This is a genomic window from [Collinsella] massiliensis, assembly GCF_002161605.1.
Taxonomy (GTDB): Bacteria; Actinomycetota; Coriobacteriia; order Coriobacteriales; family Coriobacteriaceae; genus Enorma.
In genome coordinates, this window is sequence record NZ_NFIE01000003.1 from 57,016 (window position 1) to 114,686 (window position 57,671).

At 62.2% G+C, this 57,671-nt stretch carries 47 protein-coding genes and 5 tRNA genes (1 of these 52 running past the window's edge); 3 read left to right on the forward strand and 49 right to left on the reverse strand.

Annotated elements, in window-relative coordinates; all coding sequences use genetic code 11:
- From secE to rlmB, 25 genes are all read right to left on the reverse strand, one after another.
- Positions 1-110 carry the 5' end (the start) of a preprotein translocase subunit SecE gene (secE, locus tag B5G02_RS01690; RefSeq protein ID WP_094334938.1) on the reverse strand. Its footprint begins 307 nt before the window's first position, so only the first 110 of its 417 coding nucleotides appear in the window; the start codon lies at positions 108-110; its stop codon lies beyond the left edge, outside the window.
- A gap of 79 nt (positions 111-189) precedes the next feature.
- Positions 190-265 (reverse strand) — tRNA-Trp (locus B5G02_RS01695).
- Positions 266-280: 15 nt separating this feature from the next.
- Entirely contained in the window at positions 281-430 is a 150-nt protein-coding gene (gene rpmG / locus B5G02_RS01700; RefSeq protein ID WP_019127809.1) for a 50S ribosomal protein L33, read from the reverse strand.
- A 269-nt stretch (positions 431-699) separates the two neighbouring features.
- Positions 700-1,890 carry an elongation factor Tu gene (gene tuf / locus B5G02_RS01705; RefSeq protein WP_019239716.1) on the reverse strand — a complete coding sequence of 397 codons (1,191 nt, stop codon included), beginning with the start codon at positions 1,888-1,890 and terminating at the stop codon, positions 700-702.
- A gap of 92 nt (positions 1,891-1,982) precedes the next feature.
- Positions 1,983-2,059: transfer RNA gene (locus tag B5G02_RS01710), tRNA-Met, on the reverse strand.
- Between the two features lie 4 nt (positions 2,060-2,063).
- A tRNA-Thr gene (locus B5G02_RS01715) sits at positions 2,064-2,139 on the reverse strand.
- A 10-nt stretch (positions 2,140-2,149) separates the two neighbouring features.
- Positions 2,150-2,234 (reverse strand) — tRNA-Tyr (locus B5G02_RS01720).
- 283 nt (positions 2,235-2,517) lie between these two features.
- Positions 2,518-3,216, reverse strand: a complete 699-nt coding sequence (locus B5G02_RS01725; RefSeq protein WP_094334939.1) for a hypothetical protein — start codon at positions 3,214-3,216, stop codon at positions 2,518-2,520.
- Positions 3,217-3,344: 128 nt separating this feature from the next.
- On the reverse strand, positions 3,345-6,506 hold the full coding sequence (locus tag B5G02_RS01730) for a RecQ family ATP-dependent DNA helicase (RefSeq protein ID WP_094334940.1): 3,162 nt from the start codon (positions 6,504-6,506) through the stop codon (positions 3,345-3,347).
- 158 nt (positions 6,507-6,664) lie between these two features.
- Positions 6,665-7,771 (reverse strand): hypothetical protein, encoded by a 1,107-nt coding sequence (locus tag B5G02_RS01735; RefSeq protein WP_241146125.1) that lies wholly within the window; start codon positions 7,769-7,771, stop codon positions 6,665-6,667.
- Between the two features lie 89 nt (positions 7,772-7,860).
- Positions 7,861-8,046, reverse strand: coding sequence for a hypothetical protein (locus tag B5G02_RS01740; protein WP_094334941.1), 186 nt, complete (start codon positions 8,044-8,046; stop codon positions 7,861-7,863).
- Between the two features lie 236 nt (positions 8,047-8,282).
- Entirely contained in the window at positions 8,283-9,137 is an 855-nt protein-coding gene (locus B5G02_RS01745; protein WP_094334942.1) for a DarT ssDNA thymidine ADP-ribosyltransferase family protein, read from the reverse strand.
- A gap of 173 nt (positions 9,138-9,310) precedes the next feature.
- Positions 9,311-10,159: a hypothetical protein gene (locus B5G02_RS01750; protein WP_094334943.1), complete on the reverse strand. Its 849-nt coding sequence runs from the start codon at positions 10,157-10,159 to the stop codon at positions 9,311-9,313.
- 221 nt (positions 10,160-10,380) lie between these two features.
- Positions 10,381-10,707, reverse strand: coding sequence for a type II toxin-antitoxin system RelE/ParE family toxin (locus B5G02_RS01755; protein WP_019239723.1), 327 nt, complete (start codon positions 10,705-10,707; stop codon positions 10,381-10,383).
- Complete coding sequence (locus B5G02_RS01760) at positions 10,700-10,981, reverse strand: AbrB/MazE/SpoVT family DNA-binding domain-containing protein (RefSeq protein WP_094334944.1); 282 nt, start codon at positions 10,979-10,981, stop codon at positions 10,700-10,702. The genes B5G02_RS01755 and B5G02_RS01760 overlap by 8 nt, the downstream gene beginning before the upstream one ends.
- 72 nt (positions 10,982-11,053) lie before the next feature.
- Positions 11,054-11,281, reverse strand: a complete 228-nt coding sequence (locus tag B5G02_RS10280; protein WP_428843240.1) for a DarT1-associated NADAR antitoxin family protein — start codon at positions 11,279-11,281, stop codon at positions 11,054-11,056.
- A gap of 61 nt (positions 11,282-11,342) precedes the next feature.
- On the reverse strand, positions 11,343-11,939 hold the full coding sequence (locus B5G02_RS01770; RefSeq protein WP_094334945.1) for a ClpP family protease: 597 nt from the start codon (positions 11,937-11,939) through the stop codon (positions 11,343-11,345).
- 60 nt (positions 11,940-11,999) lie between these two features.
- A complete protein-coding gene (locus B5G02_RS01775; protein WP_094334946.1) occupies positions 12,000-13,406 on the reverse strand; it encodes a VirD4-like conjugal transfer protein, CD1115 family in 1,407 nt (468 codons plus the stop codon).
- Between the two features lie 51 nt (positions 13,407-13,457).
- Positions 13,458-14,381, reverse strand: a complete 924-nt coding sequence (locus tag B5G02_RS01780; protein ID WP_094334947.1) for a hypothetical protein — start codon at positions 14,379-14,381, stop codon at positions 13,458-13,460.
- 1 nt (position 14,382) lies between these two features.
- Positions 14,383-14,682: a hypothetical protein gene (locus B5G02_RS01785; RefSeq protein WP_094334948.1), complete on the reverse strand. Its 300-nt coding sequence runs from the start codon at positions 14,680-14,682 to the stop codon at positions 14,383-14,385.
- A gap of 102 nt (positions 14,683-14,784) precedes the next feature.
- The gene (locus tag B5G02_RS01790; protein ID WP_094334949.1) at positions 14,785-15,933 is read right to left on the reverse strand and encodes a hypothetical protein; all 1,149 of its coding nucleotides are present in this window, start codon (positions 15,931-15,933) and stop codon (positions 14,785-14,787) included.
- A 698-nt stretch (positions 15,934-16,631) separates the two neighbouring features.
- The gene (locus B5G02_RS01795) at positions 16,632-17,621 is read right to left on the reverse strand and encodes a D-isomer specific 2-hydroxyacid dehydrogenase family protein (RefSeq protein WP_094334950.1); all 990 of its coding nucleotides are present in this window, start codon (positions 17,619-17,621) and stop codon (positions 16,632-16,634) included.
- Positions 17,622-17,853: 232 nt separating this feature from the next.
- Positions 17,854-17,928, reverse strand: a tRNA-Thr gene (locus B5G02_RS01800).
- Positions 17,929-17,997: 69 nt separating this feature from the next.
- A complete protein-coding gene (locus B5G02_RS01805) occupies positions 17,998-18,696 on the reverse strand; it encodes an NYN domain-containing protein (protein WP_094334951.1) in 699 nt (232 codons plus the stop codon).
- Between the two features lie 121 nt (positions 18,697-18,817).
- Positions 18,818-19,744 (reverse strand): 23S rRNA (guanosine(2251)-2'-O)-methyltransferase RlmB, encoded by a 927-nt coding sequence (rlmB, locus tag B5G02_RS01810; RefSeq protein WP_241146126.1) that lies wholly within the window; start codon positions 19,742-19,744, stop codon positions 18,818-18,820.
- Between the two features lie 182 nt (positions 19,745-19,926).
- Between rlmB and B5G02_RS01815 the strand changes: the two genes are divergently transcribed.
- From B5G02_RS01815 to B5G02_RS01825, 3 genes are all read left to right on the forward strand, one after another.
- Entirely contained in the window at positions 19,927-20,640 is a 714-nt protein-coding gene (locus B5G02_RS01815; RefSeq protein WP_094334953.1) for a DNA-3-methyladenine glycosylase family protein, read from the forward strand.
- Positions 20,637-21,161: a methylated-DNA--[protein]-cysteine S-methyltransferase gene (locus tag B5G02_RS01820; RefSeq protein WP_094334954.1), complete on the forward strand. Its 525-nt coding sequence runs from the start codon at positions 20,637-20,639 to the stop codon at positions 21,159-21,161. Before B5G02_RS01815 ends, B5G02_RS01820 begins: the two co-directional genes overlap by 4 nt.
- Before the next feature lie 180 nt (positions 21,162-21,341).
- Positions 21,342-21,884, forward strand: a complete 543-nt coding sequence (locus tag B5G02_RS01825) for a flavodoxin domain-containing protein (RefSeq protein ID WP_094334955.1) — start codon at positions 21,342-21,344, stop codon at positions 21,882-21,884.
- Positions 21,885-21,939: 55 nt separating this feature from the next.
- On the opposite strand, the gene B5G02_RS01830 is transcribed toward B5G02_RS01825, so the two are convergent.
- From B5G02_RS01830 to B5G02_RS01935, 24 genes are all read right to left on the reverse strand, one after another.
- Positions 21,940-23,196, reverse strand: a complete 1,257-nt coding sequence (locus B5G02_RS01830) for an ATP-binding protein (protein WP_094334983.1) — start codon at positions 23,194-23,196, stop codon at positions 21,940-21,942.
- A gap of 401 nt (positions 23,197-23,597) precedes the next feature.
- Complete coding sequence (locus B5G02_RS10015) at positions 23,598-24,176, reverse strand: hypothetical protein (protein WP_143758269.1); 579 nt, start codon at positions 24,174-24,176, stop codon at positions 23,598-23,600.
- Positions 24,177-24,191: 15 nt separating this feature from the next.
- Entirely contained in the window at positions 24,192-25,358 is a 1,167-nt protein-coding gene (locus tag B5G02_RS10020; RefSeq protein ID WP_143758270.1) for a hypothetical protein, read from the reverse strand.
- Between the two features lie 131 nt (positions 25,359-25,489).
- Positions 25,490-26,485, reverse strand: coding sequence for a DUF2971 domain-containing protein (locus B5G02_RS01835; RefSeq protein ID WP_162609742.1), 996 nt, complete (start codon positions 26,483-26,485; stop codon positions 25,490-25,492).
- 250 nt (positions 26,486-26,735) lie between these two features.
- Positions 26,736-27,122, reverse strand: coding sequence for a DUF4143 domain-containing protein (locus B5G02_RS01840; RefSeq protein ID WP_206383726.1), 387 nt, complete (start codon positions 27,120-27,122; stop codon positions 26,736-26,738).
- 438 nt (positions 27,123-27,560) lie between these two features.
- Positions 27,561-29,027, reverse strand: coding sequence for a cysteine--tRNA ligase (gene cysS, locus B5G02_RS01845; protein ID WP_094334957.1), 1,467 nt, complete (start codon positions 29,025-29,027; stop codon positions 27,561-27,563).
- A 204-nt stretch (positions 29,028-29,231) separates the two neighbouring features.
- Positions 29,232-29,930 carry a thiamine phosphate synthase gene (locus B5G02_RS01850; RefSeq protein WP_094334958.1) on the reverse strand — a complete coding sequence of 233 codons (699 nt, stop codon included), beginning with the start codon at positions 29,928-29,930 and terminating at the stop codon, positions 29,232-29,234.
- A gap of 99 nt (positions 29,931-30,029) precedes the next feature.
- Positions 30,030-30,326 (reverse strand): MTH1187 family thiamine-binding protein, encoded by a 297-nt coding sequence (locus tag B5G02_RS01855; RefSeq protein WP_094334959.1) that lies wholly within the window; start codon positions 30,324-30,326, stop codon positions 30,030-30,032.
- Positions 30,327-31,166 (reverse strand): hydroxyethylthiazole kinase, encoded by an 840-nt coding sequence (thiM, locus tag B5G02_RS01860; RefSeq protein ID WP_094334960.1) that lies wholly within the window; start codon positions 31,164-31,166, stop codon positions 30,327-30,329.
- A 330-nt stretch (positions 31,167-31,496) separates the two neighbouring features.
- Positions 31,497-32,312 carry a MurR/RpiR family transcriptional regulator gene (locus tag B5G02_RS01865; RefSeq protein ID WP_094334961.1) on the reverse strand — a complete coding sequence of 272 codons (816 nt, stop codon included), beginning with the start codon at positions 32,310-32,312 and terminating at the stop codon, positions 31,497-31,499.
- A 52-nt stretch (positions 32,313-32,364) separates the two neighbouring features.
- Complete coding sequence (locus tag B5G02_RS01870) at positions 32,365-33,156, reverse strand: Nif3-like dinuclear metal center hexameric protein (protein WP_094334962.1); 792 nt, start codon at positions 33,154-33,156, stop codon at positions 32,365-32,367.
- Positions 33,153-34,307 (reverse strand): N-acetylglucosamine-6-phosphate deacetylase, encoded by a 1,155-nt coding sequence (gene nagA, locus B5G02_RS01875; protein ID WP_094334963.1) that lies wholly within the window; start codon positions 34,305-34,307, stop codon positions 33,153-33,155. The genes B5G02_RS01870 and nagA overlap by 4 nt, the downstream gene beginning before the upstream one ends.
- A 79-nt stretch (positions 34,308-34,386) precedes the next feature.
- Complete coding sequence (locus B5G02_RS01880; protein ID WP_094334964.1) at positions 34,387-35,100, reverse strand: N-acetylmannosamine-6-phosphate 2-epimerase; 714 nt, start codon at positions 35,098-35,100, stop codon at positions 34,387-34,389.
- Between the two features lie 11 nt (positions 35,101-35,111).
- Positions 35,112-35,942 (reverse strand): PTS system mannose/fructose/sorbose family transporter subunit IID, encoded by an 831-nt coding sequence (locus B5G02_RS01885; RefSeq protein WP_094334965.1) that lies wholly within the window; start codon positions 35,940-35,942, stop codon positions 35,112-35,114.
- A gap of 2 nt (positions 35,943-35,944) precedes the next feature.
- Positions 35,945-36,709 carry a PTS mannose/fructose/sorbose/N-acetylgalactosamine transporter subunit IIC gene (locus tag B5G02_RS01890; protein WP_094334966.1) on the reverse strand — a complete coding sequence of 255 codons (765 nt, stop codon included), beginning with the start codon at positions 36,707-36,709 and terminating at the stop codon, positions 35,945-35,947.
- Between the two features lie 94 nt (positions 36,710-36,803).
- On the reverse strand, positions 36,804-37,337 hold the full coding sequence (locus tag B5G02_RS01895) for a PTS sugar transporter subunit IIB (RefSeq protein ID WP_342631244.1): 534 nt from the start codon (positions 37,335-37,337) through the stop codon (positions 36,804-36,806).
- A gap of 163 nt (positions 37,338-37,500) precedes the next feature.
- Complete coding sequence (locus tag B5G02_RS01900; protein ID WP_206383725.1) at positions 37,501-38,235, reverse strand: sugar isomerase domain-containing protein; 735 nt, start codon at positions 38,233-38,235, stop codon at positions 37,501-37,503.
- A 358-nt stretch (positions 38,236-38,593) separates the two neighbouring features.
- Entirely contained in the window at positions 38,594-39,070 is a 477-nt protein-coding gene (gene ispF, locus B5G02_RS01905) for a 2-C-methyl-D-erythritol 2,4-cyclodiphosphate synthase (RefSeq protein WP_094334967.1), read from the reverse strand.
- 129 nt (positions 39,071-39,199) lie between these two features.
- Positions 39,200-39,577 carry a hypothetical protein gene (locus B5G02_RS01910; RefSeq protein ID WP_241146129.1) on the reverse strand — a complete coding sequence of 126 codons (378 nt, stop codon included), beginning with the start codon at positions 39,575-39,577 and terminating at the stop codon, positions 39,200-39,202.
- 2 nt (positions 39,578-39,579) lie between these two features.
- Complete coding sequence (locus B5G02_RS01915; RefSeq protein WP_094334968.1) at positions 39,580-51,537, reverse strand: SpaA isopeptide-forming pilin-related protein; 11,958 nt, start codon at positions 51,535-51,537, stop codon at positions 39,580-39,582.
- Between the two features lie 367 nt (positions 51,538-51,904).
- Entirely contained in the window at positions 51,905-52,654 is a 750-nt protein-coding gene (gene ispD, locus B5G02_RS01920; RefSeq protein ID WP_094334987.1) for a 2-C-methyl-D-erythritol 4-phosphate cytidylyltransferase, read from the reverse strand.
- Positions 52,655-52,776: 122 nt separating this feature from the next.
- Positions 52,777-53,844 carry a DNA integrity scanning diadenylate cyclase DisA gene (gene disA, locus B5G02_RS01925; protein WP_094334969.1) on the reverse strand — a complete coding sequence of 356 codons (1,068 nt, stop codon included), beginning with the start codon at positions 53,842-53,844 and terminating at the stop codon, positions 52,777-52,779.
- Between the two features lie 257 nt (positions 53,845-54,101).
- Positions 54,102-56,858 carry an ATP-dependent Clp protease ATP-binding subunit gene (locus B5G02_RS01930; RefSeq protein WP_094334970.1) on the reverse strand — a complete coding sequence of 919 codons (2,757 nt, stop codon included), beginning with the start codon at positions 56,856-56,858 and terminating at the stop codon, positions 54,102-54,104.
- 132 nt (positions 56,859-56,990) lie between these two features.
- Positions 56,991-57,494 (reverse strand): hypothetical protein, encoded by a 504-nt coding sequence (locus B5G02_RS01935; RefSeq protein WP_019239767.1) that lies wholly within the window; start codon positions 57,492-57,494, stop codon positions 56,991-56,993.
- Between the last annotated feature and the right edge of the window lie 177 nt (positions 57,495-57,671).

Below are 57,671 nucleotides of genomic sequence, written 5' to 3' on the forward strand. Positions count from 1 at the left end.
TTGCGCGAGACGCCCTTCTTGGGCTCGGCCGCAGCCTGAGCCTTGGCCGGAGCAGACGACGCCTGCGCGTTGCGCTGCGAAGCCTTCTTCTTGTTCTTCTTGTTGGCCATGCTCGCTACCTCCGGGCGCAGGGCGCTTAACATACAGAAACCGTAAGCCCCGAGAATACGAGGCTTACGGATTGAAGACTGGCACGCCAGGAAGGACTCGAACCCTCAACACTCGGTTTTGGAGACCGATGCTCTACCAATTGAACTACTGGCGTGTAAGGGGTTGGAGACTAACGGGTCTCCTTGTGAACCGTATGCCGACGGCACCAGGGGCAATACTTCTTGATCTCCATACGATCAGGCATGGTTGCCTTGTTCTTGGTCGTCGTATAGTTACGACGCTTGCACTCGGTGCAGGCAAGGGTGACGAGAGTACGCATGAATCTAATTACCTCCAAATACCGCCCCGTACGGGCACGATGGAATACGATAGCATCTGCGCTCTTATCCTGTCAACGGTTTATTCGCTGGGCAGCGTGAATGCAGATGCGTTCCATAACTGCTACCCACCGTTTTGGGAAGCGAACTCGTGCGTTCGCCATCGGGCGGAAGTTCGTTTCGCGAAACGGTGGAACGTAAAAACCCGGCTCCTCGTGATGAGGAGCCGGGTTCCTAGATCACACGATCCGAATACCTCGGCTACCCGAAGTTACTCGATGATGGTGGAGACGACGCCGGAGCCGACGGTGTGGCCGCCCTCGCGGATAGCGAAGCGCAGACCCTCCTCCATGGCGATCGGGTGGATGAGGTCGCCCTCGATGGTGATGTGGTCACCGGGCATGGCCATCTCGGTGCCCTCGGGGAGCTTGACGGTGCCGGTCACGTCAGTGGTACGGAAGTAGAACTGCGGACGGTAGCCATCGAAGAACGGCGTGTGGCGGCCGCCCTCCTCCTTGGTGAGGACGTAGACCTCGCCGGTGAACTTGGTGTGCGGGTGCACCGAACCGGGCTTGCAGAGAACCTGGCCGCGCTCGATGTCCTCGCGCTTGATGCCGCGCAGGAGGATACCGACGTTGTCGCCAGCCTCGCAGAAGTCCATGGTCTTGCGGAACATCTCGATGCCGGTGGCGACGGAGGACTGGGTCTCCTTGATGCCGACGATCTCGACGGGCTCGTTGAGCTTGAGCACGCCGCGCTCGACACGGCCGGTAGCGACGGTACCACGGCCGGAGATGGTCATGGTGTCCTCGATGGCCATGAGGAACGGCTTGGCGTCGTCGCGCTCGGGGGTCGGGATGTACTCGTCAACGGCGTTCATGAGCTCGCGGACGGAATCCATCCACTTCTCCTCGCCGTTGAGGGCGCCGAGAGCGGAGCCGCGGATGACGGGGATGTCATCGCCCGGGAAGTCGTACTCGGAGAGGAGCTCACGGGTCTCCATCTCGACGAGGTCGATGAGCTCGTCGTCGTCAACCATGTCGCACTTGTTCAGGAACACGACGATGTAGGGCACGCCGACCTGACGGGCGAGCAGGATGTGCTCGCGGGTCTGGGCCATGGGGCCGTCGGTGGCGGCGATGACCAGGATAGCGCCGTCCATCTGGGCAGCACCGGAGATCATGTTCTTGATGTAGTCGGCGTGGCCAGGGCAGTCGACGTGCGCATAGTGGCGGTTGGCCGTCTCGTACTCGACGTGCGCGACGGAGATGGTGATGCCGCGCTCGCGCTCCTCGGGAGCCTTGTCGATGTTCTCGAAGGCGGTGAAGTCGGCCTTGCAGCCCTCGGTCTCGGAGAGAACCTTGGTGATGGCAGCCGTCAACGTGGTCTTGCCGTGGTCGACGTGGCCGATGGTGCCGATGTTAACATGCGGCTTTGTACGCTCGAACTTTTCCTTGGCCATAAAGCCCTCCTCCTTAAGGTCGTCCCCGCTGAGGGACTTGCCCTTTAACTTAAGTGGCTCCCCCACGTACATAGAGAAGCCACCGTGTTACCTGGTAGCGGTGACTGGATTCGAACCAGTGACGCCACGGGTATGAACCGTGTGCTCTAACCAGCTGAGCTACACCGCCGTACTGGAGCCTGCGACCGGACTTGAACCGGTGACCTCCTCGTTACCAACGAGGTGCTCTACCGACTGAGCTACACAGGCACTTGACTTCTGGTGGGAGCGCAAGGATTCGAACCTTGGTAGGCAGAGCCAACGGGTTTACAGCCCGTCCCCATTAACCACTCGGGCACACTCCCACGTGAAGCAAGACCCACGAAGCCGGACGTCCATGCGGAAATTCCGCCATCGCGAGCAAACGAATATTAGTACAAGCCGTCGCCGCTCGTCAACCGAAATGCTCAAATACACGCGTCCGGGCGTATCCTATAGCTTCGACCTGCGGTTTCCTCGAAATGAGCCATGAGGAGCTTGTGAAGACCGAATGGGTTGGTTGGGGACGTGTTCCTTCCAACCCCTTTTGAGATGAAGTCGCGCTCGGTCAAAAAGGGGTTGGAAGGAACACGTCCCCAACCAACCCATCTAGCCGAGGTCGAGGGTGGCCTGCACGGTGCAGCGCTTCCGCTCGTCGCGGATGAGCGCCTGGAGCTTCGCCGCGATCTTCTCGTACTTCACCTGCGCAGCGTCCTTGCCCGCCGCCCGGTCGCGCGCGGTCGCGCTCGCGAGCACCGCTGCGCGCTCCTCGTTGCCGAGTCGCTCGGTGCGGTACGTCTCCACGACGCCCTCGAGGTCCTCGATCGTCGAGAGCCCCGCCGCGCGCGCCTCCCCCTCATAGGTATAGAAGAGCTTCACCGGTCGCCCCGCGAGGAGCAACTGCACGGCGTTGCGGAGCGTGCCCGAGCTCACCTGCAGGTTGCCGAAGCGGTTGACCTCGATGGGGTTGAAGTACGCGAGTCCCCAATCCGCCCGCTCCCCCATGACGCGATCCTTCGCCGTCTGGAGGGCGCGGCCCGTGGTACCCGGCTCGCCCGCCACCACCTCCACGGCCCAAGCGGGATCCACCGTCACGCGCGGGCGCGTCCGCACGGTGAACACGCGAACGCCCGGGTATGGCGCACCCCGCCACGAGCGCAGGTAATCGAGGGTAAGCGCGTCGACCCCGCGCTCGGAATCCCCTACGAGCACGCCGAAGCCCTGCTCGCAGATGCGGTCGATGGACTGGCAGAACGCCTCGGGCAGCCGCGCCAAGCTGCGCGAGCCCGAAATGAATACCTGCGGCATGGCTTCCTCCTTGCTAACTCCCGAATGGGTTGGTTGGGGACGGGTTCCTTCCAACCCATTTTGACGGACACGGCGCCATTCCAAAAATGGGTTGGAAGGAACCCGTCCCCAACCAACCCATTTTGCTATCAGTCGCCCTTGCCGGTCTTCACGAGCGCGAACGGGTAGACGGCCTTCGCGCCGGCGCGCACGAGCTCGGACGCGATCACCGCGAACGTCCAGCCGGAGTCGACCATATCGTCCACGAGGAGCACGGTCTTGCCCGCGATGCGCCCGGGCTTGGCCACCTCGATGGTATCGCGGATGTTCTTCGCCTGCAGCACCGAGCTGTTGAGCGTCTTCTGCGCGGCGCCCTCGGCGGTCTTGCGCACGACGCCGTCCATGAACGGCACCTTGAGCGCGTGCGCCAAGCGCTCGGCGAAATCCGGCACGAGCCGGGGATGGCGCAGGCTCGGTACGGCGACCACCGCGTCGATGCCCGTCCCCGCCGCCGCGCTGCGCAGGTAGCGCGCGGACTCCAGGAGCAGCTCGTCCGAGAAGCGACCGTCGCGGTACTTGCCCGTCGCCGCGAGCTGGCCGAGAAGAGAATAATAGTTGTCCGAAAGGATCCAACCGCGGCCGCACTGCTCCTCCGCCGCGATGCGGCTGCCATCCGGCCAGAGCTTCCGCGGCTTCACGAAGCCATGGCGGTTCTTCTCGAACAAGATCGCCTCGTCCACGAGCACCTTATCGAGCTCCACAGGAAAGAGCGGCCCGCCCGCGCAGTTCGCGCAGATGCCGCAGTGGTCCTTGGCATCCGGCGCGTCGAGCTCGTCGGCGATGAACTTCATGAGGCAGCCGTCGGTGCGCAGGAACTCCTTGAAGCTCGCGAGCTCGTCGTAGCGCGTGTTGCGCAGCTCGGCCTGGCGCTCGCGCTCCGCCTGCGCATCGAAGCTCGCCTGCTCGTCCACGCAGAAGACGGTTTGCCAGCTGCCCCGGGCGTTCTTCCGGCGCTCCGTGAAGAGGTAGCCGTGAACCTGGAGGTACTTGAGCGCCTCGTCGAGCTTGCCCGCGGTCACGTTCACCTCTGCGGCAATCGCGCGCTTGGGAGCCCCGTCGCGGCAGAGCTCGATGATCTTCTCGAGCAGGTCCGGCTCGGCGAAGGCGGAATCGATGAAGCTGCGCAGGATGCCCTCGTCCTCGGGACCGTGCAGCAGCACCGCGTAGGCGCGCTTGCCGTCGCGGCCGGCGCGGCCGATCTGCTGGTAGTAGCTGATGAGGTTCTGCGGCAGCTGGAAGTTGACGACGAAGCGGATGTCCGCCTTGTCGTAGCCCATGCCGAGCTTGATGGTGCAGCAGAGCACGCGCACGTCGCCCGCCTCGAAATCCGCGAGCGCGCGGCCGGACACCTCCGCATCGAGGCCGGAATGGTACGCGCGGGCGGAGACGCCGTGCTGCTGCAGGTACTCGGCGACATGCTCGCAATCGCGCTGCGTGAGGCAGTAGATGAGCCCCTGCCCCTCCGCGAGGCCGCCGCCCCGGCCGAGCGTCTGGGCGAGCCAGGCGAGGCGCTCCTCACGGGTCTGCTCGGGGTTCACCTGGATGGCGAGCTCCTCGCGGATGAGGTCGCCGCGCACGACGCTCAGGCTGTGTCCGAGCTGCGCGCGGATGTCCCGGATCACGCGGTCGTTCGCCGTGGCCGTGGTGCCCAGGATGGCGGCGTCCTCGGGCAGGTTCTGCAGGAAACGCGACACGCGCTGGTAGTCCGGGCGGAAGTCGTGCCCCCAGTCCGAGATGCAGTGCGCCTCGTCCACCACGAAGAGCCTGATGCCGTGCACACCGGCGAGCCGCTTCATGAACCCCTCGTTCGAGAGGCGCTCCGGCGAGATGATGAGAGCATCGTAGGTGCCGAGCTGGGAGAAGACCTCCTCCCAATCGTCGCGGTTGCCCGAATTGATGGTCGCGACGTTCAACCCAAGCCGCTTCGCCGATTCGATCTGGTTCTCCATGAGCGCCAGGAGCGGGCTGATGATGAGCGTAGGGCCGGCACCCTGCGCGCGCAGGATCTTCGTGGCCATGAAGTAGACGAGCGACTTGCCCCAACCCGTCTTCTGCACCACGAGCACGCGCTTGCCCGTCGCGGCGTCGACGATCGCCTCGAGCTGGCCCGCGCGGAACTCTGCCCCCTCGCCATACGCGTCGCGAAGGAGGGCGGTCGCTTGGCGCGCGGCAGCATCGCGCTCGGGAGAGGGAACGTCGGCCTGTGCCGGCTCCTCTACACGCACGGACTCCCCTTCTGCGACGCCTGCCGTCGCGTCTTCCCTCTTCGACTCCTCTGCACCCGGCGTGCACTCGAGGAGCTTGGTGAAGATGGGGTCGCGCAGGTCGAAGAGGTAGCAGTCGTTCGCGTTGCGCGGGTCGCCCTTGCGACGCAGGTAGTTGTGGTGCACGAGCGCGCGCTCCTCGATCTTCGCGCGCATGTCGGCGAAGCGCGCCACCCACACGCCCTCGAGCGGCTCAATCTCTACGTCGCGATAGGCAAGCTGCTCCCAATGCACGTAGAGGTAGATGTCGCACTCCGGGTAGAGCTCGCAGTAGCGGCGGTAGTCCTTCGCGTCGAACGTGATGGTGAGGCGCGGGTCGAGCCGCCGCGCAAGCGGACGGCCGGCCTCGTCCTGCGTATAGCGGGCGCAGGTAAAGAACGGCGTCATGAAGCTCTTGAGGTCGGCGGGGCGGTCGTTGTCGTAATCGTGCAGGTCGATGGCGTAGGGATTCGTCGCCTTCTCCGGGTTGATGCGCACGTCGCGCCCGGTGAGGGGCACGATGCGTGCAACGAAGTCCCCCTCGAGCTCCTCGCCCTTGCGGCACCATGCGTCCTTGTCCTCGGTGTCGATCTCTTGCGGCGTGCGGTCCGGATACGGGTCGCCGGGTCTCGGGGTGGGGACAGCCGTCTGAGCTTGCTCGCCGGGCTTGTCATCGCGTTTCAGCGGCACCGTGAGCATGCCCGCGCTGTCGAGCGCCTCGAGCACCAGCTGGATGCCGGCGCCGGAAAACCATGGGTATGCATATAAGCTCGTATCATGCCGTTCAATTCCGCGTGCAATCCCTGCCTCGGTGGGAACCGTGCAACGCCTGCCCGTGCGCTCGAATGTCTGGTACTCGAGGAGCCCGGCATCGCGGAACTTCTGAAAAAACTTGCGCGCGATGGCATCGATGCTCGCATCTGAGCTGATGAGCCCCTTTTCCTTGAGCTGGGTTATCAGAGCGGAAAGCGACCCGCCCTCAAGATCGGTATATACCGCATCTGCCATACAAAGGCTCCTCTCTCGTAAGCCTGCGAGCCAGGACGCCCGCCGTATGGGGTGCCCTAGCGTTTGCGATGATTATGTCATGTCGCCCGGACAAAACCGAACGCGACAGCTCGCCGGTTTAGGACGAAGAGGTGGTCGAGTCCTGTCCGTCCGTGGGGCTATTGGCAGGCACGAAGCGCTCGATCGGCTCGCACACCGCCTTCTGCGCCTCCCTCTCCATCGCGGCGGCGTTGTTGTTCGAGCTCTACCCGCTCACGGCGACGTCTCCGCTCGGTTTCGGCCTCTTCCTCGCGCCGCCGCTTCCGATCCTCCTCGAGCGCCCGCGCGTAGTCGCGCACAGCCTTTTCCGCCGCTGGCTCAAGAATGCCTTGGCGCTGATCGATGGCTGCGGTTATCGAGGATTGATGGCGCCGAGCGTCAGCGGAATGGGGACATGCGGCAACCCATGCATCTGCCAGCTCGGCAGCCTTTTTCAACGCTTCCAGCCTGCGATCGCGCACGGAGGAGTTATCGACCCTGGTTATTCCGTAAAGCTGGGCGGCAAGATCGTCGATGGCGGCGCCCCCCGTTGGAAGCCGGTCGAGCCCCTTCTTCTCATAGCTGAGCCGCATAAGCATACGATACCCGAAATCCCGGTACTGCTCGCTCAGGCTTCCCGTCAAGGCGCAGGCGTTCCGCCGCACTTGCAGCTCGTTGGTGAGCATGCAGTCCATTTGGAGGGCCAGAAACACACTCGACTGCAGCCTGCTCCTCTTAGAAAGACCGTTCCGCCACCGAGGATCGCACGGATCTGCCTTCGCAAAGGCGGCGTACACGTCGAACAGATTCATCGGAATGGCGAACAGCACGTTGATTAACTGCTCCAGGGAAGCGAGAGCCCGCAGCTCATCGTCTGTCGCGCATCCGTAATCAAATGCGCGCAACGCCTTCGCATCATCAAGAAGGCTTTGCTGATAATACCTTACCCATTCCTCCGCGGCACCGCTGAGCTTGGACTTGCACGATACTCTCTGAATCGACTGCGAGCCCCAGTCGCCGATGCAGGCCCCATCATAGGCGCAATACACGCCGTTATAGGTGTCGGCAATGCGTGTCGCGAGTGTGCGCAGACGATCATCGATCAGCACGCGAATGCTCTTCCGAAGCGCAGCGACCTCCTTGCCCGTAGCGAACTTTTCTCTCTCCTTGGCAGCAACGGCCAGATTGGCGGTCGCCCGCCTCGCCTTATTCTGCTCCTGCCAAGCGTCGTCGTCGATGAAACCCATAGCCACAGCCCTCCCATCTGCATGCGGGGCACGGGGCGGGGCCGCCGCCCCGTGCGGGCCACGCACTCTCCCGTGCCCTCTCGGCCATCTTAGCGCTTCGCGGGTACCGCTCCCCGCCCGACCGGCACCACCGGCCGGGCAGCGGCACGCCGCCACCCCGTATACGCGAGGATATCCCGCGCGGGCGTGCCGTCCTCGCCGCAGAGCGCCCCGGCGACGACCTCGCCGTCCTTATAGAAGTAGATGCGCACGACGAATACGCCCCGCCGGGCCAATAAGAAGGCTCGTCGATGGCGAAACGTATGCGTGCGAGGCCTGTCGACTCGGCATTGACGGCTTCGTACTTCTCGCGCGAGGTGAACATGGCGCCCTCGGCCTTGCGCCCGAAGACGACGCTTGCGGTATCGGGCATGTGCGCGCCCCTTCCCAACGGATACGGAACTTGTTCGGGTATTGAAAACGTGTTGCGAACACCGGCTGGGAAAACCGCCATTCAACGCGCTCGCGTCGCTCAGTCAACGAGACGGAACCCGCCGTTCTTGCCTCCCCGGCGAGCGGCTCTTTCTTTCCTCACTGCTGCATACATGCTGGAAATATCCCAGTCGATCCAATCGCGCCGCCGTTCGAACAGCGCGGCCTCATGCGACACGATCTGATACGGAATGTGGCGGTCGTCTCCGACCCAGCTGCGGTACTCGTCGATCTGCTCCTCGCTCTTGAAGAACACGCGCATGATGTAGCGGGGCGGAATCGCCCCGAACACGAACACCTCTGCGTTAGGGTCGCTGACTTCCCAGGGCTTCAAGTCCCATTTGGTGCGGGAGTAGCCTCCCCCTGGGCTCGGGCGGCCGTCTTCGAACATGCTTTCCAACGCCCGCGCGCCGTAGGACGTCTCCCATTTGATGCGAAACAGACCGCCGACCGCGCCGGTCGGGAAGAACGAGCAGTTCAGCTCATACAGCACGCTGGGATCGAGTTCCAGCAGCACGAACGTGTCTCCCGGGCTCGTCTCGCCCCGTTCCCGTTTATGCTGCTCAAGGGTGTGAAGCACCTCGAAATTGACTCCGGAAATGTACACGGAAACGGTATCGGCGAGTTCCTGACAACACAGCCTGCTATTGACGGCAGCGTCGATCTTCCGACGGGCGAGCTCGTTCCTGGACAGGATCCCGTGCTCGAAAATGCTGTCGAGGTTCCTCGCTTGGGTGAGGTGGTACAGCTTCTTGATCCCCCGGTCTTGGACAACCTTCTTGATGGATGCGGCGCGATGCTTCGCTTCGATGAGCTCGCGACCCCGGCGCCCGGCTTCACGCCAGCGCTCCATATCCTGGGATGGCTGCCCGTGCGAGATGGTTTCCTCTGACATAGCTACCTCCTGGCTAGGCGAATCATGGGATTACCCGTTGCGGTACGGGGCAGACTAGATTCACTCAAGCGGCATGCTTGCGAACTCGTCGAATGCGCGCTCGGACTCCGCATGGGGCATGCAGGGAATCGGGGTGCTGTTGATCGGCCGCGTCGTCATCGCTCATCATCTCGCTATCGATGCATGGCGGTAAACGTCTTGAAGGCTCGCGCGCTTTCCTCATCGCTCGGCAGCGTGGGGTCATCGTCGACGGCAGGGAAGATTGGCATCGCGTTGCGCAGCTCATCGAGGTCGATGTTGAGGTTGTCGTCGCCGACACCGTGGAAGTGCGCCTCGCAGACGATGCTCTCGGGCAGAAACGGCGCGCAGTGGATGGCGCGCGTCAGCTCGTCGCAGGCGTTCTGGTTGCGCGGTACGTCGAGTACGCCGAGGGTATAGTCGTCAACGTGATAGCCGTTGGTCTGCTTGTGTGACTCGGCGATGAGGCGCTCCGCGGCGATGCGCTCGTCGGGCGTCAGCCGGTGGCGCCAGGACGCGTTAACGCCGAGCCTTTTGGCGAGCATCCAGGCCACATAGGCGATGGTTTCGGACTCGCCGTAGATGTGACCTGCGGTCGGCGTCTCGGGCAGCTTGGCGAATGCGGTGAGCTCGGGGCTTGGTGTCCCGATCGCGTACCCGAGGTCGTGTTCCAGGTGCTGCGCCCAGCAGGACATCATGGGCATCTGGTACATCTCCCGCATGATGTCGTCGCATTCGTCCTGGTCATAGGGCGCCTCGAAGGCGATGATGGGCTCGTCCTTGTACGCCTCGCGCGTGCGCTTCGTCTGGCAGGCGCGCAGGGCGATACCCGCGGGATCGAGCGAGCCTGCGGGGAGCTCGCGGCGGGTGTAGCCAGCGGCGCCGAAGAGCTTCTGGTTATCGTCGAGCACGCGCTGGACGAAGGCCGCCTCACGAGGGTGCAGTCCGATGACACCACGGCCGGGTTGCATGTTCACGAAGCCGGGATAAAGTGTGTCGAGCATGATGTTTCCTCTCTGTGCTGGGGCGGCGCTCCGCCCATTGCTCAAATACTGATACTCGCGTGTTGGAATATTTGATTGTGAAATGCGGAATCGCGATGCGCTCCCTGGCCTCTTATAAGACAGAACTTGAACTTGATGCGCCCGAATGCGCGGCCGATTCGAAACGGCAGCTTTCATTCGGGCGCAGTGCCGAAACCAGTCCGAGCAGGGAGCTCGCTTTGCTAATTAGGCCGGTCTTCAATCTCATCTGCGAGCAGTCGCGCACGCCAGTCGGCCGACATATGAAAGAGACGCATGAGCGTGACCACGCGCGCCGCTTCATCAACGGAGTAGACCGCGATGTAACCCCCGATCGCCGTACAGCGGTACTCGGAGCCCTCCACGCGCCCGCCCAGGAGCGGAAAGGTTTCCAGCGTGTCGAGCTTCGAGAGGTACGTGCTGTAGAGCCTGGCGGCACTCGAGCGTCCGACTTCGCGGAGCCTCCAGCTGAGAGCGGTGTCTAGATCATCCTCGAAGCGCCTTGTTGCCAAGATCTCGTATCTATGCAAGACCGTACCTCGCACCCAAATCGCCCGCGACGTCCCGCGCCGGCCTCACGCGGCTGGCGGCGACGTCGGCCTCAGCCTCTGCGAGCCGGGCGCGGAAGTCCCCCTCGTCCGTCACCTCGAGCGGATCCGTCGGCACGGCGGACACCCAGGCGCGCCGCCCGTCGAATGACCAGTACACGCGCGCGCCGTCCGCAATGCCCAGAGCCGTCCGTACCTCCTTGGGGACGGTCGTTTGCCCGCCCTTCGTGAGTTTCGTGCTCATCATCGTGACCATGCGGCACCTCCGAATCATTAATTTCAATGATTATATTGATTTTAACACGACGCGCGTCGCGCCATGCCTGGTCTAGAAGAGATGCCCCTGTCCACCTGCGGGATCAGCGGCCGTCTCGCTTGCCACCCCCTGGAACACGATCTCGCGGAAACCGTCCTCGGATTCCAAGGCGTCCCGCAGCAACCCCTGCCGGGATAGCGAGACGAAGATCGCCGCCGCCTCTGCCTGGCAATTGATTGATCGCTTGGGGTTGAACTCGATACATGCGCGTTTCCTTCCCTCTCGACGTCGACCTGCAATGGCGAAACAAGCCGGGTCGCGCGCAAGCGCGCCGCTCGGGCTCGACCCGGCACGCCCTCCCCTACGCCACCTTACGCGGCTCGACGATCGCGTCGGCGAAGCCCAGCTCGACGGCGCGCTCGGCGGTGAGAAACGTGTCCTTGGCGGTGAGCGTCTGCACGCGCTTCACGGAAAGGCCGCTGCGGTCGGCGAGGATCTGGCTGAGCGTGCGGCGGAGCCCCATGAGGCGGCGGCTCGTCTCCTGCACGGAGAGCGCCGAGCCGCCGGCGTTCTGGATGAGCGGGTCGTGGATCATGAGCTCGGCGTGGGGGAACATCTCGCGGCGGTCACCGGAAACGAAGATAATCGCGCCCATGGACGCGGCGGTATCGAGGCACACGGTGCGCACGGGGCATGCGATGGTGCGCATGGTGTCAACGATGGCGAGGCCGGCGGAGACGCTGCCGCCCGGACTCGCCACATAGAGCGTGACCTCGGCGGAGGTGTCATCGTGCTCGAGTTGGAGCAGCTGCTGGCAGATGTCGAACGCCATGGCGGCATCGATCGCTCCGGTCACGGAGAGCTCGCGGCGGGAGAGCATCTCGTCGTAGATACTCGTGAGCGCGATGCCGCGCGCCGTCTCGCGCATGGTGCGGGGACTGATGATGCGTTGTTCCATGAAGATTCCTCTCTCTTGGGCTACACGGTTTGAACAGACTAGACAGGTGCTGGGGCGGGGCTAGAACGGAATTTCCTCGTCGAGCGTGAACGAACACGCCTCCCCCATGGAAACGGGATCGACGGGTTCACGCGCGGGCGCTGCTTCCGGAGCCCTCTGCCCCGACGTCTCGAACGGAGCGGCAGCCGCAGAGACGAGCTCTGCGTAGCGCGGGTGTTCCTCTAGGCGGTAGCTCTCAACTTCCTCGGCACGCCGACCGCGTACGAAGAGCCAGGCGCGACCGGAGGGCAGCTCGAGCAGGGTCTTCGGCATCCGATCCGCACGCTCGGAGAAGCAGCGCGCCGTGTCGAGGTCCTGGAAGCCCAACGCGAGCTGCACGTCGCAGTTGCCCATGATGGACATGGCGCGCGACCGGCCGTAGCGTGCCTCGAGCTGATTCACAGACTGCAGCAGCAGCGTGACCCAGATCTCTCGACTGCGTGCGACGGCGAGCAGGTCGTCGATGTTGTTGATGTAGAGGTTCGCGAAGTCGTCGAGGAAGAGCCGTACGGGAACGGGCATGCGGCCGCCCGGGCAACGGTCCGCTTCGCGCAGGAGCGCCTTGAAGGCCTGGTCGACGAAGAGGCTCGTGAGTGGATCGAGCGCGCGGTCGATGTCGCTCATGGTCACGAAGAGCGCGCGGCGCTCGTGGCCGAAGCGGGCGAAATCGACCTGGCGGGAGGCGGTGTAGAGTCTGAGCGCCCCGTCGAACCCCAGGCACATGAGCTTCTCGGCAATGATGCCGATGATGCTCGCGTTCATCTTCTCGGCATCGCGCGTGGAGGCGTAGCGCAGGTACATCGAGGATGCGAGGCTATCGGGGTCGCTCACCTCGAGGTCATCGAGCAAGCGGAATGTCGCACCGTCATTCAGGTGCTCGGCAAGCTCGACCAGCGCAGCGAACGTCTGCTCCTCGCGCGGCAGCTCTTCCATCACGTATGCGATGAGCGCGGCAAGGAGGTTTGCCGCGGCGCGGTCCCAGAACGGCTCCTTCCCGTTCTCGACAGGGCAGAGTGCGACAGCGATGGAGAGGATGTCCTGCTGGTTGGGGCGGCCGTGGGAGTCTCGACGGATGAACGAGAGCGGGTTGTAGCCCACGTGCGCGGCTCCGGCGGGAAGCGGTCGCGGCTCTTCGCAGATGTTCGCGAAGTCGAGGCACTCGACCGTATAGCCTGCACCAGCGAGCATCGTGCCCATCTCGCGGCAGAGCGTGCCCTTGGTGTCGAGCACGATGAAGCTCGAGCCCATCTGAAGCAGGTTGGGCTTGAGCACGTGGCGCGTCTTGCCCGCGCCTGATGGGCCGATGACGAGCATGTTGTTGTTGATGCCTGTCTGGAAGGAGTCGGTCTCGATGGTGCGGTTGCGGCCGACGATGGTCTGGCTCTGGTAAGCGGTGCGGTCGATGACGTTCGGCAAGTCCGTGGACATGAGCAGCATCCCTTCTGAAACGTATTGGTTTTGGTCTGGCGCGCCCTTGCATCAGGCGGCAGCGAGGCGGGCAGAGAGCGTGGGATTGCGGCGTGCCTGTGTGCGAGCACACGCTGCCCCGGTTCCATAGCACCTCGCAAGCGCCAGGGGTTCGAAGAACAGGGGCAGGGCCAAGCGCTGCAAGCGTTCCTCGGGACTCTCCGGATCCTCATCCCACCAGGGATAGTCCTCGTCCTCGCAGGCCTCATCGATACACGCTCGCTTCTTCGCGAAGTGCTCGCACATGACCTCGGCAGAGCAGTCGCGCGATTCCCCGAGCGCCCCGGTCGCCCGTGCGGAATACTGCTTGAAGTCCGGCGCTGCCGGGCCCTTGGAGAGTTCAGGCGACGACCTGACGGCTTCGAGGATGTCGCCCGCCGTGGAAAAGCAGAAGGCATAGAACAGCGCACGCGCTTCGGCAGCATTGAGGTCGTTGCCACAGTACTTCCGTGCCATGTGAGCGAAATCGTATCGGGGCGAGCGCCGGCGCTGCGAACGAGATGTCTCCCTGCCCGTATCGTCAGACGCTTGGCCGGTCTCTTTCTGCTCACGGGCTTTGCTGTTCCACATCGTGTACTTGCGGATCGGGTCGAGCAGGCCGTCTACGAGCGCCTCTCGACTCGCGGTGAGGGCGACGAGGGCGTTGTGATCCTGCGCGTTGCGGGCGGTGGCGTCGAGGATCATCGCGAGGCGCGCGATGCCGCCGACATCGCCTGTCCATTCGGGCAGCTCCGCGCCATAGCTCTCGAGGTACAACCCGGTCATCCCCGACGTAGCGATGCGGTGGCACATGCGGCGCGCCTTCGCGTCTCCGCAGTAGCGCTCCCAGGGGGCACGCGCAAGGACGGAGAGGCTGGCAGCGATCAGTTCGGGCGGAACCATGCTGTCAAGCGCCGCATCGATGCGGCCGGCAAGTACGGTAGTTCGCGTGTTCATGCTACGCCTCCACGCACGTCTCGGAACCGAATAGATCCTGGCAGCGGCGCACCTCTTCGCGGTGCTCCTCCTCATACGCCCAGACGCGCTGCAGGGAGGAAAGATAGGTTGCGAGCATCTCCTCATCGCTCGGGCGGCCGTACCGCTCGTACTCGACGCCTCCCTCATGCGCGAGCAGCGCGTCGAGTTCGCCGGAAAGCGCCATACCGAGCGCCGCCCGCGCGTCCTGCGCTGCGTAGATGAGCGTCGCGTATTCTGGGTTCGAATCGAAAAAAGTGTGCTGCGCGGTAGGGTGTGCCATGTGGTTCCTCTCCTATCTGATACGTGTCATTTCCATCGTGATGTGCTCGAGGGTGGGGCGCCGTATGCGCACTGCGTCCCGCAGATTGCTCTGCAGTGCTTTCTAGCAGCGGGGAAGTCGGTAGTCGGCCATGATGGCGAGCGGACAGAGCAGCTTGTTGTACGCCCCGATGGCAAGCAGCGCGCCATATTCATCGTCGGTGCGCGCCCCGGCGGCCATATCGCGCACGACAGCCGCGATGGGCTGGCCGCCGTCTGCGCTCACATGCGCCGTCTTGATGGGACAGATGGTGTCGCAGGCGATGGTCTTGAAATAGGCCAGGCGCTCCTGACGCGGCATCTCGCGCTTCTCGGGCTCGTTTCCGTCGCCCCCGGTGAGATCGATCATGGAGACCGTTTTCGAGATGCCGAAGAGCTCCTCATCGTCGTAGAAGAACCAGACGGCGGCTTCAAGCTCGCAAAACGGGATCTCGAGCAAGACGGAAACCGTCGCGCGCGCCTCGTCCTCCGTCATGCCCATGAGCTCGAAGCGATCGGTGGCGTCTTCCCGTGCGTCATCTGGCAGCTTGAGCATGCCGGCGAACAGGGGCTGTGCGTAGTATCCCTCACCGAAGCTCGGCGCCTCTTCGTATGCGTCGGCGCGATGCGCGTCGACGCCGTGCCGCTCGAGCACGTCGATCGCTGTGACGACGAGCTCGGTCAGGCAAGGCATGATGCAGGCGAGGCCCTCCTTGATCTTGCCTGCGCGCTCGGACGCATCGGGCGCGGCGCCGATGGCGTCCTCGTCGGGATTGAGGCCCTCGGCAGGCGGCTCATAGGGCTGCTCCCAGGGCACGACGTTCGACCCGTCGTCGCCTTTGGCATCCATGAGCTTGGGCTGGTATTCCTCGAGGTCGAAGTAGTCTCCTGTGATGAGATGGGCTGCGGTGCCGAGCGTCTTGCCCCGATAATCCCAGAGATCCGGCACGAACCTCCCCAGGTAGCCATCGATGCACGCACGAGTCGCCTCCGCCGTGCGCCCGAATCCCCCTACCAGGTGTGCGAGCGGTATCCGGGCGAACGTCGCGAACGCGCCGAGGATGCAATCATGGTAGGGGCGGCGGAGCCGGTTGAGCTCTTCCTCGCGAGCCCTGTCTTCCTGTGCCATGCGCTTCAACTCCGCTTGCAGGGCGGGGTTTTCGGCCGACATCTCGGCAAGATCCGTCTCCAGCTCTTCCAACAGATCTTCGAATGTCGGAAGTTCTTCGTCCATGTGACCTCCCTTGCTTGATAGCCTGTGTTGTCGTTGCGTGCGGTCGCTGTCCTGCGCACCGGCCGACACCGCCTGCGATGCAGAGGTGTCCAGCCGGCCATGCTCGTCCGGTAGCCGACGCATGTGCGCCGGCGCGGCTCCGTCTGCCGCCGCTCTCGTTCCTTGTGGCTGCTGCCACCGGACGTGTTGCCACACCGCCCTCCCCGCAAGGTCATCGCCCCGGCAGGCTCGCTTCCGCAGGTCATCGCGCGCTCGGGGCGCGCTCGCCACGGGACGGGGCTGCGCCGGGCGCACCCCGCCGAAGGGTGGACGGCGTGTATGCAGTTATCAAGGTTCCAGGCCCCATCGATTCCGCTCGACGCAGGAACAACCACGCCGAAACGGGATGGGGGGTCAGTACCCCGGGACGCAACGCCTCGAATAGAGACAGCTCCGCCAAGGGTCTGCTGAACCACATGCACTACGCGCTATAAAGTTGTTAGACAGTGTTCCTCATGCTTGCCGTTACCTCTTACTCGCTACAACTCGCATCTGATGTGCTCGGCGCTCCGGAACAGGCTCTACCTTTCACCCGGAGCAAATACGGAAGAAAAAGTGTGTACGCGTACTATACACCCACCGCGCGTGAAGGTGCTCGAGAACTTCTAAAATATTTTTCCGCGCGTGAGATTCCCCGGCTGTCGCCCCGCACCTGGCTTTTATCCCTTGCGCACCTCATAGGGCGTGTCCTCGCCGCGGCTGAACGCGAGCAATGCCTCGGTCGTGCTGCGCACCATGTGCTCAACATCTTCCGCCGTATAGAACGCCATATGTGGCGAGACGATCACGTTCGGCAGCGCCATGAGCACCGCGCGGTCGCGGTTGGGCAGCACCTCGCGGCTCGCATCGCGGTAGTAGAGGTTCGATTCATGCTCGATGGTGTCAAGCGCCGCACCGCCCAGATGCCCGGACTCAATGACGTTCACGAGCGCCGCCGTGTCGACGAGCATGCCGCGGGCGGCGTTCACCAAGATGGCACCCGTCTTCATGCCGGCAAGCTCCCCAGCGCCGATCATGTGCCTGTTCTCGGACAAGCCGGGCGCGTGCAGCGTCACGATGTCCGCACGCGCGAGGAGCTCGTCAAGCTCGACATATTCGGCAAGATTACGCACGTCGTCACGCGGATACGGGTCGCATGCGAGGATTCGGCAGCCAAAACCCGTAAGCTCGCGGATCACGCATGAGCCGATGGCACCGGTGCCCACCACGCCCACGGTACACGACGCAAGCGAACGCCCGAGCTTGCCCTCGAGGCCGAAATCCTGCGCTGCGGCCTGCCGGAACACGAACTTCGCCCGACGGAGCGCCATGAGCATGAGCATGATGGTGTAGTCCGCCACGCCCTCCGGCGGGTAGGCCGCGTGGGCGAGGCGCATACCGAGCGATCGCGCGTGCTCAACGTCGATGTGGTCGTAGCCGATGGAGCGCGTCGCAATCGCACGGATGCCCAGCTCATGATACCGGTTGAGGAGCTCGGGCGTCATGGGGTTCGTGATGATGGAAAGCATGTCTGCCCCACTTGCGAGGTGCGCGTTCTCGAGTGTGGGGTACTCGGCCGTCCAGCCGAACTCGAACCCGAGCTCCCGGCTGAGCCCTTCAAGGTATCTCAGCTCGTCAAACGGGCGGAGCGCGAACGCGAAGAGCTTCATGGCCATTCCTCTCGAAGTGATAACCTGAGTCCAAACATAGATTATCACTTCGCCCAGGCGCAACTGCCACGCAAGCGTGACAGTTTCCCCTGGCACCACTGTCACGCAAGTGTGACACTTTCCCCTGGCACGGCTGTCACGCAAGTGTGACACTTTCCCCTGGCACCACTGTCACGCGACAGCAAAAAGCCCGGTACCCACCGAAAAAAGGCACCGAGCTTGCTGCGAACACTGGAGCCAGCGACAGGAATCGAACCCGCAACCCGCTGATTACAAATCAGCTGCTCTACCGTTGAGCCACGCTGGCATCTAGCTTGTTCAGGATACTGAAAGCGCTGCAGCCGCGCAAGCAGCCAATGATTCCTCTGAGGAAAATTCACCTCATGCGGTTGCGCAGCGCCTCGAGCTTGGCCAGCGTATCCGGCGAAAGTCTGCTGCCGAGGGTCAGCTTGACCTGCGGCGCCTCCTCGGCCTCTTTGACGTCGGCATCGAAGAGGCGCATCTCTTCCACGAACATGCGCGCCGAGATGCGGGTGACGCCCTTGCCCATGACCGTCGCCTGGATGGTGCCGTCGCTCGTCACCACGGAGCAGGCGCGCCCGGCCTCGCGCGCCTCGGTGCACAGGCGCTGCACCACCGTGTCAGCCGAGACACCCGTGGGCGAGAACTCGATGCGCACGCCCGCCTGCGGTAAGTTGGGGCGATCGGCCGAAACGTTGCCCGCGCCGTCGAACACGATCACCGGCTCATAGCGGCGCTGGGCGAATGCCGCGACGTCCGCGATGAGCGCCGTGCGGGCACGGTCGTACACATCGCTTGAATACGGATCGTCCGAGTGGTCGAAGATGAGGTGCTCATAGCGCGGAGCAGCGTGGATGACGTTGTAGCCGTCGACGACGAGCAGCTCGCGCTGGCCGCGCGCGTTCGTCCCGCGCGCCGGATCGACAACGCTTGCCGGTGCGAACGCGGAGGCAAAGGCGTTGCCCGCGCCGTACGTCGCCACGTTCACCGCCGCGCGCGCCGAGCCCTCGCCGAAGCGCTTGGCTTTCGCCTTCTTCCGACTCTTCTTGCTCATCTCGTCCTTTCACGCCAAAGTAAAAACGCCCCAAGGGTTATGTTGCATGCGACAAATCACGCGAAAAAGCGCATCCTTTCACACATGTAAAATAACCCCTGGGGTAATTTTACATACCGACTTACTGGTTCTGTCGCAGCCATTCGTAGCAGAGCGCCGTCGCGGCCTGCGCCACATTCAGGCTTTCCGTCTGTCCGCGCTGCGGAAGCTTGGTGAGGTCGTCACAGGTTTCGAGCACAAGCCGGCTGATACCGTCGCCCTCGGAACCCATGACGAGCGCGATGCGCCCCGCAAGTGGCGTCTCCCAGCACACGCCCCCGGCATGCTCGGACGCCCCGACCGCCCAGAACCCGGCGGCCTTCAAATCCTCGAGCGCACGCGCGATATTCGGCACGCGCGCGATGGGCAGGTGCATGACGGCGCCGGCGCTCGTCTTGTACGTGGTAACGGTGACCTCGGCCGCGCGCTTGCTCGCGATGACGACGCCGGCGGCGCCCACGACCTCCGCCGAACGGACGATAGCCCCGAAGTTGCCCGCGTCGGTCACGTGGTCGAGCACCACCACAAGGGCCGCGCCGTCGCCTGCGCGGGCGATGACATCCTGGAGACTCGCGTAGGGGAACTCCCCCACCTCGAGCGCGATCCCCTGGTGTGCGCCGTGGGCAGAAAGCGCATCGAGCTCCGCGCGCGACACGCGCCGCACGGGAATGCCCGCAGCCTGCACGTCCGCGACGAGCGCCGTGAAGGAGGCGTCGCGGTCCGCCCCTTCCGCCACGAGCGCGCGCTTCACCGGGAACCCTGTGCGTAGCGCCTCCGCTGCGGCGCGGCGACCCTCGATGTAGGCGCCTGTGGGACGGATCGCCGGCTGCTGCGCCGACGAGCGATTTGACGCATGGCGAGCAGGAGCGACCGCTTTACGCTGGGCGCTTCCCTCGCGCTTACCATAGGCCTCGCCGGAACGCTTGCCCGCCTGGCGCGAGCCCGACCCCGTTGCGCGCGACATGTCGCCATTCGCCCGACGCCCGCTACCTTGCTGTTGACGTGCCATCTGCCACCTCTCGTGTTTGCGTTCGTCTGAAAGTATACGGAACCACACGGCGGCGCCATAGCGTATCATGCAAAAAGCGATAGAAGACACGATAAGGAAGCTCGCAAGCCGTCTTGCTGTGTATTTTTCGACGATATACACAGTAAGGTGACGGCCAAACAAACGAACGCCGGAGGCGAAGCATGTATTTCGAATACGGGGAAACCGAGCTCGCGTACCTGCGCAGCAAAGACCAACGCCTGGCCGAGGTCATCGACCGCGTGGGGCACGTCGAGCGCGAAGTCGATCCGGACCTCTTCGCTGCCGTCGTACACCACATCGTGGGGCAGCAGATCTCAACGAGGGCGCAGGCGACCATCTGGCAGCGCATGCGCGACGGACTTGGTGCGGTAAACGCGGAAACCGTGCTCGCCGCCGGCGTGCCCGCGCTGCAGGCGTTCGGCATGACGTTTCGCAAGGCGGAATACATCACGGACTTCGCCGAACGGGTGCAGAGCGGCGCCTTCGACCTCGACGCCGTGTGGCGCATGTCCGACGAAGACGCCATTCGCGCGCTGAGCGGCCTCAAGGGCGTGGGCGTGTGGACGGCCGAGATGATCCTCCTCTTCTGCATGCAGCGGCCGAATATCTTGAGCTTCGACGACCTCGCCATCCAGCGGGGGCTGCGCATGGTCTACCACCACCGCAAGATCACGCGCCAGCTGTTCGAGAAGTATCGACGGCGGTTTTCGCCCTATTGCAGCGTGGCGAGCCTGTACCTATGGGCGGTCGCCGGCGGCGCGATCCCCGAGATGCGGGATTGGCGACCGAAGGGGACGAGTAAGCCGAAAGCGATAACGCACGCGAAAGCTCGAACCGCAGATTGCCAGCCGAAGGCGAAAGGTGGGAAGCGATGACGTTCGTCCAACGCTACGATTCCCCGCTGGGCGCCATGCTGCTCGCCGCCGATGAGGTCGGGCTTGTAGGCGCATGGTTCGAGGGGCAGAAGTACTTTGCTGCCGGGCTGCCCGAAGAGCGCCTCGAGCGGGAGACGCCTGCACTTGCAGAGGCAGTGCGCTGGCTCGATGCGTACTTCGCGGGCGGCGTACCGGATTTCTTGCCTCCTCTGCACCCCGCGGGCTCGACATTTCGGCAGGCGGCGTGGACGGCGCTGCTCCAGATTCCCTACGGCGAGACGACCACGTACGGCGCAATCGCCCAGCAGCTGGCCGAGCAACGCGGCGGGGCACGCGTCTCTGCCCGAGCAGTTGGTGGCGCCGTGGGGCACAACCCCATCTCGGTCATCGTCCCCTGCCACCGCGTCGTGGGCGCAAACGGTAGCCTCACCGGCTACGCCGGCGGCATCGAGCGAAAGGTTCGGCTGCTCGAGCTTGAGGGCACGAACACGTGTGGGCTCTTCGTACCCACACGCGGTTGACGCTATAGAGACAGCACGCCCACCCCTGACATGGCGAAACAAGGGCCACCAGCCAATAACCCCCGTCCCCAATGGCTGGTTTGTCATCTCTCGGTAAGGCTTTCTGCATAACTGCTGCGCATACGCGTGCGCGGGGAATACTCGTCAAAATACCCGCAACTGTGGCGCTTGGGAGGTCGCATGGACGCCGCCGTCGTGTATTGCTCGCAAACCGGTTCGGCCAAAACGTACGCCAGCTGGATGGCGGAAGAGCTGGGTTGCACGCCCGAGCCGCTAGACAACATCGAGACTGTGGCGGCGAACGCTGAACTTGTCGTATTCGTAAGCTGGTTCCACGCGGCGAGCTTGAAGGGCGCCAAGCGGTTCCAAGCGTATATGGCGGAGCATCCCGAGAAACGCTATGCCGTAGTCGCTGTGGGTGCCACGCCCATGCCGTGCGATCTGTGGCCTGCCTCCGAGCACGAAGAGGCGTTCCGCCGCTCCTTCCCCGCCGACCAGTACGCCGATCTGCCCTGGGTCTATTGCCGCGGCGGCTTTCACTTTGAGCGGCTGGGCACCATGGACAAAATGGCCATGCGCATCTACTTCAAGATGCTCGAAGGCGAAATCAAGCGCGGCAACAAACGTGAGCAAATCTCTCTCGATGGCATGCGCAAAGGCTTCGACGGCTGCAACCGCGCGTACTTGGAGCCACTGCTTGAGCAGCTGGGGGTGCGGAGGTAGCGGGCGGCGGCCACAACATCCCAATATCGCGCTTCAATCGCCCTCCAGACACGCTTTACGCCAATCGACGATACTTCGTCCCCCTCGCTACACCACTTGTTTCAACCACGCCAAGGGAAACGAGGTGCTGAAGAATTTTCGTGAGCTTTGACCTGCTGAAGTCGACGCCTTCCAGCAACTCCCCCACCGCCATGGGTCGCACCGCGCTCAGCAAGTCGTACACGCGCCGCTGGTCATCGGTAAGCCCAATATCGCTTTTCACGAGGGGCAGCGCCACCGATATGGCATGTTCCGTTATGGTAAACATGGGCTTTGTCAGGCTCTGTTCGTACGCCTCTTTTATTCGCCGAACGCCCGTGCCAAACGCCTCAATGATGTCGAGTCGATAAAAGACGTTGGCCAAGATGGGATTTCGCATAACGGATACCATACCCGATAGGTATGTTTCTTCAAACATCCCAGCGGGCAAGCCGCCGGGAGACGAGATTTCTACCCGATCTGGATACATCGACACGCGCACCCGAGCGGCGATGTCCCATGTTCTGTGAACTACAGCATTGGCAAGCGCCTCGCGAAACGCACGCATCGGAATCGTCTCAATCAGCTCGCGCTGAACGTCCCTTACCACCTCGTAGCAGTAGGCATCTTTGAACAGCTCAATGGTTTTATCGAACTCGTCAAGTAGGCATGCCCCCTCGTATGTCGCACGTTTTAATATCACGCTGACACTCTCGCCGAAACGCGCAACGTCTATCCCGGGGAAATCGCTTTCATCTGCAAGAATCGCGGCTGCGTTGTTGTACGCCCCGTCAGCCGAAAGCAAGTTGAGCGTCTTGAGTGTGTCCTCGTTGAAATATTCGAGTCCGAGCGCTTTTTGGACCACACTACCGAGGTAAGAAAACTTGAGGTTTTGCTTCGCTGCGGGAAGCTGCTCGAAATTCAGATTGTTCCCGGCAAGCACGAGCCGCGTAAAGTCGGTGCGATCGACTTCGACCGTTGCGCTATCCGCACGCTTATAGGCTTTTGCACGATACAGGTACGGGGTAGCCAAACCGGACTTGACCGAAAGCTCAACCGTTTTTGAAGCCTCATGCACTACAAGTGAGTAGTCCGGGATAGGTGAGATGGAGTCATTAATACGATTCTCAATATCTAGACATGTTCGAACGGGATCCTCTAGTCCAATCGGCTCGCCCGCATCGTTAACGCCAAAGACAATCGACCCGCCATCATAGTTAGCAAATGCAGATACCGTTTTTAGAAACGACGCCGTCACCGCCGACTTGAACTCTAGGGTCTTACCTTCACGCATGATTATTCCCTCCCGCATTTCTACTTTTGCGTACATTATACGCATAAAAGTACGCAAGAAATTTCTTGCGTACTTTTATGCGTCATTTTGACGCGATAATTCTCTAATTGAGTAAGCGATTGGCAAAAAGTGGCATTTTCAGTACAGATAGCTTTCGAAAAGTGGCAGGCATCGCCTCCCCTTTGTTTCGGCGGCTATCTTCCCGCGCGAAAGACAGGAGCGCGTTCCTTGGCGATGGATACAAAATACCGCCGTTTTGGATGGCGTTGTTTTTGTTTGAGAGATACGCCTGCTTGCTAGCAGATATAAATTTAACCTAAACTTCAACTCGATGACGAAAAATCCCATAGAAGCAGATACCTTATTGCAGCCCATCGCCACAGGTATGCACACACGACATCTCATGGCTTGAGCAGATTTTCCGGGTGATACCGGACTGAGTTACAAAAATAATTGAACCCAATCCGGGGTGTTAACCCTCCCCATACCAAGGGGTCGTGAAAGTTCTCCAAAGCGGTCGGATATGAATATCGCGCCTCCCATACGGTCACGCCCTCCGGTGTCGTGCATGCATGGTTTATCAGTTGGATTGGCGTGCCATCCTCGTTAGGTAACACAAAGATATGGTAGTAACGGTAAGAGCCATCGACTTCAGCGAGGTATTCTGTCCGAAGGCTCTTCGCGATGTACTCATCAAACTCTTCGTCTGGAATAACTGTGCTTATAAATCGCGCGATGTGCTGCTCGGTTTCTGTAAACCATTCCCTTCGCTGCCTGATATAGAGAACTCTGCTATGCCTGAAATCGTACGTATGCGAAGCCATTGGCTTGCCCCCAGGAAGGAAACCAAAAGCCTCCCAGTTCATATCATCAAGCCGATAGTCGCCCCATTCAGGCCGGATGGAATACGTAACCGAACCAAATAAATCCAAATTTATTTCCTGCCATCCAGGCGTCGTTACGTAGTCATATCTTCCCATCTCTGCTCCTCCTGTTTATCGTGCGTACCGCAGCAGACAATCTGCAACTTTGTCATGACGGAGCGCCATCGCTACTTCGATTGCGGTTGGTACTCCCGGTTCAGGAGATCTATTTGGATCAATGCCAAGATCGAGCAGTCGATTAACAATGTTTACATATCCAGGGTTATCCTCGTACTGCTGCCTACGTCTCTCTATGAATGCTGGGTCGCTTGACTGAACGTAAACTCCTCGAACTGCAGCCAGAAGAAGAAAGACCCCGCTGGGATCATCGCTTGATTCAATTACCTGCCTTATGTCATTGTCGCTGATTGTCGAGAAAACGTTGTCCAAGCCGCTTTCCATAATCGTTCGGTAAAGCTGCAGGTTGGACAAATCGCATGAGTTCAGCTTCGCTCCATGGGAAAGGTAGGACTCGAAACGATAACCGTCGGAAACACACCCGCGGACAAGATGAGCCCCGAGTGCCGACAGCCCTTCATCGTTGGTGCTGTTCACATCAGCACCCTTGTTAAGGAGCAGCTCGACAGCATCTTCAACATCGCTACCATTTGATGCTTGAATTGCACAGTGAATAAGTGGCACGCCGTCAATTTTAGCGTTCGGATTCAAGCCAGAATCTACCAGAAATGGCAAAATCAATCGAATGACATCTTCTTGCTCTTTGGTGTAATCAGGCGTTCCTCCAAACGCGGTGTGCATTATTCTGCTAACTCCAAACAGGCCAATCTTCTCGACCGCTTTTACATACAGCTCCGCCGCCTGCTGTTGCTGTCCAGACAAAATAATCACTGGTTTCGATATTAATTGATGAACGGTGTCTGCATCTTTGTCATCCAAACAAACCGAGATTCGTTTGAGTATATCCTGGCAATGAGCGCTATGAGCGACAGTTTTACGCTGGTTCTTCCCTGAAGCCTTTGACGGAGACGATTGCTTCGTAGTGGCCGCCTTCTTTGTAGTAACAGCTTTACTTGTTTGACTTACCGCAGCAACCTTACCAGAAGCGTTCGCAGCACCTTGCTTTGCTTCTTTTGCCGTAAGAGATTGATTGTCCGACTCTTTAAATACAAAGACTAAATAGGCAGCGAGGCCGGCAATAAACCCAGGACATAGAGTCCACGTCAAATCGCCGATATAGCCGTCGGGGTCAACCATGGCGCCTATAAAAAGGATTGCCATGGGAAGGGCGAATGCCCCTCCTAAACCCCAGATGAGAAAAGAACTGCATCTAAAATCGTTTTTCCCTGCCACCTCACGCCTCGCTCTCCATCTATATTTCCAAGCCAAATCGCTAAAATCTCCGCGCTTGCTCACCCACGCAGCAAAACGTCGGACATTTCAACCGACACGTCCTTGAGCCCAGAGCCTTTAACCAGCCGAGCTATACCCTCTTTTACAAAAGGCGCGTTGTGAAACGAATTGCCCCTGATTGCCCGCAGCACATCTGCAAACGCATCGCCAAGCCCAACTTCGAAGTAAGGCGTTATCGCACCCGCAAACCCTTCGCGAAAGTGTGGGCTTATTGGCGATGCGGTGGGAACAGGGCAATCCGAGCACCCGCACGGCCCGGTCTGTTCGCTAACTGTGTTTTTATTTGGAGCAACTATTGCCTTTTGCTCAGACTCGAGCTGTGTGACCTTTAGCACAAACCTATATTCCTGCTCATACGCGAATTCCGGACGCTTGATGAATGGGGCAACGTCACCGAACCAACCCCAATGGTCGGTCCGAGCAATTTCGGAACACAAAAAGCGGTCGAGTTCGTCGGAACTATCTGACGCCTCAGCCAATCGTTCTAGATGAACTTTGATGGCTGACTTGATATTCTCGAGCTGTTTCCCCTCGATATATTGAACCTGACCGTATATAACTTCGACATAGAAACCGAACCCAGGCGCTTCGGAAGCGAGCTGTTCAAGAGCTTGCGTAAGACTTTCTCCGTCAAGTGCAAGCGCGTACCCCGCCCTGCCGCCTTTAATGGCATAGTTTGCCCACATGGCAGCATCGTCACCATTCGAGCACGTACTCAAAGCATAATACCGTGCAGGAATATCAATGCCGAGCGCATCGCTTATCTCAGCCCTGCACTCATACGGATTCGCGAACCTCGTTATCTCGCGCTCAATCTGGGTCTCGGGCACCCCGAACTCACGGCAAACCTCAACCCATGCACGATCATATAGCTCATAGCTATACGCCAGCTCCGCCGGGTCGTTCATGAACTCGCAGTCGGTGAACCAAAACGACTTGTTCTGCAAAATGCCCAGCGCGCCCTGGGGAGAGCTGTAGTGGTAAACGAGTCCCATGCGCGCTCCTTTTTGCATTTGGAGATAGCAATAAGCCTCACTGTAAAGGGAGGCTTATCCCCACTATAGTGGGGATCGCGCGGACTGCTTTTGCCTGTTAGGCTCCGTAATCCTCTTACGCCCCCAGTTCGGTAATGGGGTCACGTACACCTCACTCGGCATCCGCCATGCATAGAACGCCTTTCCTACAAGCACCGCCAGAAACGCTGGCTCCGGATTCCTCGCCGCCGGGTTTCTCGCAGCCTTATCCTTAAGCCGCAGCAGGTTTTTCCGCAGTGGCAACCTTCTCCTCGCTCAGCTTGACCTCGAACGCACCCCATCTGCCATCAGACAGCTCTACCACGATATCCACCTCAAGCCCGTCTGCGTCACCGTAGTAGCAAACAGCTGGATTAGGTATCGCTCCCATCGCGGTGCAGTAAACACGCACGTCGCGCAGACAAAGCTCTTCAAACAACGTCCCGAAGATCTGCATTTCTCGCGGCAGGCGCTCCGGCGTCATTCCCATCAATGAGGCGGGCAGAGACGGGTTGGCAAAGGTGCGCTTGGGTTTGGAGCGCACACGAGACTTTGAGTTGACCGGAGCACCCCAACCGCTCTGATCTTCGATGAAGTACTGTTTGAGGAAAAAAGAGATGTAGGGGCCCTAGGGCATTGCGATAGATCGCCGGATCCGTATTTGCAGGCAGCTGCTCTTCGGACACGTCGGCATACATCGTCCGATACGTCATCGACGTTCCGACGTTTCTTGCCAGCGAGACAGCAAGACGTCTAGCAGTTTACGAATCAAGACCCCTTTCAGCGCGCTCACAGAAAACAAGGCATCGAGGTATTGCGGGGGCGCATCCCCTACAAGTTCGTCTTCGGTAGTAATAGCTGCAGGCCAAGCTCCCCGACAAATCTTTTTCGCCAGTGCGCGGACATCGATTGCTCACCTCGCTGAACAGCATGTTCTTTTTTCGAGGACTCACCCGCGCGCAAAGCAACGCCGCCCCTCCCTGGGCAGAGAAGGACGGCGTAATCAACAATGCAATAAACCCACTGGGACAGCGCAATAGGCCAAGGCGGCAGGTACCTAAGCGCACTTGATACGGCTCCCCGCGGCGGTGTCCTCGATCATGAGGCCCATGTCGCGCAGCTGGTCACGGATGGCGTCGGCCGTTGCCCAGTCCTTGGCGGCACGTGCTTCGGCACGCGCGGCGAGGATGCGCTCGGCGGCCTCGTTCACGTCGTCGCCCGTGTAGGCGCAGAGTCCCGCCGCCACGCCGAGCAACCCCACGGGCAGCGGCTCCTCCATCACGGGAAGCTCGACACCCAGTTGCACGAGCGCGCCGGCGATCACGGCACCGCACACGCGCGCCACCTCGGGGTCGACCGCGCCCGCAGCCTGGTCGAGATACGTGTTCGCCTCGGTCACGAGCTGGAAGTAGGCGGCGATGGCGCCGGCGGTATTGAAGTCGTCATTCATGCAGGCCTCGTACTCTGCAGCGGCGCGCTCCATGGCAGACGTGAGGCCGGCCGCAAGCTCGGCATCCGGCTTGCCTTCCGCATGGTCTGCCGCCCACTTGAGGTTCTGCACCGTACCGGCGATGCGCGTAAGCGAATTCTCCGCACCCTCGAGACGCTCCCACGAGAAATCAAGCGGCGAGCGGTAATGCGTCTGCAGCATGAGCAGGCGCAGCGCCGCCGCGGAGTGCTTCTCGAGCACTTCTTCGAGCGTGAAGAAGTTGCCCAGGCTCTTCGACATCTTCTCGCCGTCGACGAGCAGCATGCCCGTGTGCATCCACGTGTTCGCGAATCCCTCGTGCCAGGCGCACGTGGCCTGAGCGCACTCGTTCTCATGATGCGGGAACGCGAGATCGGAACCGCCGCCATGGATGTCGATCGGAACACCCAGGTAACGGTGCACCATAGCCGCGCACTCGGTATGCCAACCAGGACGACCCTCACCCCACGGACTCGGCCAACTCGGCTCACCGGGTTTCGCGGCCTTCCACAGCGCGAAGTCGAGCGGGTCGCGCTTGTCCTCGTTCTCCTCGATGCGCGCGCCCACCATGAGGTCGTCGATCTTGCGGCCAGACACCTCGCCATAGCTCGGGTCGCTGCGTACCGCGAAGTACACGTCGCCGTTCTCCGCAGCGTAGGCGTGTCCCTGCTCGATAAGGCTCTTGATCATGCCGATCATAGGGCCGATCTCTTTCGTGGCGCGCGGGCGCACGTCAGGGTCGAGCACGTTCGCCTTGTGCATGACGTCGATGAACTTCTTGGAGAACTCTTCCGCCACGTCCTTGGGGGCACGCCCCTGCTCGTTCGCGCGGTTGATGATCTTGTCGTCTACATCGGTGAGATTCTGTGCAAACGTGACCTCGTAGCCGCTCGCGATGAGCCAGCGGCGGATCACGTCGAACGAGATGAACGTGCGCGCGTTGCCGATGTGAATGTTGTCGTACACCGTGGGGCCGCATACGTACATGCGCACTTTGCCCTCGTCAATGGGCTGAAATTCCTCTTTCGTGCGCGTCGCGCTGTTGTAGATGAGCATGCGGACTCCTTTGATTCACACCGGCGAACGCGGCGCCGGGCACTTGTCACGTGTGTTCATTGTAACGGTATACCCGAAACTCTGGAGCATCCCGCGCAAGGTGGACAAACTTGTCATGTGCGGCCGCGCGCCGAGCGTTACGCAGTGCGCCTTACGCCCGACGCGCTGCCACCAACCATCTGATTATCGTCCGCGTCATCGCGCCTACGCGTTCGCGCGCCACAAATCGACGAGCTCCTTCGCTGCCGCATGCGGATCCTCGGCGCCCGCAACAGCGGACACCACGAAGAAGCCGTCGACGCCGGTCTTCGCAAGCGCGGGAATATCGGCCGCCTTAACGCCGCCACCTACCACGATGGGCTTCGGGCTCACGCGACGAAGCTCTGCGAGCTCCTCAAGGCTGCGCGTGATGATGCGCCCGTCGTCATCGAGGCCACAATCCGGTTTGGTAGCCGTCTCGTGGAGCGGCCCCACGCCCAGGTAGTCGACCTGCGAGGTGTCGGCCGTCTCAATATAGCGGCGCATCTCGTGAGCAGCCGCCGAAAGACCCACGATCGAATCTTCTCCCAGGTACTTGCGGCACACCTCGACCGGGATGTCGCTCTGCCCCACGTGCACGCCGTCGACCTTGATGCCCGCCTCGCGGCACGCAAGCGCAACGTCGAGGCGGTCGTCGATCAAGAGCGGCACGGTGTCCGACTTGCCGGCAGCGGCGATAACATCTGCCACGGAGCGTGCGCACTCCATGAGCTCACGCGCACCTGCCACCTTCGAGCGCACCTGCACGATGGTGAACCCCGCATCGAGCGCATCGCGAACCACATCGGCCACGGGACGTCCCAGCGTGTTTTCGGGGCCAAGTACCAGGTAAGCGGAAATATCCAGGTTGTCACGAATACTCATATGCATTCCTTTCTGCGGTGGCTCATTTGGTGCTCATTTGGGACAGGTTTCAATGAGTCACATGACGCGACGGAACCTGTCCCAAATTGGTCACATGACTTAGGCAAGAAGTTCGTCGACGACGCGCACCTTGCGCTCCATCATGTTCTCGAAGCCGGGACGGATATCCGCCTTGAGCACGACTTCGGTGCGAATGCCACGCTCCGCGAGCACGAAGGTCGCGTCTTTCACCACGCGCATGACGTCGTCCCACTCGCCCTCAATCTCGGTGAACATGGAGTTCGTGCGACACGAGAGGCCGCTTTCGCGAATCACGCGAACCACGTCGGCGACGTACTCCTTGAGCTCGTCGCCCACACCAACCGGTGCGATTGCCACGGCTACCAGCGTGTTCATTTACGCCTCCTCGAGATCGAAGGGGTTGGCGGCAATATCTTCGGGCGTGGCCAGGTAGAGTTCGTCGAGGAACGCCGCCTGGAAGCTGCCCGGTGCCTTGACCTTGGCTTCGGCGCGAGCGCCCGCGAGGTTGTAAACGTTCACGGCAGCGAGCGCGGCAGCAAGCGGCGTCTTCGCGCAAGCGGCGTACACAGCGCACACCCCGCCCAAGCTGCAGCCCGAGCCGGTGATCTGCGTCATGAACTGCGAGCCGCCATGTGAGAGCGCCACGACCTCGCCGTCTGTCACCAGGTCGACCTCACCAGAGACGGCAACAGCGCCGCCCGTGTAGCGCGCGATCGCCACAGCAGCGGCACGCGCCTCGTCGACACCCTGCGTGGAGTCGACGCCGCGCACGGTGCTCTCGCCGCCGGCGCCCTCGAGCCCCCACAGGTCGGCAAGCGCGATGACCTCGGACGCGTTGCCGCGAATGATCGTGGGCTTCTGCTCCTTAAATCCGGCGAGCAGCTTCGTGCGCATCTCGCCAATTCCCACGGCCACCGGGTCAAGTACCCACGGCTTGCCGAGCTCCGCCAGTCGCGCGGCCGTGCGGGGCAGCGTCTCCTCATAGATGGGCAGCAGCGTTCCCACGTTGATGTACATGGCGGGGCCGGCGGCGGCCATGGCCTCGCCCTCGTCCGGCAGGTAGACCATCGCGGCAGACCCGCCAACGGCGATCTGCGCGTTCGCGACGAAGTTGATGGTCACGGTGTTCGTGATGGACGGCGCCATGGGGTTCGTTGCGCGCACGCACGCAGCGGCGTCGCGCACAAGGTCCTGAAGCTCGGCTTTCTCGATCATGGCTAGTTCCTTTCTGGAGCGCGAACAAAAAAAGGCGCTGCTTTGATGCCGCGCGTTCGCCAAGCCGACCCGTGCCCGCCCGCCGAAACATCGCGCCCGTCAGCAGCGCCCTCGTTCGCAGATATGCTCCCTACGACAGTGTTAACTGACAGGTTCGAAGGGTTGGGCTCGCGCCCTCTCAACTCACGCACAAAGCGACAGCGTGCCGCAACGGCGTAGGTACCCCTGCATCGCACATCATGATAGCGCGTTCGGCATCGCCCGGCCGAGCAAAAGTGGTTTAGTCACAAAGCGGTTGCAAACGCAGCCGCAACGCAGTTGCAGACGTCGCTATTCGTTCATCTTGCGGACCATCGAGCTATAGACCCGCTCTTGGACGGGAACGACGTCGGCCTTGTATTTAGCGACGTATCCGCTCGTAATCAAGTCGAGCAGGAACAGCTGAGAGACAACCATCGAGAAGGTCCCGCGGTTCGTGTACACCGTCTTGCCGTAGCTGATGAGCACATGGTCGGACATCTGGGCGAGCGTTGACTGCGCGTAGCCCGTGATCGAGACGACTTGCGCACCGTTCTGCTTCGCAAGGTGCACCGATTCGATAAGATCTCGCGTCTCGCCCGAAACCGAAACGGCGATGACGAGCGTCGCAGCGTCGCAACGACTCGACCGCATCATCTGCATATGGGAATCGGTGATGGCGCGCGTGCGTTTTCCCGAGCGGAACAGTTGAATCTCACCCATCGAGGCCGCAAGGGCGCTCGTACCGACGCCGTACAGCAAGATGTCGTCGGCGTAGTAAATCGAATCGATGATCGCGCCGATCACCGCCTGAGAGGCCATGTCATCGGTGGTTTCGATATTCCCGATGATGCTCTGCTTCACCTCGTCGCGGTCTCCCCTGCCCTCCTCGTCTTCTCGTTCCTCATCCTCAAGCGAGAGGTGAAACTTGAGCTCCTGGTATCCCCTGAGGTTGAGCTTCTGACAAAAGCGGACGATCGTCGCCTCGCCCACGTTGAGGTGCTTCGCCAGCGCCGAAAGCTTCATCTTCGCGAGCTCGTCACCATGTTCCAGCGCAAAGTCAGCCACCATGCGCTCCGACTTGGTGAACGACGGATACAACGATTTGATTTGGGGAACGACCTGCATCTCTTATCCTGACCGCTTCGTATAACAGTAGGGAGATTATACTGCACCGCTCCTACGCCGCTACAACGGCATGCATGGTGTACCCCTCATCGAGCCGCACCACTTCTACGCCCGCGCCGCGGCATCTTTGCCCCAGCCACGTTACCATCGCGTCGATGCCGGGCTTTTCGCAGCACGCATGGTTGACGATGATCAGCGGCACGCTCACATCGAGTGCGAACTGAACATCGTGGAAATTCGTGATGCCGTCGTCCGCAACGATGCACACATCACAGGGCTCCGCGAGCATGCGGAAGATGTCGGTCGCGGCGCCCGTGCCCAACCCGATGGTGCGCACCCTTGCATCGAGGTCTCCGATGACCCAGACCGCGTCCTCTCCATAGGGAGCGAGTGCGGCGGCGCAGCGGCGCGCGAGGTCGTGAACCGTCGTATCCTCCACCGTCGCGTGCTGGATATACGAGGAGACCTCTCGTGTGCATGACAGCCCGAGCACCCGGGCCCATTGATCCGCAACCCCGACAGCGGGGATCTTATCCCACACATCATGGCACCGATACACCACGAGACCGGCATCTTGTATCAGCCGCAGCTTACGCTGCCGCGCGGTATAGGCGATCCGGTACGGCTGCGTCGTCGGAGCATACAAGGGGTTCTCATGGCTGATGAGCAAGTCCACGTTCCGCTCACGAGCCTCCCGCAGGCACGCCATGGTGGCAACCCATGTGACGCCGACACGCTGCACCTCGCGCTCCGGATCGCCTGCGAGCACCATATCGCGCGTGTGGCTCCAATCGACCCACGAACTCTGGGCTTCGAGCATGTCGATGACGTCCCGCGCCTTCATGGACGCATCTCCCCTTCTTGGAGCATCGCAACGCCCTTGCAATACGTCTGAACAACTTCGAATGCGTGGTCGGTGACGACGATATCGGCATCCTTGCCCGCGTCGATCGTGCCCTTCCGGTCATCGCAGCGCAAGAGCCTCGCCGGATTGATCGTTGCCGCCTGAATGGCCTGGCGCAGCGGCAGGCCCGCACGCTCCACGAGGTTTCGAACGCCGTCGCACATGCGCATCGATGAGCTCGCGAGCGCTCCCGACTCGGTTCGGAACTGACCCTCCTCATCGATATGGATGCCGCCGGTCAACGGACCGCGATACCCCTTCAACGGGCTCGCATCGCTCACGAGCACCAGATGGTCGTCGTCCTTCAGCCGTCCCAGCGTCCGGACGGCGGGCCAGCTCACATGGTGCCCGTCGGCGATGATCTCGGTATAGAGCATCGCCAGGTCGAATGCCGCGCCCACGATGCCCGGGTACCGATGATGCAGGGAGGCCATGCCGTTATAGGTATGCGTCACGCCATCGAGGCCGTAGGAGCACGCCTCGACGACCTGCTCATAGCTTGCGCCGCTATGCCCGACGCTCACGCCGATGCCCTTGGACACCGCGTGCTTGAGCACCTTGAAATCGGCATCGTGCTCAACCGCTAGAATCATGCGGATGATCGTGCCCCGCGAAGCCTCTCGGTATGCATCCAAGACGTCAACGGACGGTTCGACGATCGACGCGACATCCTGTGCGCCCCGATGCCCCGCATCGATGAAATTGCCCTCGACGTAGATGCCGAGCACCTCCGCTCCCACCGACCCGTCCGCGTCGCGCGAAACACAGCCGGACAACCGATCAAGCGCCGCCAGGTTCTCCTCGAAGGGGGCCGTGGCGGTCGTCGCCGCGAACGACGTCACCCCTTCGGCAACGATCTCGCGTTGCCAGCGAGCAATCTCCTCGGGGGAAGCGGTCAGCGTTCCCACGCCGTTGTTCCCGTGCGTATGCGCATCGATGAAGCCCGGCAGGATGAGCATGTCGCCGTAATCGCGGTCCGCATCGTTTGCTTTACCTTCCGCGACGCTCAGGATCCTGCCGTTATCGATGTCGAGATGCGCGGGCTGCAGGCAGCCCCGCCACCATACGTTTTCGCTCTGGATACGCAACATGATGCGCCACCTTCCGCCGCAATCGATTGCGCGGGATGCCGATGGGGCCTCCGTCGGCATCCCGCGCACAACAGTTCCGCTAGCTCGACCGAAGCCGCTTGTTTTCGCGAGCGAAGCGCTCGGTGATGAGGTTGGGCCTTGTTACCGCAGATCCTATCGTCACCATGTCGGCGCCCGCTTGGATGACCGCGTCGAGATCGGCAAGTTCCCAGATACGCCCCTCGCCGTTCACCGGCAGATCGACCGCCGCCTTAATCTCGCGCAGCGTTCGCACATCCGGACCAGCGCAGGCACGATCTTGCGACTGACGCGTATATCCGGCCAGCGTCGTTGAGATGATATCCACGCATCCGGTCTCCGCCACGGTCACGGCTTCATCAACCGTGGCGAGGTCCGCCATGATCGCGACGTGCGGGTAGCGCTCGTTCACCGCGCGCAGCAACGCGACGAGCTCGTCGACCTGCCGCGACGGGCGGATCGTGCAATCGATGCCCACGATGTCACACCCGGCTTCTATCACCTCCGCCGCCGCATCGAACGTCGGCGTGATGAAGATGTCATCGAGCGGGTCGCCGTCGCCGAACCGCTTATTGATGCCAACGATGGGAAGGCTCGTGGCGGCACGGACCGCCCGAATATCCTGCGGCCAGCACGCTCGAACGCCGCACGCGCCTCCCACCTCGGCGCATCGAGCCATACGCGCCATGTTTTCCGCACCGTACAGCGGGGAATCCTCGTAGGCCTGGCACGAGACGATGAGACCTCCCCGTAAGCGTTCAACTACTTCCTTCATACGGCAGTCTCCTACACCGTCAAGATGTGCGTCGCGTAGCCAACGATCGCGACGATCAGGAAGAAGAGGATCATGCGGTTGCTCGACCACTTCTTGTGCACCATGAGGTAGTACGCCAGGAACGCCATGAGCAGAACGGGCAGGCTGGGCATGAGCGACGAGAAGATCGAGGCGATATCGATGGTGAGGTCACCGCTCGTGAACACGAGACCGATGTTCACCTTCGTATACGAGGCCGTCACGGCGCCGACGACGATCAGGCCGACCGTCTGAGCGACGGCGACGACCTTGTCCTTCACGCCGCTTTCAAGCAGCGATGCCGCCGCGTTGGCACCGGCGCGGGCGCCATAGGTGAACAGGAACCGCGTCAGCGGGAGCATGATGGCCAGGAACGCCACGACGTAGAAGATCGGCCCCAAAAGCTCGCCGTTGGGGCTCAAGCCGAGTGCGATGCTCAGCAGGATGGGGATGATCGTGCCGGGAAGCAGGGAGTCGCCGATTCCGGCAAAGGGTCCCATGAGCGCGGTCTTGATGGAATCGATGAGCTCCGGCGGCACATCGTTTCCCTCGGCCTTGCTGGCCTCCATGCCCAGGATGACGCCGGGAACGAGGCAGCCCAGATACGGTTCCGTGTTGAAGAAGTTCGCATGGCGGGCGAGCAGCTCCTTCTGTGCCTCCTTGTCGCCGGGATAGAGGTCGTCGGCGACCTTTCCCAGCATGCGAACGATCATCGGGCCCTGCATGCGTTCGAAGTTCTGCAGTGAGAGGTTGAAGAACATCCAGTCCCAGTACGCCTTGTTGATGGTCTTCTTGCTCAGCTTGGTTTCCGTAGCCTCAGCCATGGTTACTCAGCCTCCTTCTTCACCGAAGCGCCGCCCTTGTACTCGAGATATGCGACTGCCAGCGCGACGATGACCACGGGGATCATCGGCAGGTTCGCGAGCGAGACCAGCACGAACCCAACGCAGAAATAGATGAGGTCGAAGTCGGATTTGCAAAGCACGCGCATCAGGAGCATGAAGCCCACGAGCGGCAGCATGTTGGCGAAGACCTGCAAGACATCTGTCACCTGGACCGGCATCGCGTTCACGATCTGGGTGATGATGTCCGCACCGAAGTAGTTGATGACGAAGATGGGGATGAAGCGCAGGACGAAGTTCGTGATCTGGCCGATGGCGGGAACGGCGACGGCGAGCTTAAGGTCGCCCTTCTCGATCGCGTTGTCCTGCATGTGGACAAAGAACAGGTTGATGGCGCACAGGCCGTACACCGCCATAACGCCCAGCGTGCTGAGCGGCACGGCGAGGGCGAGGGCGTATTCCTGACCGGCCCCGGCGGCCATGGCCAGGGGGATACCGATCCAAGAAGCATAGTTCACGTCCGCCGGCATGGAGCCGCCCGGCGTCACGAGGCCGATATAGAGCATCTGAATCGCAGCGCCCATGATGATGCCCGTCGTGACATCGCCCATGATGACACCGATGATGGCGCCGGAAACGAGCGGGCGGCCGATGGTATACCACCCGCCGAGACCGCCGATCAGCACCGGCGAGTAAATCGAACCCATCCATCCGAATAATGCGAGCAAAAATGCCTGCAATAACGTCATGGTTTCCTCCTTTATTCGGAACTACGAACGTTCAACGAGCGGGGACGAGCGAGCGCGTCCGTCCACCCCGGTGAACTGAGCGGGATTTGAGCACCTAGAACCTGTCCTTCACGGAATCCCATTCGATGATCGGCTGTCCGGGAACCTGACGGAACCACACGTGAACGCCTTGGTCCGCGGCTTCGGCACATGCCGCGCTCTCATTCGGCATAAGATGGATAGACGGGTTCACCTCGGTCGATCCCTTACGGTTCGACATAGGGCCGACGTTCAGGTCCTTCGGCAGATCGGGAATTCGCTCGAGCAGCTTGCAATAGACTTCCGGCGATTTCATGAGCACGAGCGTGCGCTCCTCATTGCCCATTGCCGCGGTGATCTTTGGCACGGCCTCGTCAACCGTGAGGGCACGCGCCTTCATATTGCTGGGCACGGCAGCCGCGAACACCGATTTCAGGATCGGGTTGCTTGCCGTCATATCATCGACGACCAAAATCGTTTTGATGTCATATTCCTTGACGATTACCGTCATGCACTGACCATGAATTAGGCGATCGTCGCAACGTATCAACGCAATCATGTGGCCCCCATTCCGAACTTTCGCATCAATGAACATAAGCAGCTCGGTCATGTGCCGGAGATCTCGGCGCGACCGCGCGAGCGGGCATACCCCCGGACTGCTGCATGGCGCACGGAGGGGCTCTCACTCCCGGTCTATCCCGAATTACGCGCGAAACGCTCTGCCGTACGCGCGATATGCTCTTCGCTGTCATGATGGGCTTCGTCTCGCCCGCCTAGTACAAGCGGGTGTAGCGCCTGAACAAGTCATCGTTGACATGCTCGGTGCCCTCGCTGTTCAGGCTTATGAACACCGGGGGTTCAACGCCGGCGCTCGCGATGCATGCCGCCGCCTGAACGGTTATCGCCTGGGCGATGAACGCGTTGGCGATAGACGACGTGGGGCACATCGCCGCGGGCACCCCGGGCACGCTGAGCGCGCTGTCTCCCGTGACCCCGCAGTTGTCTATAACGATGTCGGCCACTTCCATGAGGCGCTTGCCGGCCTTATTCCGCGGCGTCGTCGCCAGGGAGTGCGTCGTGCACGTGATGGCGATCACCGTCGCTCCCCGCTTCTTTGACTCCAGGGCGAGCTCCACCGGATACGCATTGCGGCCGGAGTTGCTCGCGATAAGCACGACGTCTTCCGCCTCGATCCGGTACAGATCCGCCAAAATCGCCGCATATCCATCGAGACGCTCGATATACGAGCTTTTCGTGGGGTGCTCGGTCAGCGTCAGCTCGGTCGTAAGGATGGGCTTCACGAATGCAAGTCCGCCTGCCCGCGCGTAGAATTCCTCGGTCAAGGTATGCGAATGCCCGCTGCCGCTTACAAAGAAGGAATGCCCATGCAGGTAGCAGCTCGCGACGGCTTTCGCAGCATCCACGATGTGCTGGCTTTGCGTCTCCTGGATACGTTGTACGACGGAGCAACCAAGCTCGAATACCTGTGCAACCATTGAATCCGACATCCTGTACCCTCCCGAACTCTCGGATAGAACGTGGCAACGCAACGCGACGCGAATTGATAATGGTGTTTACTCCAGAATTTCTTTATAAATTGGAGTTTACTTCAGTTTGGTATATGAGTATACGCCGTCCGCTCCAACCCGGCGAACGGTTTAACGTATCGGTAAACGGCTCTTAACACGCATACCACTGACAGCGTGCCAGCGAACGCGCTGCTGGTTCACGCGCAAGCGTGCGCTGAGGCACATCCCCCGGGGGGGGTTCGCACGCGGGCACCTGTTGCATATCCGCCCGGAAGGCCCCGCGGGCGGATATGCAACAGGCGCCCGCAGGTGAAAAGGCCCTCCGGGGGGATGTGCCTCAGCGCTCTTCGAGCAAGCAGACGGACCAGGCGCCAATGCCCTTGCCCTCGCCTTCCCAGCCCAGGCGCTCGGTCGTCGTGGCCTTCACGCCCACGTTCTCCACCGGCACGCCGAGCGCGGTGGCCAGATTCTCGCGCATGGCATCGCGATACGGGCTGATCTTCGGCTCCTGGCAGGCGATGGTGCAATCTGCGTCCACAAACTCGTACCCCTGCTCGCGCGCATACGCCATGACCGCTGCAAGCAGTTTGAGCGAATCCGCACCCTTGTAGGCAGGGTCGGTATCGGGAAAGAGCTTGCCGATGTCTCCACCGCGGCAGGCACCCAAGATCGCGTCGGCAAGCGCGTGCGCCAGCACGTCGGCGTCGGAGTGCCCCAGCAGCCCGCGGTCGTGCGGGATGTCCACGCCGCCGATGATGCAGCGCCGACCCTCAACAAGTTGGTGAACGTCGTACCCGTGTCCGATGCGCAGCATAAGGTCGCTCCCCTCTCGCCGCAGCGTCATTCTCAACCGGGTATCAGGGTACCACGCACACTACTAATTTGGGGACGGGTTCGTTTGTGTCGAATTTGACGCTTTTGAACCTGTCCCCAAAGTGACGCGTTATTTCACGGCGAAGGCGCGAGCGATGAGCGCGTCGGCGTGCGCCATCCCTTCCTTGGTGGCACGATACTCGTTGCCTACCTGCGCACCGGTCGCAGTGTGACACGGCGCAGACTCGATCTCGCCCGAAGCACGCAGGCGCATCACGGCGCGGTCTACGGTACGCAGATTCACCCCGAGCATCTCGGAGACCTCGCGCTTGCTGCAGCGCACCGCGCCCTTAAGCCGCGTCTCGAGCGCGATGAACACGAGCACGCGCTCATGGGCGAAGGCATGGCGCCCGTCAATGCGGGCGGGGATGTCCATCGCCTTGCGGGCATGAGTCGCGCCATCGCGCTTTGCGGCGCGCGTCCCCCTTGCAGCCTCTCCAGCGGCCATCTCTACCTCTTCCTCCTCGAGAGCCTCAAGCCGCCGGCAAGGCATACCAGAGACACGATTCCCAAAACAAGCGCGTACGTGAGCTTGGTATCACCGGTGCCGGGCATCTCGCCGGGGACGGGCGGCGTAGGCGCGTCGACAGCGCGAAGCGTCACGCCGTCATCGGATACGCAGTACCCGGGCTCGTCGGCGCTCGTCGAAGTCGCTTCGCCCGCGAGCGTGCCGTCCGCCTGGACGGTGAACTCCCAGGTTCCCTCGATGAGGCTGTAACCCTCGGGCGCAACGGTCTCGCGGATGCGATACGTCTCGCCCACGATGAGCCCCTCGAGCGCCGCGCGACCGCTTGCGTCCACCGGCACGGCCTTCGTGGTGTAGCCATCGGTGAAGCGTCCCGTCACGGCGAACTCAGCGCCCGTAAGCGCGCCGCCACCCGTGGAAACCTTGGCGAGCTGCGCCTCGACGCGCGTATCCGCAAGCGTGACCACCACGCCGCTCGGAGCAGCAGGCGTATCCGCCACCTCGCCATCCTCGCCGGCAACAGGCTCGCTCGGTGCCACCACGTTATCCACGGCCACCTTACCAGCCAGCTCCTCCGGAACCTCGCCCAGCTCAACCGTGCCGTCTTCGAAGACGACGATCGTGAACGCCGGCGCGACCTCATAGCCCGCGGGCGCGGCAAGCTCGGTGATCACATACGCGGTGCCTTCGGCGGAGCCGCTCACCTGCAGGTCAGCGAATACCACGCCCGCCTCGTCGGAGGTGAACGTCTTGCTCGCCGAGCCGTCGGGCAGCGTGGCGTCTCCGTCGGTCGGAGCGATGCTGAAGGTCGCGCCTGCAAGCGCGCCACCCTCTTCATCGGTCTTGACGAAGGAGATGCTCAGCGGTTCATCCACAGCGAAGATGGTCACGCCACCATCGGCGAGCGTGTAACCAGCAGGTGCGTCGCCCACGATCTCAAGCGTGCCGTCCTCGGCGACCTGAACGGTCAGTTCGCCTTCGAGCAGCTCATACCCAGCCGGCGCGACGACTTCGCGCAGGGTGTAGGTCTTACCGCTCTTGAGCTCGGCCTCGATCTCGACGCGGCCGCCCTCGCTCGTGGTGAAGGTGCGGGTCTCGACCTCGTTCGAGCCGGCGAACACACCGGTGACCTCGAACTCGGCGCCTTCAAGACCGGTTGCGGTATCGTTCGAATCCACCTTCTCGATGTTGATCTCGATGGGTTCGTTCACTACGGAAACCTCGAAGGCATTGTCGTCGACCTTCGTGTAGCCCGTGGGCGGCGCGGGCGTTACATTGCCGTTCTCGTCCACCGACCCGACGACGCTGATAGAGCCGTCTTCCTCCACGCGGATACGCATGGTACCCGTGACGCGCTCGTAGCCCTCGGGAGCCTTGACCTCGGTGATGTCGTACTCGTCGCCCACGATGAGCCAAGCGGTCATGCCGAGCCAGCCGTCTTCACCCGTCCGCATGATCTGCGTTTCGGTTGGGTTGGCACCGGCGGCAAACTTCGAGTCGTCCACCGGTGTGATGGAGAACTGCGCCCACGGGAGCGTCTCGCCCGGCTCGCCATCCTCGCCGGCAGGAGCGCGCTTGGTGATCTGCAGCTTGACGGGCTCGTCGGTCACGGTGAGCGAGATGTGGTTGCTGTTCACCGCATACCCCTCGGGGTACTCTTCCTCGTCGAGCGGGTTCTGCTGCGCGTCCGTCACCACGATCTCGCCGCGCTCGTCCATCATGAAGTAGAGCGAATCTTCCAGCTGGGCATAGCCGTCGGCGGGCTTCGTCTCGTGGAGCTCGTAGCGCACGCCGCCCATGAGGCCGGCGTCCACGTGGATGCAACCGTCCTCATCGGTAGTGTAGGTGTGGCTCGTGTTCTTATCCATGCACAAGCCGGTGAGCGTGAACTCAGCGCCTTCAAGCGCATCGCCGTCGTCGTCCACCTTCAGAATGTCGATCTCCTCATGAATGTTCGTCACCATGAAGGAATACGCGTTATCTTCATGGCCGTCCTCATCCAGATCCGCCCGTGCGTAGCGGTCGGGCATGTCGCCTTGCACCGCGAGCGAGCCATCCTCCTGCACCGTCACGGTCAAGACGCCATCCGCCGGGTCATAGCCGCTCGGCGCGCCGCTTTCGTAGATGGTGTAGGTACCGCCCACCATGAGCTGGCCCACCAGCTCGATGTGACCGGTGGAATCGGTCGCGAGCGTCACGGTCTTCGTGGCCTCATCGTAGGTGCCCGCAGCGAACTCGCTCGGGTGCGCGAACGCGGAGTCGTCCTGCGCGGTGATCTGGAACTCGGCGCCGGCGAGCGGCTGGCCCACGTCGTTGGCCTTATTGATCTCGAGGCTCGTGGGCTCGTTCGCCACCGCATTCGTACCGGTGAGCGACGGGTTCAGATGCGTGCGATCGATGGTGAGCGTACCGCTCGTCACGCTGTTGCCGTCGGCGTTCTCGCAGAAGTACCCGTCCGCCGGCTCGGTCTCCACGAAGCGGTACGTACCCCACAGGAGGTTCGTCACCTGGAGCCTGCCCGTGATGCCCGTGCTGCCGGAACCCTCGATGCCGTCGTTGGCGTCGTTGGCCTTATACACCTTGCCGGTCTCGAGCCCTTCGATGATGGTCTCCCAGGTCGTACCGTCCTCGCCCAGGCGCTGCAGCTCGAACGTCGCGCCGTTGAGCGTGCCGCCGCCCTTGCCGGTCTTGGCGATCGTCACCGATCCGCGCTGCGGCACGTTGGGGATGCCCTGGCCGTCGACGAAGTCATCCGCACCGCTCGTCACGGTGAAGTTGATATCCGCGCCGTCGGTGATGTTCATGATGTCATAGGTCACATCGTCGTTGGCGTCGGTGAGCTCAAACGTCGCGCGGAAGCCATTCGAGACGTAGCCCGTGTTGGAGACCTCGGTGATGACGTACGTGCCCTTCTTGAGATTCTCGAGCTTAAGCGAACCGTCGGAGCCCGTCGTGAACTCACGGTCGACCCAACCCGTGCTGTCATCGGACGGCGTGTAGTCGACCTGGAACTTCGCGCCCTGGATGGGCTCGTTCGTCAGCGTATCGAACTTGTGCAGCACCACGTTCGCGTTGAAGCGCTCGTTGCCCATGGTCGTAGAGACCGGCGCGTTCGTGAACGCGAAGTGCGTGTCCTGCGTAATCTCGAGCGTGGCGGACTTCGCGTTCGCCTCGTCCGGCATCACGGCGCCGGAGGTCGTGGCGGTCTCCACGAAGTAGTACTCACCAGCCGGCAGGCCGTCGGAGAGCTTCACGTACTTGCCGCCGTAGGTGAGGTCTTCGCCCGCGGTGCTCTTGGCCTCGATGGAGACGTTGGCGAAGTTGCGCGTGTCCACGATACCCTGGCTGTTCGACGTGAGGCCGCTCGCAATGAGCTCATCCTCACCGTCTTTGTCCATGTCGACGCGGTACAGGCTGAACGTGGCGCCCGCGAGCGCGGCATCATTCGTGCCGCCGTAAGCGCCGTTGTCGGACACGTGCTTCGTGAGGCGCAGGTGGCCGCGGAGCACCGGATCCTCGACGTTCACCGTGATGGTACCGCCGGGGTTCGCGCCCTCGACCTCGAGCACAGCGTTATTGCCGCTCTGGGTGGCGCTCACCTTGCCGTTGCTCGCGATCGTGATGGTCACGTTCGGCGCCTTGGCATAGCCTTCGGGCGCCGTGCTCGTTTCCTTCACGGTATAGGTACCGGCCGGCAGGCCGACGATGAAGCCGGCGTTATCGCCCGTCATCACCGTCTCGCCGCCGTTCTTCTGGCCCTTCGGCCATACGGTGCTCGATGCGACGCCGTCCGTATCCGTCCACACGGCGTAGACGTCGTCGTTCGTGCCGTACACCGTGAGCTCGATATCGCGGAGGTCCTCGCGCGCGTCCTCGCCCTCAGGCGTGAAGTCACTCACCTTGTCGAGGGTGAAGCGCGTCGCCACGTTCGTAATGGGCTCGTTCGTCTGAACGCCATCCTGGGCTGCCGTCGCGGACGTCGTCACCGTGGTCCCGGCAGCGCCGCTCGGAGACGCGGCCTTGTCGGTACCGTACAGCGGGTAGTAGCCCGGCGCATCGGCTTCCTTCTCAACCGCCCAATAGACATAGTCGACGTCATCCTCATTTGCTGCGGGCAGACCGGTATAGGTGAACGTCCAGCTCTCACCGCTACCTTCCCATGTAGGCTGGCCGGCATAGCTCGTCACGTTCTCGGCGGCACCGAACGTTCCGTTGCCCAAGATGGTCGCACGCCAGAGCACCATATCGGGCATATCGTCCTCGGTAAGGTCATCGGCGAGCGTCGTACCGTGATCATCCCATGTCTTCGTTCCGGTGAGGGTTGTGGTGCGCAGGTCGTTGACGAACATCTGCGTATCAACCGATTGATCATCGTCGCTATTCACGCTCTCCACCACGTAGAAGCGATAGGTCACACCTGTCGTCTCATCGGTCGCCGTTGCGATCTCCGTTCCGCTCACCACGTCATAGCTGCCCGGCACCTGCTCGACGACGCGGTACTCGTACGCCACTCCGTCCTCGTTGCAATCGGGCAGGTTCTCCCAGGTCGTAGTCGCAGAATCGCCCGTACCGGAAATGGTCGCGGACACGATGCCGTCATCGAGCGGGCCCTCCGCTTGCTCCACGCCGTACTCCATGAGCCACTGCCACGCAGTATCGCCCTCGGTCACGAGCTTGCGCTGCAGCAGGTAGTGCACGGTCCACTCATCGCCACCGGGACGCGTATCCCACGCGTTCTCGGCATCGCCTTCCCAGGTCTTCGTGGCAGTAATCTTCGTGGACTCGAGCGTGTTGGAGATGACGGTGGCGCTGCCAGTCGTCGTGTTCGTCCAGCTCTCCTGCGCCGGCTGGTAGGGGTGGTACTCGCCGCCACCATTCTTCGTGTAGCTGAATGACACATCCGTGGAGCTCGGCTGATCGATCTCTTGGTCGCCGATGGCGACCTCGACGGCGCGGTATTCGATGCTGAAGAATTCGCCCGCATGCCCCTCGGCGGTACCGCGACCACCCATGGGCAGCCCCGTCCACGAGCTCTTCCAGCCATTATCGGCGCTCAACGTCTTCTCGAGGAAAGCCTTGGCCGCCTCTTCGTCCTCGAACTGTTTGACGAACGCCTCCCAGTAACCCAGATCGTTAAGGATCTGTTCCGGATCCTGCCATGCGCTCGCCTCGCCGTCGGCGTACGTGTAGCGCGCCTGCAGGCGGACCGTCACGGTCGTGGGACGCAGGCCATAGGGGTCTTCTCCGTCGTTCCACTTCTTCTCGACCGTCGCCTGACCCTCGAGCGTGTTGGTGAAGCGGAACCCGCTACCCGGGCTCTGCGCGTTCACGGTCGAAGTTGCCGTCGTCGGATCCTTGGCATTGTCGGTCGTGTAGTAGCCGCCGGCATTCCTGTCCGTATCGCCGAGCACCATGTTAGTCAGCGTCTCGGTGATGCGGTAGCGGTACGCGGTGCCGTCCGGCGACCACTTGTCCACGTTGGAAAGCGTGATGGTGTAGGTGTTCGTGCCCTCGTTCTCCGAGACCGTGAAGTAGTACGGCCCATCGGGGTCGTTCGACTGCAGCTGACCGGTGGCGCCCAGATCGACCGTTTCGCTGTTATCGATGCGCTCGACCTTGAGCCCGGCCATGAACTCCTCGGCCGTGGGACGGATATTGAAGATGTTGTTGAAGTCGACCCACGTCTTGGTGCCCGTGAGGTCAACCGGCTCGGGCGTGTACTCGTTCTTGAACGTCACATCGGGCGTGGTGTCACCCGGCGTGATGGCGTCGTCCGCGCCCACCGTGTCGGGAGCGAGCACGGTACCGTCTGCGGGATTGAGCACGCCAGAGCTCACGCCGCCGTCGACGGCCTCGCCCGTGCCCTTCACGTCACCGACGGAGATGTCACCCACGTCCACCGTGGTCTTGTAGCCGTTGATGTTGTGCTCGACCACGTAGTACTGCCAGTAGCTGCCATCGGGCGCGTAGATATCGAGCCCGCTGAACGTGTACTGCGCCGTAGTCTCAGCCTCGCCGGAACCGGTGACCGTCAAGCCGTCGAGCGACGCGCCGTTCTTCAGCATGTCGTTCGTGAGCGTCACGGAATCCACCAGCGCGGCATCGCTCTTCTCGCCTTCGGCGTTCACGTAGTAGCGGTACACGTCGAACGTCGTCTCGGGGTAGAGGTCGCCCGCCTCGCGGCCGGTGTAGTGCTTCTGCACCGTGAGGCTGCCGGTCTCGGACGTATAGACGTTGTTGATGAGGAACGAACCGGTCTCGCCGTGCTCGATCACGTAGACGCCGATCGAGTCGTCCGCGCTATCGCGCAGCTCGGAGAAGTCCGTGCTTTCGATCCACTCAGACGTGACGCCGCCCGGCTGGTCCACGAGCCCCCACACGACCTCGATCGCGCGGTACTCGTAGACCTTGCCGTCCTCGGTGTAGCGCGGCAGCAGTTCCTGGTTTTCAGGCAACGTCGGATTCTCAGCCGTGGCATTATCGACGGATGTAATGTTGTTCTCGCCGGTGTGCGCCATGGAGTAGGAGTACTGGTTCGTCGTCACCTGCTTAAGGTCAGACGTCCAGGCGATCGCCGAAGTGTCGTCGGCAAACGACCAGCTGCCGCCATCTGCCACCTCGAACTTAAGCGACGGCCAGCTATCATCGCCCTGCACGCGCTGCTGCAGGTACACAGTGATCTCGGGCAGGTCGGTATCGACGAGCATCGTACCCGTCGAACCCTGGCTCACGTTCGCGGGCACATCCTCCCAGAGCTTCGTGCCGCGCGCGACGAGGTTGTCGGTCAGGCTGTTCACGAACGTGCCGTCCTCATGAATCGCCCAACCGGTTCCGTTCTCGGTGGGGTCATCGCTGCCCTGTTCCGCATTGGGCACCTTGACCGCATGCGGTTCGTCCGCTTCCTCATGCAGGGTCGTCATGCCTTCGTAGCTAAACTTGACGTCAGCGTAATCGAGCGCGGAGCCATCGGCTGCCATAGACTCGCTCGCGTAGTAGATGTACTCACTACCGTTCTCGTCATAGGCAGGAAGGTTCGCGATGGAGCAACTTTGCTCGTATTGCGGGTCCTCGGTATCGGGCGTGCCCGACCACAGGTACTGCACGTACCCCGCGACCTGCTCCGGTTCGCTGTAGGTGAGGTTCCCCGCTTCGTCCACGCCCACCGTCACGCGGTAGAGCGTGAGGTAGATGTCGGGGCGCTGGCGCAGGTTGTCGTTCACGTAGCGATCCTGCCAGAGCTTGTGGAACGTGACCGTGCGCGTGCCCTGGCGCGTGTTCGTGAACTCAATGGCCTGGTTGTCGTGGAAGTGGCGCGTGCCGACGTTGTAGTCGCCCACGGTCTTCGTGGGGACGTACTCGCTGCCGTTCAGCCCGCGCTCTTCAACGTCATAGTGCACGACGAGGCCGTTGCCGTCGTACTTGGGCAGGCCGTGGATGTAGTACGTGGAGCTGTAGGCGTCATCGGCCGTATCGACCGTGATGATGAGCTTGCCGTCCTCGACGCGGTAGATGCTGTCACCGCCCGTCAAAAGCTGGTTGCCCTCGTTGTCCACCACAGGCAGCGTGTTCGCATTTGCACCGCCGGCAGACACCGTGATGCCGCCGCGACCGTCTACACCGAACGCCTCGTCGTTCTCCAGGCAACTCACCACGAGCTCGGCCTGCGGACGGTCATGTTCTCCCTGATCGTTCCAGGTTTTCTCGATGGTGAGGTCGAAGATGCCCAAACGACGGTTCGACGCCGTCACAGCTTGCATATCTTCAAGATACGTCGGTTCGGCATCCTCGCTCGCCGTGGTGCGGTAGACGTGGTCGGGCGTGGCGATGCGCACGGCGTCTTTCGTACTCATATACTCCCACGCGGTGTTGATCCACGCGAGGTCGTCGGTGATGCCTTCGTATGCGTCCTCCGCCTCTTCGTAGGTCACGGCTGGGTACTGCGGCTCGATGCTGCCGTCTTCCTGCTCGACGACGCCCATGCCGCGCTCGACGACCTTGAAGTACGTGTAGTCGACGTTACCTATAGGCACATCGACCTCGGCATACCAAGATTCGCCCGCCGTGAGCACGATGTCCTCGACCACGATGTCGCCGGGATCGTAGTGATAGAGCTCGCCCGTTGCGGGATCAATGTTCTGCTCTGCGGTCATCGACTTCACCGCGACGAGGTCGACCACCACGGGCAGACGGTGCGAAGAATCGTCGCCGTCGTTCCACTGCTTGATGACGCGGATCTCGGAGCCCTCGCCCTCGCCGATGGCGTTGTTGATCGTCGTGGTGTGCGTCTCCGCGTCATAGATGCGGTCGGCGTACCAGCCGTCCTTCTGCGTCTCGAGTACCAGGTAGGTGTAGCGCACACCGTTTTCCGGGTTGTACTTGGGCAGATCCTCGAAGTCGAGATGGTACGAACTCGTCTCCTGATAGGTTGCGCCCGGGAGGTTCCTGATTTCCGTGGCGGAGGGATCGACGGTACCGTCCATCTCGAACGCGCCAATCAGCTTGCCATCCTGGAACAGCTGCACGGTGGCTATGCCGTCGGTATCCAGATCCGCGGGATCCTTGCCATAGGCTTCTGCTTCACGTGGCGGAATCTGCGCCATGGTGCCGTCGGGCTGCTCCCAGAACTTATCCACACGCTCGTACGTGGTGTTGTCGAACGTGTTGGTAATGGTGTCCGTACCGTCGGGATCGGTGGCCTCTTCGAACGTCGAGGTGAAGGCGAGGTCTTCCGGCTCGCCTTCCATGTTCTCGAGCGTCAGGGTAAACGAGCCGCCGCCCGCGCCGTCGCGCTCGAACTCGACGGGCTCACCGTCGATCGAGATACCCGTCTCGATCCAGCGGTACTCGAGTTCGCGACCCTGGGAATCGTACTGGTCGAAGGTGCCGCTGAACGTCTGGCTCAAGGTCTCGGCCTTCCAGCCGTCCACCTCGATCGTCGTGTCCGTATCCTGCCAATCGGCATCGCTCGTGCTCGACGCCAGGCGGCTCTGCGCCGTGAACGTGACCGTCACGGTATCGAGCGAGTCCTGGAACGCCGCGATCTCCCACGTCTTCGTGGCCTCGACCGTCACAGTGCCGGTCAGGCGGTTCGTGATGGTACCGTCGTTGTAGATGAAGGGGTCGTTCGCGCGATCGGGTTGATCGAGTTCCTGCTTGTTGCCGTCCCCGTCCGTATAGTTGGGCTGCGTGTCGGTCTCGTTACCCTGGCTATCCACGGAGCCGAACACAACCTCATAGTTGGAAGATAGACCCGTATCCTCGCGCAATGCATAGATATAGGGGTAGCCGTCCGGATCGTATTTCGGCAGGTTGCTCAGAATGTTCGCGCCCTGCTCGCCATATTGCTCGGCGAGCAGCTTGCCCAGGTCGATGGTATCGTCCTGCGAGCCTGCGGGGATCTCGATGGTCACGTATTCGACGCTCTCGGCGGCGGTACCGGAACCGTCGATAGCGTTCATCTGCACCTGCGATGCCGTAGCAGGGCTGCCATTCTTCGAATAGCGCCACAACGTGAACGATGCCGCAGGGCGCTCATCGATGTTCCCACCGTCGAGCCAAACCTTGGTCGCATCGTAGCTCGTCGTGCCGACGGGGCGGATCGTCATGGTGCCACCGTCGTAGAGCTTGTCGACAGAGCTGCCGTGGCTCGGAGACGCCGAGTTGTTGTACGCAGGCTGGTAGTAGTCCTTACCCGAGGTGGTGTCCGTCGGGTCCTCGAAGTACGCGTAGTACACAATCGGCGCGCCGTTGAGGTCGTATTGCGGCAGCGTCGCTTTGATGGTGGCCGTATTGCCGTCCTCGGAGAACGTGATGTCGAAGGCCTGGCCTTCGCCGAGCTGCGCCTCTATCATCTCTTCAAGCGTGTCGGAGCGCACGTTGCCGGTGCCATCGACAACCTGCTTGTTGTCGATGAGCGCGCTGAAGCGGAAGTACTCGGCGTAGTCGGCCGCATTGAGCGTGCTGCCGAAAATCTCCTTCAACGTCTTGTCGCCGAGCTTGCCCTGGATGGTAAAGGTGTAATCCTGCGTGAGCATGAGGTAGCGCTGGCCGCCCGTCGCACCTTCGTCGTTCTCGCCGTAGGTGTAGTTCTGGGGGCGCTCATTCGTATCGTTGAGGCGCCAGGAGATGGCAACCTCGTGCCGCTCGGGCGGATTGAAGAGGGCATTACCGTGCTCGTCGAACATCTGGTTGCCGTCCTCATCGAGCTGCGGCGTGGTGACGGTCTCGACGAACTGCGTGGGCATGCCTTGGACAGACACATTCCACGTACCGATGCTCTGCGCCGCGGCGCTCGCCTGCTTCACCCAATTGGGCGCCTCGCCATCGCCGATGTAGAGCTTCAGGCGCGCCTCATCCGTGAGGTTGCCATTCTCATCGACAAGCGAGATCCACGATGCTCCACCGTCGAGCGAGAACTGCGGGATGACGTTCTCAGCATAGCCTGCCATGTCGGGGCGATTGCTCGAATTGTTGTCGCACCAGGTGATGGCCATCTGCGCCGATCCGGTGAGGCTCTCGTACGAATACGTCGTCGAACCCTCAACGTTCGCGGCGTTCATCATACCCGGCAGCGTGAGCGCGTTCATCACGTTCATCACGGTGTCGGTCGAGGCAATCTCCTGTTCGGCGATGGTCTCGTTATCCGAGAGCTCCGGGAGCTCGACCACGACTTCAAAGGCCGAGCGCGCGGGGATCTGGAGCGTGGCCGTCTGCACGGCACCTGTCGCGCTCTGCTGCAACAGCCAGTCGATCTGCGTCGCGGTCTCGCCCGCGAGACTCGTGGAGAGGAGCACGTCGAGGTCGATGCTCGCGCTGTATGTCGAAAGCTCGCGCGCCTCGCCGGTTGCCGTGTCCACGGGTGCGATAAACGTCACGGTGAGGACGCCGCCCTTGTAGGCCGCCTCGGCGATCTTCACCGTCGAGGGTGTCCCGTCCGCCGCGATCTGGAACACATCGATCACGTCTGCGGGGTTCGCAAGCGCGATGCCCGACGGAAGCGTGACCTCGAACGAGTCGCCGGGGACAATGCTCTCGGGCGCGGTATCCACCTGATCGGCGTTTGCGGGATCGAGGAAGAAGGTGAGGTTGAGCTTTGCCGGATAGGTCTCGGGGACGAAGGTCTCGGTCTTTGGCTCCTCGGCTGCGGACTGCTCGTCTTCAGACGCGCTTGCAGATGCGCCCTCCGCGTCATCGATGGCCGCGGATTCTTCGGCATCGCCGGTGGCGTCGGCCTGCTCGCCGGCGGCGTCCTCGGCCTCCGAGGCGGCGTTCTCGGGTTCATCGGTTTCCGGCAGCGCGATGGTAAGACCAGTGCTCGAGAGTTTGAGGGCGCCAAGATCGCCCGTCCAATTGAAGAGCTCCGTGCGCTCGGCGGGCATCACGTCCTCGGTGTCGGGGTCGGTAGCGTCGGTATCAGCGGCATCCTCGGTTTCGGCAGCTTCGTCGGTGGCATCGGACGGAGTCTGGTCGCCGTCTTCAGAGGGGTCGGAAGACTGCGCGGTATCCGTCGAATCGGATTCGTCATCGGTCGCCGTGGAGGTGGAATCATCGCCGCTCGCCGAATCGCCCGTTGCAGCAGGATCCTCGGAGTCGGCAGCATCGTCGGAGGCGCTCGCTACCGCTTCGGTGTCGACGTCGCCCTCAGTATCCTGCTCGCCGGATTGGCCGTTTTGAGCAGACCCCCCCCCTGAACCATTATCAGTCTCAAGGGTTTCGGCAGATGAACCGTCCTGCCCGTCATCGTCGTTCGATTGAGATCCGTCGCCCGCGCGCGACATGGCGAGCACCTGGCCGATCTCTTGCGCCAGCACCTGCGGTACACCGGAGCCCATAACCGTCTGCAGCGATAGGACGACGATGAGCACGATGGCGATGGCTCGGGCACCCCACGAGTGATAGGCGCGCTTCAGGAGTTTAGCGATTCTGGCGTGGTTCATCTTCATATGCGGTTGCCTCCCTCGAACTGGCTGGGTTCCCGCACATAAACCGCCTCCTAAATTTGCCATTTAACAAGCAGTTTTATGGACGATGCCCAGGTAAGTCTATTAAATTTATGAGGGGGTACTTTTGTCAATACTCATCATTTGAGGTGGGGGGTTATGTTTTTAGGATATATGATAGATTATCCTAAAAACGTAGCGCTATCCCTTGTGTTATTCATCGCAAATGGGATATTACCCCGGGGACATTAATTTTCAACACCTTGTGCAATTCTGACACGAATCTCAGCTGCCCTGTGGAAAACCGCGCACGGCAGCAGGACACGGTGCAACGTCTGCGGCAAGCGCACGGCTCCCCACATTCAGGGCCTCAATTCCGGCGCATCTGCATGATGGCCTCGACCAGAGGCAGATCCTCGGGCACCGTGACCTTGAGGTTATCACGCGGAGCCTCGATGCAGCGCACCAAGCCCCCCGCCTCCTCGACGAGCGAGGCATCGTCGGTGCCGACAAACCCCGTGCGCGCGGCGAAATCCATCGCCTGGCGCAGAGCGTCGATGCGAAACACCTGCGGCGTCTGCACGCACCAAAACTGGCTGCGGTCGGGCGTAGAGTCGATGAGTCCCATCGGATCGGCGATCTTCAACGTGTCGATAGCCGGCTGACCGCACACCACGCCGTCGAGGTCGGCGTCGGCGCAGAGCGCCTGCACCGCTGCGTCGATGGTCTCGGGTCGGATGAGCGGGCGTGCACCGTCGTGGATGGCGACGTACGCGCAGCCCTCCGGCGCGGCGACGAGGCCGGCATGCGTGGAGTCCTGCCGCGTCATACCAGCATCGGCGAAGGTGATGGGCGTCTCGAAGCCGCACGGCTCCACCGCGCGAGCACGGTATTCAGCACACCGCTCTTCCGGGCACACCACGACGATATGGCCGATCGTGTGCGTGCGGTCGAATGCCTCGATTGTCCACGAGAGCATGGGGCGGCCGGCGATCTCCACGAGCTGCTTGCCACCGGGGTTGCCGAACCGCGAGCCCGTGCCGCCCGCCACGATGATCGCGCACACGGAGCCACGCTGCTGCCCCGCCTCTTCGACACGCGAGAAATCCGGACAATACATGGCGGGCATAGTTGCAAAATCGCCGAAGCACCCGTCATCTTCTGTCTGAATTTCCGCAGAGCGGGACGCCTCGGGACGAAAAGCGTCCGCGCGAGAAGCCTCGGCGTGCTCGTTAGCCGCCATCACGCGGCACCACCATGCTTGCCGCCCATACGGTAGAGCGAATCGGCCAGGATCGTGGGGTTGTTCACGCCGAAGTCACCCAAACGCTCCGGGTCTTTCTGGATATCGTCCAGCAACTCCTGCAGCGAGCCGTATTCGTCCACGATCTTCTCGGCCACGCCGTCGCGCACAACCGAGACCTGGGAGAGCGTGCGGAGTCCCAGTGGCGTCATGACAGAGTCCTCGTCGAGGTCGTCGTAGCCGAGCGCCTCTGCCACGCGCTTGGGATTCGTGAGCTCCTGCGCGGACATGCTCGAGAAGAGCTTGCGAATGCGCACGGCGTTCTCTTCGGAGGAATCCTGCGCGTAGTCGCGGATCATGAGATTGTAGTCGTTCTCGATCACGTCGCCAGCGAGTTGCTCGAGCTGCATGCGCACGAGCTTGCCCTGGCTGCCGAGCTTAACGATGCAAAACTTGAGCTCGTCTTTCGCCTGCTGGAGGATCTCGAAGCTCGAGAAGATGTCCGTGATGTCTGCAAGGGTGACGTAGTCGTCGAGTTCGAGCGCGGTGAGGCGCAGGAGCGCGCGGTCGAGTTGCGTGCGCGTGGTCTGCAACGTGGAGACGAGCTGATTCACCGAGGCCATGATCTCGGAAACCTGCTGGATCTGGTAGGACTTGCCGTGAACGTAGACGTTTACAACGGATCGACGCTCCGAGACCGAGATCACGATGGCGTCGGTGAGGACGCTCATGCGCGCGGCGGTGCGATGACGCATGCCCGTCTCGCTCGTGGCGAGCGACGGGTCCGGGTTGAGATGGAAGTTCGCGCGCAGAATCTGCGAGAGGTTCTCGTCGATGACGATGGCACCGTCCATCTTCGAGAGCTCGAAGAGGCGGTTCGAGGTGAACGAGATGTTGAGCGGAAAGCCGTCGTTACCGGCCGCGAGGACATGCTCGGTGTCTCCCACGCAGATGAGCGCGCCGAGGTGCCCCGCGATGATCATATCGAGGGCGGTGCGGATGGGCTGACCGGGGGCGGTGAGGCGGATGGCCTCGTTCATGCGCTTTTGAATCTCTTCTTTGTCCACTCTACTCCCCCATCTCGCACGACGTTCACACGTATGCATCTATTTTCGCATGAGCGGGCGGGCGTACGGGACGGCACACGGGACTTTACGAAAAATTGCCTAACACCTTGTGTGCCGCCTTGGGTCGTCATTTTGGAGGACGGGCATGAAGGCGTCGCCCCGGGGCGGCCCTTCGCGTGCCTGCCGTACAGCAAAACGGGCGCCACCTGCGTGACGCCCGCTCGCTTCAATCTCTTGTGTCGGTATCCGTTCGAACCCTATCCCTTCGCGCCGGCTCCTACCTGCTGGATTCCGCCGGAACCGCCACCGCCTAGGCGCGGCGCGGCACCCGCCGAATGCGGCGCGGTCTCGAAGCTCGCCCCAAGCTCGCCGGTCGCGCGTGGCGCAGGAATCTCACCCGTACCGTGGCTGAACACGAACTCCCCGCCATCAACGTCGCAGAGGACCGTGTCGCCCGCGCGCCACTCGCCCGCCAGGAGCTCTTCGGAAAGCGGATCCTCGATGAGGCGCTGGATAGCACGGCGCAGCGGACGCGCGCCGTTCGTGAGGTCGGTGCCCTCGGCGACAATCTTCGCCACCGCGGCATCGGTGAGCCGGATGTTCATGCCGTTCGCAATGAGGCGCTGGCGCAGGTCGTCGACCAAGAGCTCCGCGATCGCGGTAAGGCTCTCACCCGTGAGCTTCTGGAACACCACGATATCGTCCACGCGGTTCAGGAACTCGGGACGGAACAGGCGCTTGAGCTCGGTCATGGCGCGGCTCTTGATCTCCTTGCCAGAGAGCCCCGCCTCGCCTGTGCTGCCAAAGCCCACGCTCGATTCCTGCGCGATCTCGCGCGCGCCCACGTTCGACGTCATGATGACGACCGTGTTGCGGAAGTCGACCGTCTTGCCCTGGCCATCCGTGAGGCGACCTTCGTCGAGAACCTGCAGCAGGATGTTGAAGATATCCGGATGCGCCTTCTCGATCTCGTCGAAGAGCACGACCGAATACGGGTGCCGACGCACAGCCTTCGTGAGCTGACCGCCCTCCTCGTGACCAACGTAGCCCGGTGGCGAACCGATGAGTTTCGAGACCTCGTACTCGCTCGCGAACTCGCTCATGTCGAACGAAATGAGCGCGTCCTTGCTACCGAAAAGGTACTCGGCGAGCGTCTTCGCAAGCTCGGTCTTGCCCGTGCCCGTGGGTCCCAGGAAGATGAACGAGCCACCGGGGCGACGCGGATCTTTGAGCGGCGAACGGCTACGGCGGATGGCCTTCGCCACGGCGGCGACCGCCTCGTCCTGGCCGATGATGCGCGTCTTGAGCGCGTCCTCGCACGCGAGCAGGCGGCGGCTCTCGTCCTCGGTGAGCGAGGATACCGGCACACCGGAGGTGGCGCTCACGATATCCGCAATCTGCTCCGTATCGATAACGAGCGGGCTCGCGTCGAGCTCAGCTGTCCATGCGGCACGCGCTTCAGACAGCGCGATTTCAGCCTCGTGCTCCTGCTCCTTGAGCTCGGCAGCGCGGTTCATGTCGTCCGCCTCGGACGCCTCTTCCATCGCGGCCTTGAGCTCAGCGACCTTCGCCTCGGCATCGCGAACGGCTTCGGGAGCGCGATTCTTCGCGATACGCGCTCGTGCGCCGGATTCATCGATGAGGTCGATCGCCTTGTCCGGCAGGTAGCGGTCTTGGATGTAGCGCGCCGAAAGGCTTGCGGCCGCCTCGACGGCTTCGGGCGTGTAACGCACGTGGTGGTGCTCCTCGTAGCGCGGAAGCAGTGCGCTCAAAATCTGAACCGTATCCTCGACACTCGGCTCCTCCACGTCGATCGACTGGAAGCGACGCTCGAACGCGGGGTCTTTCGTGAGGTACTTGCGGAATTCCTCGGCCGTGGTGGCACCGATGATCTGGAATGCGCCGCGCGCAAGCACGGGCTTCAACATAGAGCTCGCATCGATGGATCCCTCGGCGGAACCGGCACCGATGAGCGTGTGCATCTCGTCGATAAAAAGGATGACGTCATCGGCGTCCGTGCATTCTTGGATGACGCCCTTCAGGCGCTCCTCGAACTCGCCGCGGTACTTCGCACCGGCAACAAGTCCGGGCAGATCGAGCGCCCAGATGTTCTTGTCCATGAGATTCTCGGGCACGTTGCCGGCGGCGATCTCCTGCGCAAGGCCTTCTACGAGCGCGGTCTTGCCCACACCCGGGTCGCCCAGGATGAGCGGGTTGTTCTTGTTGCGGCGCGAGAGGATCTCCATCATGCGGCCGATCTCGCGCTCGCGGCCGATCACCGGGTCGAGCTCGCCGGCGCGCGCCTTCGCGGTGAGGTTCGTGCCGAACTGCTCGAGCATCGAGCCGCCCTTGTCCTGCTTGCCGCCCGTGGCCTCGCCGGAGAAGAACGGCAGCCCCGCGCCCGGCCGGCCGAAGCCCGCGCCCGCCATGGGGCGCTTGCCCTGGTCCTTCGAGATGAGCTGCTCCACCGCCTGGCGGATCGCCGGGGCGGAGACGCCCAGCCGCATGAGGATGTCCATGGCGCGGCATGAGGTCTCGTCGACGATGCCGAGCAGCAGGTGCTCGGTGGAGACGTAGGTCTGGTCGTGGCTGCGCGCCTGGCGGAACGCCGCCTCCATGACGTGGATCACGGCGGGGGTGAAGGCGAGCTTGCCGCCCGTGCCGGGCGCGGGCTCGTGACCCGGCTCCTCGCCGGCGGCGGGCTCGGCGGCGCCGCCCTCGGCCGCGGGCGCATCGCCCGTCGTGGGGCCGTCGGCCGCAGCGCCCTCCGGAGCCGCGGCGGACACCGTCCCGGTGCCGCCCGGCTTCGTGGTCGCCGACTCCTTGAGCTGCGTCATGATGTCGTCATAGGAGAGCTCGAGCGAGCGGAGCGCCTCCGCGGCGACGCCCTCCTCTTCCTTCGCGAGCGCGAGCAACAGGTGCTCGGTGCCCACGTTCGTGGTTCCCAGCGCGACCGCCTCCTGCTTCGCGATCGACATGACGCGGCGCGCGCGGTCGGTGAATCTCTCTAACATGCGTAAAACCTCTGCTGTGCTCTGACGATATGTCACACGGATGACGCAGCCGACACGCTGCGCATCCTCCTTGTTTACCCAAAGGCGTCACATCGTAACACAACGCATGGAGAAGCGCTGGGGCACCCTCCCCTAGCGGGCGACGGGCTCGGCGAGCACCGTGCCCTCGGGGAACGCACTGCGGAACGCGAAGCGCGAGAGGGGGCCGGCGATGAGCAGGTTCCACGGAAGTGCTGCGATGAAGTTGAACGGGATGTTCCCCAGCCAGATCGCGGGGATCATGGCGATGTCGCCCGTGTGGGTCACGGCCTCGACCGCGCCGTAGAGCGACATGAAGAGCACCATGGGGAAGACCATCATGGTGCTCACGGCGAGCATGATGGCGAACGGGGCGCTCTTGCCAGGCGTGACCAAGAAGCGGAAGGCGAACCACTTGGCGAAGCGGCTCGCCACCAGCACGTCGAGCGCCATGGCCACGAGGTAGGCGGGCGGGAAGCCCAGCCACGCCTCGGCGACGACGCCCAGATCGAGCTGCCAGCCGTGCACGCGGGCGACGTTGTAGACGGACATGCCCATCACCATGCAGAAGCACATGATGACGGTGAAAATGAGGCTCTCTCGCTTGTTCTGGGGCATCGGGGACATCAATCCTCTCTGAATCGGGTCGTACCGGGCGCCACCGGCATTTCTCTGCGAAACGACCGTTCGCCGGTCAAAACCGACCGTTTGCGGCGCTCTGCCACTCTAGCGGAAGAGGCCGCCCCCTCGTAAGCGAAAAGTTTATGGAGATGCGCGCGGCGGCGCGGGCACCTG

Bases quoted from the DNA above. Each gene is read 5' to 3' on its own strand.
- rpmG (WP_019127809.1), bottom strand. From the start codon at position 430: ATGCGTACTCTCGTCACCCTTGCCTGCACCGAGTGCAAGCGTCGTAAC.
- tuf (WP_019239716.1), bottom strand. From the start codon at position 1,890: ATGGCCAAGGAAAAGTTCGAGCGTACAAAGCCGCATGTTAACATCGGC.
- B5G02_RS01725 (WP_094334939.1), bottom strand. From the start codon at position 3,216: ATGCCGCAGGTATTCATTTCGGGCTCGCGCAGCTTGGCGCGGCTGCCC.
- B5G02_RS01730 (WP_094334940.1), bottom strand. From the start codon at position 6,506: ATGGCAGATGCGGTATATACCGATCTTGAGGGCGGGTCGCTTTCCGCT.
- B5G02_RS01735 (WP_241146125.1), bottom strand. From the start codon at position 7,771: ATGGGTTTCATCGACGACGACGCTTGGCAGGAGCAGAATAAGGCGAGG.
- B5G02_RS01745 (WP_094334942.1), bottom strand. From the start codon at position 9,137: ATGTCAGAGGAAACCATCTCGCACGGGCAGCCATCCCAGGATATGGAG.
- B5G02_RS01750 (WP_094334943.1), bottom strand. From the start codon at position 10,159: ATGCTCGACACACTTTATCCCGGCTTCGTGAACATGCAACCCGGCCGT.
- B5G02_RS01760 (WP_094334944.1), bottom strand. From the start codon at position 10,981: ATGGTCACGATGATGAGCACGAAACTCACGAAGGGCGGGCAAACGACC.
- B5G02_RS01770 (WP_094334945.1), bottom strand. From the start codon at position 11,939: ATGGAACAACGCATCATCAGTCCCCGCACCATGCGCGAGACGGCGCGC.
- B5G02_RS01775 (WP_094334946.1), bottom strand. From the start codon at position 13,406: ATGTCCACGGACTTGCCGAACGTCATCGACCGCACCGCTTACCAGAGC.
- B5G02_RS01780 (WP_094334947.1), bottom strand. From the start codon at position 14,381: ATGAACACGCGAACTACCGTACTTGCCGGCCGCATCGATGCGGCGCTT.
- B5G02_RS01785 (WP_094334948.1), bottom strand. From the start codon at position 14,682: ATGGCACACCCTACCGCGCAGCACACTTTTTTCGATTCGAACCCAGAA.
- B5G02_RS01790 (WP_094334949.1), bottom strand. From the start codon at position 15,933: ATGGACGAAGAACTTCCGACATTCGAAGATCTGTTGGAAGAGCTGGAG.
- B5G02_RS01795 (WP_094334950.1), bottom strand. From the start codon at position 17,621: ATGAAGCTCTTCGCGTTCGCGCTCCGCCCGTTTGACGAGCTGAGATAC.
- B5G02_RS01805 (WP_094334951.1), bottom strand. From the start codon at position 18,696: ATGAGCAAGAAGAGTCGGAAGAAGGCGAAAGCCAAGCGCTTCGGCGAG.
- rlmB (WP_241146126.1), bottom strand. From the start codon at position 19,744: ATGGCACGTCAACAGCAAGGTAGCGGGCGTCGGGCGAATGGCGACATG.
- B5G02_RS01815 (WP_094334953.1), top strand. From the start codon at position 19,927: ATGTATTTCGAATACGGGGAAACCGAGCTCGCGTACCTGCGCAGCAAA.
- B5G02_RS01820 (WP_094334954.1), top strand. From the start codon at position 20,637: ATGACGTTCGTCCAACGCTACGATTCCCCGCTGGGCGCCATGCTGCTC.
- B5G02_RS01825 (WP_094334955.1), top strand. From the start codon at position 21,342: ATGGACGCCGCCGTCGTGTATTGCTCGCAAACCGGTTCGGCCAAAACG.
- B5G02_RS01830 (WP_094334983.1), bottom strand. From the start codon at position 23,196: ATGCGTGAAGGTAAGACCCTAGAGTTCAAGTCGGCGGTGACGGCGTCG.
- B5G02_RS10015 (WP_143758269.1), bottom strand. From the start codon at position 24,176: ATGGGAAGATATGACTACGTAACGACGCCTGGATGGCAGGAAATAAAT.
- B5G02_RS10020 (WP_143758270.1), bottom strand. From the start codon at position 25,358: ATGGCAATCCTTTTTATAGGCGCCATGGTTGACCCCGACGGCTATATC.
- B5G02_RS01835 (WP_162609742.1), bottom strand. From the start codon at position 26,485: ATGGGACTCGTTTACCACTACAGCTCTCCCCAGGGCGCGCTGGGCATT.
- cysS (WP_094334957.1), bottom strand. From the start codon at position 29,027: ATGCTCATCTACAACAGCGCGACGCGCACGAAAGAGGAATTTCAGCCC.
- B5G02_RS01850 (WP_094334958.1), bottom strand. From the start codon at position 29,930: ATGAGTATTCGTGACAACCTGGATATTTCCGCTTACCTGGTACTTGGC.
- B5G02_RS01855 (WP_094334959.1), bottom strand. From the start codon at position 30,326: ATGAACACGCTGGTAGCCGTGGCAATCGCACCGGTTGGTGTGGGCGAC.
- thiM (WP_094334960.1), bottom strand. From the start codon at position 31,166: ATGATCGAGAAAGCCGAGCTTCAGGACCTTGTGCGCGACGCCGCTGCG.
- B5G02_RS01865 (WP_094334961.1), bottom strand. From the start codon at position 32,312: ATGCAGGTCGTTCCCCAAATCAAATCGTTGTATCCGTCGTTCACCAAG.
- B5G02_RS01870 (WP_094334962.1), bottom strand. From the start codon at position 33,156: ATGAAGGCGCGGGACGTCATCGACATGCTCGAAGCCCAGAGTTCGTGG.
- nagA (WP_094334963.1), bottom strand. From the start codon at position 34,307: ATGTTGCGTATCCAGAGCGAAAACGTATGGTGGCGGGGCTGCCTGCAG.
- B5G02_RS01880 (WP_094334964.1), bottom strand. From the start codon at position 35,100: ATGAAGGAAGTAGTTGAACGCTTACGGGGAGGTCTCATCGTCTCGTGC.
- B5G02_RS01885 (WP_094334965.1), bottom strand. From the start codon at position 35,942: ATGGCTGAGGCTACGGAAACCAAGCTGAGCAAGAAGACCATCAACAAG.
- B5G02_RS01890 (WP_094334966.1), bottom strand. From the start codon at position 36,709: ATGACGTTATTGCAGGCATTTTTGCTCGCATTATTCGGATGGATGGGT.
- B5G02_RS01895 (WP_342631244.1), bottom strand. From the start codon at position 37,337: ATGACCGAGCTGCTTATGTTCATTGATGCGAAAGTTCGGAATGGGGGC.
- B5G02_RS01900 (WP_206383725.1), bottom strand. From the start codon at position 38,235: ATGTCGGATTCAATGGTTGCACAGGTATTCGAGCTTGGTTGCTCCGTC.
- ispF (WP_094334967.1), bottom strand. From the start codon at position 39,070: ATGCTGCGCATCGGACACGGGTACGACGTTCACCAACTTGTTGAGGGT.
- B5G02_RS01910 (WP_241146129.1), bottom strand. From the start codon at position 39,577: ATGGCCGCTGGAGAGGCTGCAAGGGGGACGCGCGCCGCAAAGCGCGAT.
- B5G02_RS01915 (WP_094334968.1), bottom strand. From the start codon at position 51,537: ATGAAGATGAACCACGCCAGAATCGCTAAACTCCTGAAGCGCGCCTAT.
- ispD (WP_094334987.1), bottom strand. From the start codon at position 52,654: ATGTATTGTCCGGATTTCTCGCGTGTCGAAGAGGCGGGGCAGCAGCGT.
- B5G02_RS01930 (WP_094334970.1), bottom strand. From the start codon at position 56,858: ATGTTAGAGAGATTCACCGACCGCGCGCGCCGCGTCATGTCGATCGCG.
- B5G02_RS01935 (WP_019239767.1), bottom strand. From the start codon at position 57,494: ATGCCCCAGAACAAGCGAGAGAGCCTCATTTTCACCGTCATCATGTGC.